General features: G+C 43.6%; 59 protein-coding genes, 2 pseudogenes and 1 riboswitch (1 of these 62 only partly in view). Of the genes and pseudogenes, 12 read left to right on the top strand and 49 right to left on the bottom strand.

Annotated features, from left to right (window positions below; all coding sequences use genetic code 11):
• Positions 1 to 164: 164 nt before the first annotated feature.
• Positions 165 to 623, bottom strand: coding sequence for a hypothetical protein (locus GCA01S_RS05815; RefSeq protein WP_042407994.1), 459 nt, complete (start codon positions 621 to 623; stop codon positions 165 to 167).
• Between the two features lie 150 nt (positions 624 to 773).
• On the opposite strand from GCA01S_RS05815, the gene GCA01S_RS05810 reads away from it, so the two are divergent.
• On the top strand, positions 774 to 1,622 hold the full coding sequence (locus tag GCA01S_RS05810) for an MBL fold metallo-hydrolase (RefSeq protein WP_042407993.1): 849 nt from the start codon (positions 774 to 776) through the stop codon (positions 1,620 to 1,622).
• 364 nt (positions 1,623 to 1,986) lie between these two features.
• On the opposite strand, the gene GCA01S_RS20840 is transcribed toward GCA01S_RS05810, so the two are convergent.
• From GCA01S_RS20840 to GCA01S_RS05795, 4 genes are all read right to left on the bottom strand, one after another.
• Complete coding sequence (locus GCA01S_RS20840) at positions 1,987 to 2,076, bottom strand: putative holin-like toxin (protein WP_017434114.1); 90 nt, start codon at positions 2,074 to 2,076, stop codon at positions 1,987 to 1,989.
• A gap of 207 nt (positions 2,077 to 2,283) precedes the next feature.
• Positions 2,284 to 2,778: a hypothetical protein gene (locus GCA01S_RS05805; protein ID WP_042408056.1), complete on the bottom strand. Its 495-nt coding sequence runs from the start codon at positions 2,776 to 2,778 to the stop codon at positions 2,284 to 2,286.
• A 162-nt stretch (positions 2,779 to 2,940) separates the two neighbouring features.
• Positions 2,941 to 3,438 carry a GNAT family N-acetyltransferase gene (locus GCA01S_RS05800; RefSeq protein WP_042407990.1) on the bottom strand — a complete coding sequence of 166 codons (498 nt, stop codon included), beginning with the start codon at positions 3,436 to 3,438 and terminating at the stop codon, positions 2,941 to 2,943.
• A complete protein-coding gene (locus tag GCA01S_RS05795) occupies positions 3,435 to 3,821 on the bottom strand; it encodes a GNAT family N-acetyltransferase (protein ID WP_042408052.1) in 387 nt (128 codons plus the stop codon). Before GCA01S_RS05795 ends, GCA01S_RS05800 begins: the two co-directional genes overlap by 4 nt.
• Positions 3,822 to 4,139: 318 nt before the next feature.
• Here GCA01S_RS05795 and GCA01S_RS05790 point away from each other — a divergent pair, with 318 nt between their 5' ends.
• Entirely contained in the window at positions 4,140 to 4,916 is a 777-nt protein-coding gene (locus tag GCA01S_RS05790; protein ID WP_017434119.1) for a DeoR/GlpR family DNA-binding transcription regulator, read from the top strand.
• A gap of 248 nt (positions 4,917 to 5,164) precedes the next feature.
• On the opposite strand, the gene GCA01S_RS05785 is transcribed toward GCA01S_RS05790, so the two are convergent.
• The 11 genes from GCA01S_RS05785 to GCA01S_RS05735 all read right to left on the bottom strand — a co-directional run bounded on the left by GCA01S_RS05785 (position 5,165) and on the right by GCA01S_RS05735 (position 21,730).
• On the bottom strand, positions 5,165 to 8,095 hold the full coding sequence (locus tag GCA01S_RS05785; protein WP_042407988.1) for a glycoside hydrolase family 78 protein: 2,931 nt from the start codon (positions 8,093 to 8,095) through the stop codon (positions 5,165 to 5,167).
• A gap of 95 nt (positions 8,096 to 8,190) precedes the next feature.
• Positions 8,191 to 9,069: a carbohydrate ABC transporter permease gene (locus GCA01S_RS05780; protein WP_375781801.1), complete on the bottom strand. Its 879-nt coding sequence runs from the start codon at positions 9,067 to 9,069 to the stop codon at positions 8,191 to 8,193.
• Positions 9,070 to 9,074: 5 nt separating this feature from the next.
• Positions 9,075 to 9,941, bottom strand: coding sequence for a carbohydrate ABC transporter permease (locus GCA01S_RS05775; protein ID WP_042407987.1), 867 nt, complete (start codon positions 9,939 to 9,941; stop codon positions 9,075 to 9,077).
• An 87-nt stretch (positions 9,942 to 10,028) separates the two neighbouring features.
• Positions 10,029 to 11,342: an ABC transporter substrate-binding protein gene (locus GCA01S_RS05770; RefSeq protein ID WP_042407984.1), complete on the bottom strand. Its 1,314-nt coding sequence runs from the start codon at positions 11,340 to 11,342 to the stop codon at positions 10,029 to 10,031.
• Between the two features lie 247 nt (positions 11,343 to 11,589).
• A complete protein-coding gene (locus tag GCA01S_RS05765; RefSeq protein ID WP_042407982.1) occupies positions 11,590 to 13,077 on the bottom strand; it encodes a response regulator in 1,488 nt (495 codons plus the stop codon).
• A complete protein-coding gene (locus GCA01S_RS05760; protein WP_042407979.1) occupies positions 13,074 to 14,849 on the bottom strand; it encodes a cache domain-containing sensor histidine kinase in 1,776 nt (591 codons plus the stop codon). Before GCA01S_RS05760 ends, GCA01S_RS05765 begins: the two co-directional genes overlap by 4 nt.
• Positions 14,850 to 15,020: 171 nt before the next feature.
• On the bottom strand, positions 15,021 to 16,271 hold the full coding sequence (gene rhaA / locus GCA01S_RS05755) for an L-rhamnose isomerase (protein ID WP_017434126.1): 1,251 nt from the start codon (positions 16,269 to 16,271) through the stop codon (positions 15,021 to 15,023).
• Entirely contained in the window at positions 16,268 to 17,689 is a 1,422-nt protein-coding gene (gene rhaB, locus GCA01S_RS05750; protein WP_017434127.1) for a rhamnulokinase, read from the bottom strand. Before rhaB ends, rhaA begins: the two co-directional genes overlap by 4 nt.
• 98 nt (positions 17,690 to 17,787) lie before the next feature.
• A complete protein-coding gene (locus tag GCA01S_RS05745; protein ID WP_042407977.1) occupies positions 17,788 to 19,857 on the bottom strand; it encodes a bifunctional rhamnulose-1-phosphate aldolase/short-chain dehydrogenase in 2,070 nt (689 codons plus the stop codon).
• 130 nt (positions 19,858 to 19,987) lie between these two features.
• Complete coding sequence (locus GCA01S_RS05740; protein WP_042407975.1) at positions 19,988 to 20,359, bottom strand: sensory rhodopsin transducer; 372 nt, start codon at positions 20,357 to 20,359, stop codon at positions 19,988 to 19,990.
• Positions 20,360 to 20,395: 36 nt separating this feature from the next.
• Positions 20,396 to 21,730: an MFS transporter gene (locus tag GCA01S_RS05735; protein WP_017434130.1), complete on the bottom strand. Its 1,335-nt coding sequence runs from the start codon at positions 21,728 to 21,730 to the stop codon at positions 20,396 to 20,398.
• Positions 21,731 to 22,065: 335 nt separating this feature from the next.
• Between GCA01S_RS05735 and GCA01S_RS05730 the strand changes: the two genes are divergently transcribed.
• A complete protein-coding gene (locus GCA01S_RS05730; protein WP_042407972.1) occupies positions 22,066 to 22,677 on the top strand; it encodes a sulfite oxidase-like oxidoreductase in 612 nt (203 codons plus the stop codon).
• Between the two features lie 69 nt (positions 22,678 to 22,746).
• Here GCA01S_RS05730 and GCA01S_RS05725 read toward each other — a convergent pair whose 3' ends face one another.
• The gene (locus GCA01S_RS05725; protein WP_017434132.1) at positions 22,747 to 23,328 is read right to left on the bottom strand and encodes an ECF transporter S component; all 582 of its coding nucleotides are present in this window, start codon (positions 23,326 to 23,328) and stop codon (positions 22,747 to 22,749) included.
• Between the two features lie 156 nt (positions 23,329 to 23,484).
• A riboswitch (FMN riboswitch) is annotated at positions 23,485 to 23,618 on the bottom strand.
• 154 nt (positions 23,619 to 23,772) lie between these two features.
• On the opposite strand from GCA01S_RS05725, the gene pepT reads away from it, so the two are divergent.
• Positions 23,773 to 25,005, top strand: a complete 1,233-nt coding sequence (gene pepT / locus GCA01S_RS05720) for a peptidase T (protein WP_042407971.1) — start codon at positions 23,773 to 23,775, stop codon at positions 25,003 to 25,005.
• 45 nt (positions 25,006 to 25,050) lie between these two features.
• On the opposite strand, the gene GCA01S_RS05715 is transcribed toward pepT, so the two are convergent.
• A complete protein-coding gene (locus tag GCA01S_RS05715; RefSeq protein ID WP_042407969.1) occupies positions 25,051 to 26,682 on the bottom strand; it encodes a bifunctional metallophosphatase/5'-nucleotidase in 1,632 nt (543 codons plus the stop codon).
• Between the two features lie 283 nt (positions 26,683 to 26,965).
• Here GCA01S_RS05715 and GCA01S_RS05710 point away from each other — a divergent pair, with 283 nt between their 5' ends.
• On the top strand, positions 26,966 to 28,426 hold the full coding sequence (locus GCA01S_RS05710) for an aldehyde dehydrogenase family protein (RefSeq protein WP_042407964.1): 1,461 nt from the start codon (positions 26,966 to 26,968) through the stop codon (positions 28,424 to 28,426).
• Between the two features lie 100 nt (positions 28,427 to 28,526).
• Here the strand turns inward: GCA01S_RS05710 and GCA01S_RS05705 are convergent, their stop codons facing one another.
• Positions 28,527 to 28,952, bottom strand: a complete 426-nt coding sequence (locus GCA01S_RS05705) for an OsmC family protein (RefSeq protein WP_017434136.1) — start codon at positions 28,950 to 28,952, stop codon at positions 28,527 to 28,529.
• Positions 28,953 to 29,145: 193 nt separating this feature from the next.
• On the opposite strand from GCA01S_RS05705, the gene plsY reads away from it, so the two are divergent.
• Positions 29,146 to 29,739, top strand: coding sequence for a glycerol-3-phosphate 1-O-acyltransferase PlsY (plsY, locus tag GCA01S_RS05700; RefSeq protein WP_017434137.1), 594 nt, complete (start codon positions 29,146 to 29,148; stop codon positions 29,737 to 29,739).
• Between the two features lie 96 nt (positions 29,740 to 29,835).
• Positions 29,836 to 31,200, top strand: coding sequence for an RsmF rRNA methyltransferase first C-terminal domain-containing protein (locus tag GCA01S_RS05695; RefSeq protein WP_042407960.1), 1,365 nt, complete (start codon positions 29,836 to 29,838; stop codon positions 31,198 to 31,200).
• 26 nt (positions 31,201 to 31,226) lie between these two features.
• Here the strand turns inward: GCA01S_RS05695 and GCA01S_RS05690 are convergent, their stop codons facing one another.
• The 20 genes and pseudogenes from GCA01S_RS05690 to GCA01S_RS19215 form a co-directional block, all read right to left on the bottom strand.
• Positions 31,227 to 31,802, bottom strand: coding sequence for a YpmS family protein (locus GCA01S_RS05690; protein ID WP_017434139.1), 576 nt, complete (start codon positions 31,800 to 31,802; stop codon positions 31,227 to 31,229).
• Positions 31,799 to 32,590 (bottom strand): SGNH/GDSL hydrolase family protein, encoded by a 792-nt coding sequence (locus GCA01S_RS05685; protein WP_042407957.1) that lies wholly within the window; start codon positions 32,588 to 32,590, stop codon positions 31,799 to 31,801. The genes GCA01S_RS05690 and GCA01S_RS05685 overlap by 4 nt, the downstream gene beginning before the upstream one ends.
• Before the next feature lie 71 nt (positions 32,591 to 32,661).
• Positions 32,662 to 33,228 (bottom strand): SCO family protein, encoded by a 567-nt coding sequence (locus GCA01S_RS05680; protein ID WP_042407956.1) that lies wholly within the window; start codon positions 33,226 to 33,228, stop codon positions 32,662 to 32,664.
• Positions 33,229 to 33,259: 31 nt separating this feature from the next.
• Positions 33,260 to 34,102: a DegV family protein gene (locus GCA01S_RS05675; RefSeq protein ID WP_017434142.1), complete on the bottom strand. Its 843-nt coding sequence runs from the start codon at positions 34,100 to 34,102 to the stop codon at positions 33,260 to 33,262.
• A gap of 118 nt (positions 34,103 to 34,220) precedes the next feature.
• The gene (locus GCA01S_RS05670) at positions 34,221 to 34,472 is read right to left on the bottom strand and encodes a YpmP family protein (protein WP_042407952.1); all 252 of its coding nucleotides are present in this window, start codon (positions 34,470 to 34,472) and stop codon (positions 34,221 to 34,223) included.
• 107 nt (positions 34,473 to 34,579) lie between these two features.
• Complete coding sequence (gene ilvA, locus GCA01S_RS05665) at positions 34,580 to 35,851, bottom strand: threonine ammonia-lyase IlvA (RefSeq protein WP_042407949.1); 1,272 nt, start codon at positions 35,849 to 35,851, stop codon at positions 34,580 to 34,582.
• A gap of 169 nt (positions 35,852 to 36,020) precedes the next feature.
• Positions 36,021 to 36,461, bottom strand: coding sequence for a YndM family protein (locus GCA01S_RS05660; protein WP_017434145.1), 441 nt, complete (start codon positions 36,459 to 36,461; stop codon positions 36,021 to 36,023).
• Positions 36,462 to 36,568: 107 nt separating this feature from the next.
• Complete coding sequence (locus tag GCA01S_RS05655) at positions 36,569 to 37,057, bottom strand: dihydrofolate reductase (protein WP_042407947.1); 489 nt, start codon at positions 37,055 to 37,057, stop codon at positions 36,569 to 36,571.
• A 12-nt stretch (positions 37,058 to 37,069) separates the two neighbouring features.
• Positions 37,070 to 37,864 carry a thymidylate synthase gene (gene thyA, locus GCA01S_RS05650; protein ID WP_017434147.1) on the bottom strand — a complete coding sequence of 265 codons (795 nt, stop codon included), beginning with the start codon at positions 37,862 to 37,864 and terminating at the stop codon, positions 37,070 to 37,072.
• A 62-nt stretch (positions 37,865 to 37,926) separates the two neighbouring features.
• Positions 37,927 to 38,634 carry an anthrax toxin lethal factor-related metalloendopeptidase gene (locus GCA01S_RS05645; protein WP_017434148.1) on the bottom strand — a complete coding sequence of 236 codons (708 nt, stop codon included), beginning with the start codon at positions 38,632 to 38,634 and terminating at the stop codon, positions 37,927 to 37,929.
• A gap of 132 nt (positions 38,635 to 38,766) precedes the next feature.
• Positions 38,767 to 39,378 (bottom strand): YpjP family protein, encoded by a 612-nt coding sequence (locus GCA01S_RS05640; RefSeq protein WP_017434149.1) that lies wholly within the window; start codon positions 39,376 to 39,378, stop codon positions 38,767 to 38,769.
• A gap of 16 nt (positions 39,379 to 39,394) precedes the next feature.
• Positions 39,395 to 40,558: an LL-diaminopimelate aminotransferase gene (locus GCA01S_RS05635; protein WP_017434150.1), complete on the bottom strand. Its 1,164-nt coding sequence runs from the start codon at positions 40,556 to 40,558 to the stop codon at positions 39,395 to 39,397.
• A 247-nt stretch (positions 40,559 to 40,805) separates the two neighbouring features.
• The gene (locus GCA01S_RS19220) at positions 40,806 to 40,937 is read right to left on the bottom strand and encodes a YuzL family protein (protein WP_017434151.1); all 132 of its coding nucleotides are present in this window, start codon (positions 40,935 to 40,937) and stop codon (positions 40,806 to 40,808) included.
• Positions 40,938 to 41,039: 102 nt separating this feature from the next.
• Positions 41,040 to 41,477, bottom strand: a complete 438-nt coding sequence (locus tag GCA01S_RS05630; RefSeq protein WP_017434152.1) for a BrxA/BrxB family bacilliredoxin — start codon at positions 41,475 to 41,477, stop codon at positions 41,040 to 41,042.
• A gap of 201 nt (positions 41,478 to 41,678) precedes the next feature.
• Positions 41,679 to 42,812, bottom strand: a complete 1,134-nt coding sequence (locus GCA01S_RS05625) for a conserved virulence factor C family protein (RefSeq protein ID WP_042407945.1) — start codon at positions 42,810 to 42,812, stop codon at positions 41,679 to 41,681.
• A gap of 18 nt (positions 42,813 to 42,830) precedes the next feature.
• Positions 42,831 to 44,711: an ABC-F family ATP-binding cassette domain-containing protein gene (locus tag GCA01S_RS05620; RefSeq protein WP_017434154.1), complete on the bottom strand. Its 1,881-nt coding sequence runs from the start codon at positions 44,709 to 44,711 to the stop codon at positions 42,831 to 42,833.
• A gap of 201 nt (positions 44,712 to 44,912) precedes the next feature.
• On the bottom strand, positions 44,913 to 45,389 hold the full coding sequence (locus tag GCA01S_RS05615) for a glutathione peroxidase (RefSeq protein ID WP_017434155.1): 477 nt from the start codon (positions 45,387 to 45,389) through the stop codon (positions 44,913 to 44,915).
• A 61-nt stretch (positions 45,390 to 45,450) separates the two neighbouring features.
• A complete protein-coding gene (locus GCA01S_RS05610) occupies positions 45,451 to 45,972 on the bottom strand; it encodes a hypothetical protein (RefSeq protein ID WP_042407942.1) in 522 nt (173 codons plus the stop codon).
• A 12-nt stretch (positions 45,973 to 45,984) separates the two neighbouring features.
• A pseudogene (locus GCA01S_RS05605) lies at positions 45,985 to 46,569 on the bottom strand (formate--tetrahydrofolate ligase); the annotation flags it as partial.
• Positions 46,562 to 46,705, bottom strand: coding sequence for a formate--tetrahydrofolate ligase (locus GCA01S_RS19215; protein ID WP_175244441.1), 144 nt, complete (start codon positions 46,703 to 46,705; stop codon positions 46,562 to 46,564). The pseudogene GCA01S_RS05605 and the gene GCA01S_RS19215, both read right to left, overlap by 8 nt.
• Positions 46,706 to 46,858: 153 nt before the next feature.
• Here GCA01S_RS19215 and metA point away from each other — a divergent pair, with 153 nt between their 5' ends.
• Positions 46,859 to 47,767, top strand: a complete 909-nt coding sequence (metA, locus tag GCA01S_RS05600) for a homoserine O-acetyltransferase MetA (RefSeq protein ID WP_017434159.1) — start codon at positions 46,859 to 46,861, stop codon at positions 47,765 to 47,767.
• Positions 47,768 to 48,048: 281 nt separating this feature from the next.
• Here metA and GCA01S_RS05595 read toward each other — a convergent pair whose 3' ends face one another.
• Complete coding sequence (locus GCA01S_RS05595) at positions 48,049 to 48,381, bottom strand: hypothetical protein (protein ID WP_042407938.1); 333 nt, start codon at positions 48,379 to 48,381, stop codon at positions 48,049 to 48,051.
• A gap of 68 nt (positions 48,382 to 48,449) precedes the next feature.
• Complete coding sequence (locus GCA01S_RS05590) at positions 48,450 to 48,749, bottom strand: hypothetical protein (RefSeq protein ID WP_223845385.1); 300 nt, start codon at positions 48,747 to 48,749, stop codon at positions 48,450 to 48,452.
• Between the two features lie 658 nt (positions 48,750 to 49,407).
• Between GCA01S_RS05590 and GCA01S_RS20835 the strand changes: the two genes are divergently transcribed.
• Together GCA01S_RS20835 and GCA01S_RS19210 are read left to right on the top strand one after the other, a co-directional pair.
• Positions 49,408 to 49,536 (top strand): hypothetical protein, encoded by a 129-nt coding sequence (locus tag GCA01S_RS20835; protein WP_017434161.1) that lies wholly within the window; start codon positions 49,408 to 49,410, stop codon positions 49,534 to 49,536.
• A 162-nt stretch (positions 49,537 to 49,698) separates the two neighbouring features.
• Positions 49,699 to 49,776 (top strand): annotated as a pseudogene (locus GCA01S_RS19210) (YjcZ family sporulation protein); the annotation flags it as partial.
• Positions 49,777 to 49,879: 103 nt separating this feature from the next.
• On the opposite strand, the gene GCA01S_RS05585 reads toward GCA01S_RS19210, so the two are convergent.
• On the bottom strand, positions 49,880 to 50,560 hold the full coding sequence (locus GCA01S_RS05585; protein ID WP_042407935.1) for a class I SAM-dependent methyltransferase: 681 nt from the start codon (positions 50,558 to 50,560) through the stop codon (positions 49,880 to 49,882).
• 176 nt (positions 50,561 to 50,736) lie between these two features.
• Here GCA01S_RS05585 and GCA01S_RS21270 point away from each other — a divergent pair, with 176 nt between their 5' ends.
• Positions 50,737 to 50,868: a DUF3892 domain-containing protein gene (locus tag GCA01S_RS21270; protein WP_081804169.1), complete on the top strand. Its 132-nt coding sequence runs from the start codon at positions 50,737 to 50,739 to the stop codon at positions 50,866 to 50,868.
• A 7-nt stretch (positions 50,869 to 50,875) separates the two neighbouring features.
• Positions 50,876 to 51,025, top strand: coding sequence for a hypothetical protein (locus GCA01S_RS20050; RefSeq protein ID WP_183363821.1), 150 nt, complete (start codon positions 50,876 to 50,878; stop codon positions 51,023 to 51,025).
• An 11-nt stretch (positions 51,026 to 51,036) separates the two neighbouring features.
• Here GCA01S_RS20050 and cobO read toward each other — a convergent pair whose 3' ends face one another.
• The 7 genes in view from cobO to cobM are tightly spaced (at most 13 nt apart) and all read right to left on the bottom strand, a layout consistent with a single transcriptional unit that may run on beyond the window.
• A complete protein-coding gene (gene cobO, locus GCA01S_RS05580; protein ID WP_042407932.1) occupies positions 51,037 to 51,582 on the bottom strand; it encodes a cob(I)yrinic acid a,c-diamide adenosyltransferase in 546 nt (181 codons plus the stop codon).
• On the bottom strand, positions 51,569 to 52,348 hold the full coding sequence (gene cobA / locus GCA01S_RS05575; RefSeq protein ID WP_042407928.1) for a uroporphyrinogen-III C-methyltransferase: 780 nt from the start codon (positions 52,346 to 52,348) through the stop codon (positions 51,569 to 51,571). Before cobA ends, cobO begins: the two co-directional genes overlap by 14 nt.
• Entirely contained in the window at positions 52,345 to 53,400 is a 1,056-nt protein-coding gene (gene cobT, locus GCA01S_RS05570) for a nicotinate-nucleotide--dimethylbenzimidazole phosphoribosyltransferase (protein ID WP_042407925.1), read from the bottom strand. The genes cobA and cobT overlap by 4 nt, the downstream gene beginning before the upstream one ends.
• On the bottom strand, positions 53,400 to 54,911 hold the full coding sequence (locus GCA01S_RS05565) for a cobyric acid synthase (protein ID WP_042407921.1): 1,512 nt from the start codon (positions 54,909 to 54,911) through the stop codon (positions 53,400 to 53,402). Before GCA01S_RS05565 ends, cobT begins: the two co-directional genes overlap by 1 nt.
• Positions 54,904 to 56,268, bottom strand: a complete 1,365-nt coding sequence (locus tag GCA01S_RS05560) for a cobyrinate a,c-diamide synthase (RefSeq protein ID WP_042407917.1) — start codon at positions 56,266 to 56,268, stop codon at positions 54,904 to 54,906. Before GCA01S_RS05560 ends, GCA01S_RS05565 begins: the two co-directional genes overlap by 8 nt.
• Before the next feature lie 13 nt (positions 56,269 to 56,281).
• The gene (locus tag GCA01S_RS05555) at positions 56,282 to 57,355 is read right to left on the bottom strand and encodes a cobalt-precorrin 5A hydrolase (protein ID WP_042407915.1); all 1,074 of its coding nucleotides are present in this window, start codon (positions 57,353 to 57,355) and stop codon (positions 56,282 to 56,284) included.
• Between the two features lie 4 nt (positions 57,356 to 57,359).
• A protein-coding gene (cobM, locus tag GCA01S_RS05550) for a precorrin-4 C(11)-methyltransferase (RefSeq protein ID WP_042407913.1) crosses the window boundary here: on the bottom strand, positions 57,360 to 57,671 show its 3' portion. Its footprint extends 459 nt past the window's final position; the window shows 312 of its 771 coding nt (coding positions 460–771); the start codon falls outside the window, past its right edge; its stop codon occupies positions 57,360 to 57,362.

Here is a 57,671-nt window from a genome sequence, read left to right as displayed (position 1 = left end):
AATGGCCGCGACCTCCTTTATGGTTTTGTTTCCATTATGATACCACTTTCACAATCTTGTGTCGAGCTCTTCCATTCGCAAGGAAAATACCCTTCAAGTTTCATTTTCCCATTTTCCTCATATTTCCTCCTATTGGCAGATAAAACAGGAAGTAATCCTAACAACTACTTACAGTAATTGATGCTGTTCGTTAAGATCACCGGCCCCAACTTCCCTGTTTTTGTGTTAGAAAGCCGTACTTGTATTTGAACGTCTTCCAATCCTGCTGTTATACTGTCAAGACGCCCAGCCCATGTTGGATCATCCGTTTCTGGAGTCGGATAAAGCGGGAAACGCCAGCTAATGACATTTGGGATGAATGCAAAACCCTCGAAGCGATCGTAATCTCCAAAAGAGGAAGGCTTAGGCAAGTGAAGAGCATGAATGCTAATACTGGTGCGTGGGGAGCCTGTGATCAATTTTACTTTATACACGAGAGCCACCCCCATCGCGTTTGGATAGCTGCTGTCTACTGGCTTTAATACTAAGCTGCAAGGAACGGATATAGATGAAGCGGCCTTCGTTTGCACAGGAATGAAAACGGCAGATCCAAATAAGAGTAAAGCCAACACCAATTGTTTCATGAACTTCCCTCCTAGCACATATCATTTTTGTTAGTTTTCCTTTTCGACTGTCTTTTTATGAAACAGCTTTGTCTTCTTTCGAAAGCGCATAGCGGACGAAAGGAAGTGGAATAGTATCATTGGACATTCAATGGAAGGAGGCCAGCCGAAATGACAAAGGAAGAACTCCGTTACGGCGAGGATTATAAATTTATCCCTGCCACTTCGGTCACCAGCGGTGCGAGCGTGGAAGTACGGCCGGATTTATATTGCCATACGATTCAAATCGTCAACATTTGCCTTGTCGGCGATCCTGACAAAAAAGAGTTTGTCCTGGTGGATGCCGGAATGCCAAAATCAGCGGGCGATATCATCGCTGTCACCGAAAAGCGTTTTGGTACCGACAGCCGTCCGCAGGCGATCATCTTAACGCACGGCCATTTTGACCATGTCGGGGCGGTTATAGAGCTTGTGAAATATTGGAACGTTCCTGTTTATGCTCATGAAGCAGAGATTCCTTATTTAACAGGAAAAGCGCGCTATCCGGAGCCAGACCCGTCGGTGGAAGGCGGAATGGTGGCGAAAATGTCAGCGTTTTTCCCAAATGAACCAATCGATTTAGGCAGTCATGTTCAGCCGCCTCCTAGCGACGGCACGGTGCCGCACTTGCCTGATTTCCGTTGGATTCATACGCCTGGGCATACTCCTGGACATGTATCGCTGTTTCGCGACAGAGACCGCTCGCTAATTGCCGGGGATGCGTTTGTCACCGTCCGCCAAGATTCTTTATATAAAGTGTTCACGCAAGAAACGGAAATTAGCGGGCCGCCGCGCTACTATACGACCGACTGGAACGCCGCCCGCGAATCAGTAAGAAAGCTGGCGGCATTGCAGCCAGAAGAGGCTATTACCGGACATGGAGTGCCAGTATCAGGTGACAAACTGCGGAAAGGATTAGAAAAGCTAGCGCGTGAGTTTGACCGCATCGCCGTGCCGGATTACGGAAAATATGTTCATTGACAAATTCGCCTTCCGCAAATAGTCGGGAGGCGTCATATTTACTGGCAATACGTGTAATTAAATAGCACATATGCCGCAACAAGCAATCGTTCCCATTCTTCATCGCCTTCGTTCACCCGAAACGTATAACGCCAGCGCAACAACCGCGAACGTTTCCCTGTGAAAAAAACCAATAATACTAATACAAAGATAATTTTCTTGTCATGTCATCCACTGTATGCGTATAATAAAGTTGAACAGCAATAAGATAAAAACAGGACATTGGCGGCAACCAATGTCCCATCGATACACAGCTTACTGCAAGAAGTGCAGTGGCCCGGAAAGCGGATAGTAACCTACCCTCACTTAGGCCGAGCAGGGTGGGTTACTTTTTGTTTTTGGATACAGCGATGACGGTGACAATGAGCGATGCAAAGGCAATCATTAATGTCAGCGCATCGGCAATGGTCATCATCAGCGGCACCTCCCTTCTTTAAGGGAGTAGCCACTGCCCACCCTGCATGTAGCTGTGCATGTTTATTATATCATAAATTGCCAGAATATAAGAACATATATTCGCAAAATAGGAAAAAGGTGATGTTTCCGTCTGTTAAATGGATAGTAGCATGTATCTGCGCTTCCCACTCTTTTCCTTCTTTAAGCTAATTCATTCTCCTCACTATCACTTTTCGTTTTCGATAATCGACCGTAACGTTTTTTCATTTAATCCGTTTTGGCAAAACTGAAATGAAGTTCCCGTCATTCTCTTCGCTCTATCGACAATTTGCCCTAAATGGTAGCTCGTATGTTCGACCAAATGAAAGAGGCTATGCATATCGATGTCACTGTAATTGTTCTCGTTGATCATATTCGTAATCTGATGTTTCCATTTATCAAAAGTTTCCTGAACGATGGTGGACAGCATATCCGGTGTGAAATCTAACTGAGGAAAATATTCTTCAATTCCTGCATCAAACTTGATGTTACGCTGCAAATAGCTGAGCGTATTCCTTTTCACGTGTTCACAAATATGCAGAACGATACCGCCAACAGAGTTCAAACCTGGCGCATTACATTCCCACAATTGTTCCGTATTGAATGCCTGAATCGAACGAAGCAATTTAGGCAGATAATGGTCATACATTCGATGCAGAGCGATTTTAACAAATAGCTTCATTTCTTCCATTTCTAATCCTCCAATGCTAATTGAAAACAAAGTACCTTGTTTTCATATTAGACGGTTTTTTGTCATCGTGATGAATTCGATCCTATTATCGTTTTGTTCATAAAAGTGGCTTTGCTTTAAAAAATGAATGCGTTCCATCTTGTTTCCTCCGAATTACAACCATTTTGCCATATAATATTCATCAACATATTTTCCGTTTATCAAAAGAGAATGACGCTTGATTCCTTCCCGTTCAAATCCCATTTTGCGATACAGCGATACCGCGCGTTGATTGTCAACGACTACCGTCAGTTCCAACCGGTGAATGCCTTTCGTGCGAGCCCAACGCTCCAATTCGGCAAACAGCATCGTACCGATTCCTTTTCCTCTGTATGAAGCCAGCACACCAATGACGATATATGCCGTATGTTTATTTCGTCTCGCACGCCCTCCCCTTGCGACTAAATACCCAACCAGTTTTCCTTCCGCCTCTGCCACCAGTATCGTGGAGTTTTCCTCATTCTGCATTGCTTCGATTTGGCTTCGCTGCTGTTTTGGGGTGAGAGTTCGTTCTCCTGCTTCAAACAATAAAAAGTCTGATTCTTTTTCTACTTGCAAGATAAGATGTGCCAATTCTTCCGCATCGTCTACCGTCGCATGCCTTATTTTCATGCATTTTCTCCCCCCTCTAAATATTCCCGCGCTAAATCGCGGCTGCGATACCGCCCCATCGCCGTTTTTACCTTTTTAAACCCTGCTTGTTGGTAAAACGGCTCGTTTCCTGTCGTCGCAATCAAATGAACGCAAGAAATATGCTGCAGCTGATCAAGCAAATCTTCCACAATTGCTTTTCCGATGCCACGCCCTTGAAAATCACGATGAACGACCACATCGTAAATCGCCGCATTAAACACGCCATCGGAAAGAGCGCGGCCGAATCCGATAATGCGGCCGTCACAAAAGGCAAGTGCAATGACATTGCTTGCTTCAAATACCTGCCGGATGACTTCTTCCGTATGTTTCGTCCAGCCGACGGATTCATATACCTCTTTCATCTGTTGCCAATTTGCCTTGGATAGATCATGACTGATTTCGATCACTTATCTTCTTCCCTTCACTCTTTGAAAAAGTTATCAAGAACGGATGGTTTCTTTGCTTTTTCTAAATTTTTGTTTTTTCATCTAACTGTTAATGTTATTTTTTCGACCTTAACAACATTGCCTCCTTCTATAAACTTTCCACTGTATCCCGTATTTTTTCTGAATAAACAAAATACTATCATGACAATAAACAAAAGTATGTTATGATATAAACAGAAATAAACAAACATAAACAAACAATTTTTAGAAAAACAAACCGGAAAGGAGTTCATGATGTTAGCAGCAGAAAGACAACAAAAAATTGTAGAAATTGTAAACGAACGATTAAGCGTTCGTGTATCCGAGCTAAGCAAGCTATTTTCAGTAACAGAGGAAACCATTCGTCGTGATTTGGAAAAATTGGAAAGAGAAAATAAATTAAAACGAAGCCATGGAGGGGCTATTAGCATTCGCGATGAAAGCGAAATCGATTTTTCCGAACGGGAAATTACTAATGTAGCAGAAAAGAAGGCGATTGCTCAAGAGGCTGTCAAACAAATTTCTAGCGGTGACCGTATTATTTTGGACGCCAGCACGACAGCTTGGTATCTTGCCAAATCGCTTCCTGATATGCCTTTAACTGTTGTAACAAATTCTATCAAAGTAGCTATTGAATTAAGCAAAAAAGAAAAAATTCAAGTCATTTCTACAGGAGGAATGCTGCTGCCAAGATCGCTTTCCTATGTTGGTCCATTAGCAGAACGATCCCTTGAAACTTATCATGTTGATAAAGCCTTTCTTTCCTGTAAAGGGATCCATTTGGAGAACGGATTAAGTGAATCTAACGAATGGCAAGCTTTATTGAAAAAAAGAATGATGGATATTGCCGATCAAACGATTCTAATGGTGGACTCCAGCAAATTTGGTATTCGTACATTTGTGCACATGGCATCCTTAAGCGATATCGATCACATTATTACGGACAACAAAATTGATATCCATTGTAGAAAGGAACTAGAAGATAGGAACGTCCCTTTCACTATAGTGGAAACTCTTCGTTCAGCATACTAATGATGTCAAGCAATACAAACTTCCCTGCATCATTATGTTTACGTAAAAATAAGTGCGCGTTCCATAAATCGAATGGAACGTGCACTGTTTTCTTTGGTTTACACTAACCACTAAAACACCGCAGATGATCAAACTTTCAGTATTAAGGGGATTTTCTTGCGGGAGAAATCGAATATTAGCACCTTTATTCTCCTACATATCAGTGTCACCTGACTGTCATTTGGATATTCACAATATCATTTTAACCTCTAATTTTTGATGGCTGCTTGTCTTAGATCAAGAGCATTTAACTTTTCCACAATCTCATCTAATTGATGAATCGATAGCGGTACTTTCGGCATACTTGCTAATTGTCTTAACGTATATGTCTTCGTTTGACCGAATGTCGGTTGAGCTGTAATTCCTGGAGCGTATGTTTCCAATAGTTGTACCGCTTCCTCATATGCCAACAAATCAATCAATCTTGTATCTGCAGAGAAAGTAACTCTAAGCCCATGCTTATTTGGATATACAAAATGGTAGACACCTGATCCAACTGTTAGCTGTACACCTTTTGTTGTTTCTATAGCAGAATAAATACCTGTGACGGATTCTATAGAACTTCTACTTTCTTTTACCTCTTTCAGCTTTGCGTCCGGAAGAAGTACTTCTGCCGTTGTATTGGCAGGAATCTGAACCTTCACTTCTACTTCATCATCGCTCAAATGCCATAACGATTCAATTAGACCATACATCGAATGGTAAGATGCTTTTGCATACGTCAATTCGGGACCGCTGATTCTTGGCTGAATACGAATGCGCTTAAAGGCAGGTTCTGTTTCATCCATATCTAATCCAGCCACTACACGATACATCCAATCTCCTATAGACCCATAGGCATAATGATTGAAGGAGTTCATATCGTCGCTCCAAAATGAACCGTCTGGTTTAATGCTATCCCAATGCTCCCAAATTGTCGTTGCACCTTTCTTCACACTATAAAGCCATGACGGATATGTGTCCTGTAATAACAGTTTCATTGCCGTTTCGTGGTAACCATTGTTTGAAAGAACAAAGCATAAATAAGGCGTACCTACAAATCCTGTTGTTAAATGATAATCGTTTTCTATAATCATTTCATTTAATTCATGGGCAATTCGCTTTTTCGTTTCTCCTTCCACTAAATCAAACATAAGGGCCAGCACATGAGCTGTCTGCGTCGGGGATGCTAATCGCCCAGACGGCGTAACAAATTCTTCACGAAACTGCGCAATAATTCGATGTAATAGTTCACTATATATTCTTACATCTTCCGCTTTTTCTAGTACAACCGCCGCATCGCGAACAAGGCGTGTCGAATAAGCGTAAAACGCGGTGGCAATGAGATCTTTAGGAGTTGCACCAATATAGCTGTTTTCTTTTGCGTCTAATGCCAACCAATCTCCAAAATGAAACCCTGTATTCCACAGATACTCATTGTTTCCTTGGTTTCGTATATACTCCACCCATGCTTTCATGCTATCATACTGCTCCGATAACAAACGCTTATCCCCATAAACAAGATAGACGGTCCATGGACAAATCACCGCTGCATCTCCCCATGCAGCTGAGGAAGCTTCACCGATCGAATTAGTCAGCACATCAGGGATTACAAATGGAACGCCGCCATCAGACAATTGGTCCGCTCTTAAATCGCGAAGCCACTTCGTAAAAAATGGAGCTCCTTGATAGTTAAACAATGCTGTACGAATGAACACTTGTGCATCGCCTGTCCAGCCTAGACGTTCATCACGCTGCGGGCAATCGGTCGGCACATCGACAAAGTTACCTCGTTGCCCCCATCGAATATTTTGTTGGAGCTGATTAACTAATGGATTCGAGCATTCAAAATATCCTGTCGGTTCCATGTCCGAATGAATGACTTCGCCAATAAAGCAGTTGAGTGGCAGACCGTTTTCTTGATTCGGATATCCTTCCACTTTCACATAACGAAATCCTTGAAAAGTGAAATGAGGCGCATAAACTTCCGTACCTTCCCCTTTTGCAATATATGTTACCGTCTGCTTCGCTTTGCGCAAGTTTCCCGTGTAAAAGTTTCCTTCTTTGTCAAGCACTTCAGCATGCTGAAGGGTGATACGCGTGCCAGCAGGGGCATGGACTGTCATTCGGATCCGTCCCACCATATTTTGTCCCATATCCAACACCGTTTCTCCCGACGGTGTCACGAAAGAAGAGATTGGGCGGAGCGTTTCGGTTACGAGAGTAGGCCAATTTTCCTGCGCCACTAAATGAATCAGTGGTAAATCACAAACAACAACGCCTTTCCAGTCCGCATCATTGAAATGCGCACTACTCCATCCTTGTTTTTCTAAACGAGCGTCATACACTTCGCCATGATAAATTTCCGAATACAAAATTGGCCCTATCGAGGCTTTCCAAGTTGTATCCGTTACAATTAATTCTTCCGTCCCATCTTCATATTGAACATGAAGTTGAACCAAGGCTGCACGACGATCCCCATAAATGTGACGCTTTCCTTCCCATCCTAATGTTCCTTTGTACCAGCCATCCGCGAGCATAATACCGATAGCATTTGATCCTTCTTGAAGCTGATATGTAACATCATACGTTTGATATTGAAGACGCTTTTTATAACTAGTCCAACCCGGGGTTAGAAGATCTTCCCCCACACGTTCTCCATTCAAATACAATTCATATAGACCAACCCCGGTTACATAAACGCGTGCCGCGGAAATTCCTGTTTTCAGTTCAAAACTTTTCCGAAGGAGAAAAACGGGTTCAGATAAAGGATCTATCTCGTTTGGATCAGGAGTAATCCACTGTGCCTTCCATTCGCTGGTATCAAGAAGCGCCGTTTCCCACCAAGCAGTTTCGCTCCAATCCGACTCACGACCAAAATTGTCCCAAATTTTCACTCGGTAATAATATCTTGTTCGAGAAGTTAGTTCTGGTCCATCATATTCGATATGAATGGATTGGTCTGACTCTATATATCCCGTATCCCACACTAGGTTTTCAAAATCATTTTCCACTATAGAAACTTGAAGACGGTAAGCTCGTTGCATCGTTCCCCGACGATCCGATTCAATGCGCCAGCTGATTCGAGGTTTTCTTACATCTATTCCGAGTGGATTGGTTTTATATTCACACCTCAAATCCTTTACTTTTAAAGCATTCATTCTCTTCTACTCCTCTCTTTGATTTTTTCAACAGACGTTTATTAAAATCATTTTTTTGACCACAATAGAGGTACAAATCATTCCTTATGCAACGACTACTTAATTGAACCAGCTGTCATTCCAGCAATAATCTTTTTACTGAAGAAAATAAATAATATTAGCGGCGGAAGGGAGATGAGTAATATATTTGTAAAAAGAAGATTCCAATCCGTTTTATACATGCTCATAAAATTGTAAAGAGTAAGCTGCAATGTCACATTTTCCGCTCCAGGGTAAAAATACAATGGGTTAACGAAATCATTGTAAATTCCTACTGCCGATAAAATGACTATAGTTGATGTAACCGGCTTTAGAAGTGGGAAAATAATATGGAAAAACAAGCGAAAACTCCCACAACCGTCTATAAGTGCTGCTTCGTCAATTTCACGTGGAATCGTGGCCATAAAACTTTTGTAAAGCAAAGCAGCAAAAGGAAATCCAAGTGCTACCTCCACAAGCACAATACCTGGCAATGTTTTAAACAACCCAAGAGAATTAAGAACCCATATCGTTGGTACCACAGCAGGAGGAATAATTAATCCTGTAATAACTAGAAAGTTAAAAAATGAGCTAAGCTTGTTTATTTTTCTTTGTAAAACAAACCCAGCCATGGAACTTACAAGAACTAAAATAATAATAGAAAATACAGTAAGCAGTGTACTGTTGATAAATGCACGCACCACCATACCATCATTAGCAGTTAATACCGTCCTTACGTTTTCTAGCAAATGAAAACTACTAGGCCAACTCATATTTAATAAGGAAGATTCTTGTGTATTCTTTACTGCATTAATAATGACGAAGTAAAAAGGAATGCCAAAAACAACAATAGTTAATAGGACTGCAATGACTTCAATAATTAACTGTTTTACCTTTTTTCCGTTCCAAACTGCTCTTTTTGTCTCTTCTGCTAGTTGACTCATTTCTTTTTTCATCGGCATCATACATCCACCTCTTTTCTGTTTAAGTATACATATAATGGAAGTGCTAAAGCAGATACTACTATAAATAAAATCACGTTTCCGGCGGTTGAGAGCCCATAAAAACCAGCTTGATATTGTTTGTAAATAATCGAAGCAATAAGATCCGTACTAAATCCCGGTCCTCCTTTTGTCATCGCCCATATCAAGTCGAAAGAACGCAATCCTCCGATAAATGAAAGGATAATGACTGAATTCATAGCTGGACGGCTAAGCGGGAGGATAATATACCAAAATTTATGAAATGCATTGCCTCCGTCCATCATCAGTGCTTCATAATATTCTTCCGGAATCGACATAATCCCAGCAATAAAAATCACGGTCGCTATTCCTACGCCTTTCCATACATCGACAAGCGCAACCGATAAAAGAGCGATGCGCGTATCCCCAAGCCAATCTGGTCCGACCATTCCGAGTACCTGGAGAGTTTTATTAATCAATCCCTGAGTTGGATGCATCATCACAGTAAATGCAATCCCGACAGCAATCGTACTCAACAACGTTGGAAAGAAAACCATCGAACGAATAAACGATTTCGTTTTTAATCTTGAACAAAGAAACACACCGAGAAGAAAGCCGAATATCACTTTCAGACCAGATGTCACCACAGCGTAGATAATCGTATTTTTAAAACCGATATTCAATGATGGCTCCGTGAAAAAAGTGATAAAATTTTCTAATCCAATAAACTTCCAATCTGTCAACGTCCACCACGTCATACTAAAAAAGAACGACATAATAGTTGGAAATAAGAAAAACACAAAATAAATAATTCCGGCAGGTAACAGAAAATAATACGTATAAAATCGATTGATTGACTTCGTCATCTGCTTATCCACCTCATTTCCATGTAGAAGATCGGCCCTGCTATAGAAACATAAACAGGGCCTCTCATCATTTAAAATCTTTTATTATTACCATCCTGGGAGACCAAGTTGTTTTGCTTGCTTTTCAACATCTCGATCATATAACTTGGCTCCTTCCTTCGCTGATTTAATACCGCTCCCTACTTCTGTCGTGATTTGCGGCAAGCTTGGACCTTTGACAGGGCTAAGGAATTCTAAAGCCGGAGCCGTTTTTCCCGATTCAAAATAAGGAAGCATTTCCTTTACTGCTGGGTAAACATCATCTGGAAGTTTAGCTCCTTTTATTGCTAAAGGTCCCTCTGGTTTCACTTTAGAAAGATATGCATTCATTCCCTCTGGAGAGATATAAAATTCTACAAATTTTTTTGCTTCCTCAACATGATCGCTATTTTTGTTAATATAGATAGCTGCAGGCATCCATACAGTAAAACCGTTAATATCCGGGCTGTCGCTAGGCTGTGGAAATACACCGATGTCATTAATCTTATCTGGATAATTTTTTGCAATTGCTGTCAGTGCAAACGTAAGCATTGGATAATGAACACCCTTGCCTTCAGCCAGCATTTTTAAACCAGCATCATAATTTGTAGCTAGAAAATCCTTATTCAAATACCCCTTTTTATACACTTCTTCTAATTTTTTGAAACTGCGAAGTGCTTCTGGGGTATCAGAAAATTTCGCCTTATTAGCAGTGTAGTCTTCTGCAAATGTAGGGGTCTTTGCAAGGACATTATAGTTATCTGCTAATACAATCAATTGTGTTGTCCAATCATCCTTATAAGTTCCAATTACCGGTGTTTTACCTGCTGCCTTTATTTTCTCATTATTCTTCATTAACTCTGACCAAGTTTTTGGAATGGAAAGTCCAAGTTCTTTATAAACTTTCTTATTATATAACCATCCACCAACTATAACAGGCCCTGCAGGAATACCATATACCTTTCCATTTACGGTAACCGTCTTCTTAAAAGAATCCATCACGTTTTTCATAAAAGGCTCATTTGTTAGATCTACAAAGTTTTGTTCTGGATTTAACGCTTGTACGAGAGCTCCTGAATTGTAGTAAACAAGATCGGTCATATCTCCCGTGGCCAAACGGGTTTTGACAACGTTATCTCCTTCTGCTCCCCCTGGACGAGTTTCAAATTCTATTTTAATGTCGTATTTTTTCTCAAATGCATCTGCAACCGCTTTGATTCCATCCAATGTTGTTTGATTGTCAATTAAAAGTGTAAGGGTTTTTTGTTCTTTTGCTGCATTATTCGACGTGTCTTTACCGCTATCGCTGCACCCCGTCAATATCCCCATCATAAGTACCGTACTACACAATAGTGATGAAAATATTTTTGTTTTCTTCCTCATTTTTAATCCCCCTTTTTAAACGCTTTCATTTTTTATATTGTTTCTTCTTGTTTCTTCTCTGAGCCCAGATTTACTTAAGATCATTGTAAACGATTGCTAAGGAACTTGATAAGTGTGTTCTTTTTGTTTTTTGTCCGTTTTTTTTGGATAGCAGTAATAATAAAATGATCTTTAGATCAGAAATATTACAGCGCATACAAACCTAACCAAACAAAAAAAGGCTTTTAAGCCTTTTCCAAAAAACTTTTTAAAAAATTTCTTTATATTGTCCTGGTTTCATCCCAACATATTTTTTAAACACCTCAGAAAAATGTTTATAGCTATGATAGCCGACCATCTCGCTAACATCCGTTACCTTATATCCTTCCCGAAGCAATTCCTTCGCCTGCTCCATACGAATTTCAGTCAAATATTTAATATACGACTGCCCCATTTCTTCTTTAAACAGCAAACTAAAATAGGCAGGATTCATCCCTACATGTTCGGCGACTTCCTGCAGGGTCAAGTCCCTATTATAATTGTCTTTTATATAGATGCACGCTTTTTCTACAGCACTATGCTTCGTTTTTTGGCGGAACGCCATTACCCAATCCATAATCATTTCCATTTGCGAACGCAGCCATTGGAACATTTCTTCCCTTGTATTCATTTGACGTATCTCCACATGAGGCAAATAATCTTTCCCCCATATCTCATCTATGTTTGCTCCTGTTTCCTTTGCTGCTTCGATTGCAAAATAAACAAATTTCAATACTTCCCTCTCCACAATATTTGGATGGAGCCCTTTCGATTTTAATTGTTTTATATAACCATCCAGCTGACGAAGTAGCCCTTCTTTATCTCCAGTCCGTATATAAAACATAACTGCTTCCTCTTGCTCTGGTAGATCCGTAGAAAATGGAGAATCGCCACTTATATCTTCAAAATGAATCCAACCTTTTTCCTCCATAAACCGCCCATATTTCAACGCCTGTAAAGCCTCTTTATAGCTTTTCGGGGCATCAGTTATATGTGAATATGTTCGGCCGCATCCTACTGTTATTCCTACCTGCTCTGCCCAAAAACATAATTGTTTCCATAAAACATCCGATTGAACATCAAAATGAAAAACGACAAACAGCTGCTCGGATCCATTTCGCACATAAACAATACGGTAAGAAGGGTCATTGCTTATAAAATAGCGATATTCCGATAACGCAATAACCGTTATCCCAACAACACGGTCTGCATCATCTCCAAAGCATTCCCGCCACTTTGCTTCTGCCTCATTCCCCAGCAATAGCAAGTCTAATGTGGCTTTTTCTAGTAACTCGCGTTGGCTATTCTCCCATTTTGATTTCAGCATAGAAAGTTCCTTTTTTTGCTCGATCTTCTCAATAATTTTAGGAATGGTATCCTTCATCATAGATACGGTAATTGGCTTTTCTAGATAGTCCGCCACCCCTAATTTAATGGCTTTCTTTACGTACTCATATTCATTAAAACCACTGAATACAATACATATCGTTTCAGGCGATTCTGACAAGATCTTTTCCACAAGTTGCAACCCATCTATACCAGGCATCCGGATATCTGTAAAGACAATATCAGGACGGTATGTTTTCCATAACGATAAAGCACTAAGTCCATCCGCAGCAGTTCCTACTAATTCAATTCCATATTGTGACCAGTCAATCATCGTTTGGAGACCATGGAGTACAATATATTCATCATCAAATACGGCAGCCTTTATCACGGATTTCCCTCCTTTGTCTCCATAGGGAATCGAATTTCTACTCTCGTTCCTCGATTTACTTCGCTTGAAATGGTAAATCTACTGTCTGCCCCATAATATAGCGCTAAACGTTCACGAACATTTCGTAAACCGTATCCCTTCTCGATCGCTTCCAAATCTTCCATTCCTACCCCATCATCTTCGATTGTAAAAATAATAAATCCACTCTCTATTTTTCCAGTCAATCGAACAGTTCCTTTCCCCACTTTCGGTTCTAAACCATGATAAATAGCATTCTCCACAAGCGGCTGAAGTAATAGTTTCAATATTTCTTTATCCATTAGGGCACGATCTACTTTTTGAATATACTGAAAGCGATTGTTATGCCGCATATTTTGAATCGTCATGTAGTGTTGAATATGTTCCAGCTCTTTCGCTACAGGAATAAATTCTTTCCCATTATTCAGGCTTAACTTAAAACTCTCTGACAGAGATATTGCCATTTTAGCGATATCATGATTATTTTGTAATACGGCCATCCAGTAAATCGAATCTAATGTATTATATAGAAAATGGGGTTTAATTTGCGCTTGGAGCGCCCGTAGTTCTGCCTCCCGCTCCTTTAATTGCAAACGGATCAACTGTTCGTTAAGCTTTTGATTCTCTTTTGTCATTCGCTTAAATGTCTCTTCAATGACAACAATTTCATTCTCTTCAGTAGCGTCATGAACATCCCATATCCCTTTTGCTAATTCTACGGTTATTTTTTTTAATTGTCTAAGCGGTCTTGTAATAGACCCAGAAAAAACAAAGGAAAGAAATAAAGAAATAAGAGCCATGAAAGAAGCGATGAAGGCCGTCACCATTCCTATTTGGTTTGGCTGTTGGAGCAACTCTTTTTCTTTAATTACATGGATAAACATCCATCCTGTTGTTTGATTTGTATAGCTGCTAAGAAAATAGCCTCTATCCCTTAGCTTTTGAAACGCAGATAAAATACTATTTCCTAAATTACTTTCTATATGAAAAGAAGAAGTAGAATCATATACAACACTTACTCCTTTTCTAGAAGGATTAAGGACAATAAATCCTCGGTTCTCCTTTTCATTAAACACTTTTAAAAATATGGATTTTTTAATGTTTACCACTAATAATCCTGTAATCTGTGGATGAAATAATTGTTCAGGATCCCTTAATAGCTTGACCGAAGAAAATGTGTTGCTTGTCCGTGTATCTGTTAAAACATTGTAATCAAAAAATACTGGCTTTCCTTTTGCTTCTACACTTCTTTTATACCAGTCCGTCTGCGCAATCTCCGCAAAGTTATCATTGCTTCCATAGTGGCCCATACTTTTAGAATTTCCGTAACATACAGAACGGTAATGTGGATCAAATAAACAAACCGAATCAATATCTTGAGTATCAATAAGATAATTAGAAAGCAAATTTTGGATACGCCTAACTGTACCCATATTAATGATTTTCTGTTTGCTATCTTTATGGGAAGCACTTCTTTTTAATTCTCGTTGAATGTCCTTATTCCACGAAATGACTCTCTCCATATTGATAATATTGCGTAACAGCAAATCAGCTACCTCATTGGCTGTCTCCAGATGGTTTTCTGTCACTCGCAACTGGTTTTGCACTAGTGTATCTTTTGCAATATTATAGGAAAAGAACCCTAACAGAAAAAGAGGCGGAAGCGAAAGACTGATCATCGCAATAAAATATTTGTCGCGAACATTCTGAAAACGAAACAGTCTCATAATTCTCCTAAACCATTGTTTTTTCATTACAATCCTACCCTAGCAAAGCTTATTTGACCTACATTATAATAATCAATCTATCTTAACAAAATATGTTACAATTAATATCTACTTATCATTTAGCCCCAACAACGAGAGAAACCCAGTATAAATACTGGGTCATTCATGTGCATACCACTTTTCAAATCAATCCAGAAATTACCGTTTTCGTAATACCTCTTGCTCATACTTTTTCACTTCTTCTAACCATGTCTCTCTTACAGGCACGCCCATATAATCACAATAAGCGTCCCATACTGCCCCAAACGGATATGTTTTAAACTCCTCGATGAGTGCGAGTCTTTCTGTAAAGTTTCCGCTTTCCTGCAACTGCTTCAGGTAATCGTTTGGCATTAGCATCGCATATAACAATGCTTTAATCATATTGCGCGTTCCGATAACCCAAGCTGCAATCCGGTTGATGCTTGCATCGAAAAAGTCCAAGCCAATCATCACACGCTCCAACGCCTGATTGCGAACAATCTCTAGTGCAATTTCTCTTAGTTCCTCATCAAAAATAACAACATGGTCACTATCCCATCGAACCGGTCTCGATACATGCAATGCGAGTTTATCAAAGTAAAGCAGTAGAGCAGAAATTTTATTAGAAATTGTTTCCGTTGGATGAAAATGTCCTGTATCCAGTAAGTATACCTTTTTATTCGTTAGCGCATAACCTAAATAAAATTCATGAGAGCCGACAACATATGACTCCGAACCAATTCCAAATAATTTACTTTCGACTGCATCAATATTATAAGTTTCATCTATCTCTTCGGCAAAAATTTGGTCTAATGAATCTTTTAATCGCTGTCTTGGTGTTAACCGATCACTTGGAATATCCTTATATCCATCTGGAATCCATATGTTTGTTAAACAAGGAGTGCCGAGTTGTTTACCAAAATACTCCCCAATTTTGCGACTCGCAATACAATGACGAATCCAAAATTGCCTGATTTCTTCATTCGGATGGGATAATGTAAGGCCATCTGCCGCTTTTTCATGAGAAAAAAGCGTTGGATTAAAATCTAATCCTAACCCATGTTCCTTGGCCCAATTCACCCAATTCCCAAAATATTCCGGTTCTAATTCGTCTCTTTCTACTACTTTTCCTTTTGTTTCTGCGTACATCGCATGCAAATTCACACGATGCTTACCTGGAATAAGTGATAGTGCTTTTTCTAAATCTTGTCTTAATTCTTCCGGTGTTCGTGCTTTACCTGGGTAGTTACCAGTAACATCAATTCCGCCAGATAATTCCGCCTTTTTCACCTCAAAACCTGATACATCATCCCCTTGCCAACAATGAATCGAAATAGATACACTTTTTAATTGATGAAATACTTCATCAACATTAATTCCCCATTTTTCATAATCTTGTTTCGCTCTGTCAAAGTTTTCTTTTCTCATACTCTGCCCCTCTCCTTTTTCGATACAAATCGCCGTAATGGAAAAGAACGTTTGATGATCGTCCTTGCTTGATCCAGCGTTTGAATGTCACCAAGAGCCATAAGCTGTACAACAATATTTCCGATCGCTGTCGCTTCCACTGGTCCAGCGTACACCTCTTTACCAGTCACATCTGCAATCATTTGATTCAATAATTCATTTTGACAGCCGCCGCCAATAACATTAATTTGACTAAACTTTTTCCCAACGATCTCTTCAATCTCTTGGATTGCCTTTTGATAACTGACGACTAAACTATCAAAGATACATTTTGCCACTTGCCCTGGTGTTCTTGGTACAGGCTGATTCATCTCTTGACAATATTTTTGGATTTCTTCCACCATATTATCTGGCTTCAAAAATCTTCCGTCATCTACATGAATAATAGAGGTAAATTCTTTCTCTTCTCGAGCCATTTCTACTAATTGTGCAAAGGAATACCGATCCCTGTAATTCCTTTTCACTTCTTGGATCATCCAAAGCCCCATTATGTTTTTTAAAAATCGAAAACGATAATCGATGCCACCTTCATTGGTAAAATTGCATTTCAGTGCATCAGCTGTACAAATCGGGTCATGATTTTCCACACCAATTAATGACCATGTACCTGAGCTGATATAAATTGTATTTTCTGATTCCGGAACAGCAATAACGGCAGAAGCAGTGTCATGAGTCGCTGGTAAAATCACCTTCATATCAAAGCCAAATTCCTTGACCAATTCCTTTCTCAAATTTCCTAACAATGTTTTTGGCGGATGAATGGGTTGAAACATCTCTTCATTGATTCCAAGCTGCCGCAATATCCGTTTGTCCCATGTCCGTGTAAACGCATTTACTAATTGAGTGGTGGTTGCATTCGTGTATTCATTGACTTTTTTCCCTGTCAATAAGTAATGGAAATAGTCAGGAATCATTAAAAAGGTTCTGGCCTGCCGTAAAAGTTCAGGGTTGGTTTGCTGGATGGCATACAACTGATAAATTGTATTAAATTTTTGAAACTGAATTCCTGTGTCAAAATATAACTGTTCTTTTCCAATAATTTGAAACGCTTTCTCCATCATGCCATCGGTGCGTGGATCACGATAGGCTACCGCTTCGGTCAACAGTTGGTCTTCTTCATCCAACAGAACAAAATCCACTGCCCACGTATCCACACCAATACTTTCCGGCTTTATCCCTATTTCCTGGCATGCGTGTATTCCTTTTTTGATCTCTTGAAATAAGTGTTCAAGATCCCAACAAAAATGAGATCCTTTTTGGATAATATGGTTGTCGAAACGATAAATCTCATTAATCTTTAACTTTCCCTCTTCTAACCTTCCTGCAATCACTCTCCCACTGGACGCACCAATATCTACAGCTAAACAATGCTTGCTCACTTCAATCCCCCTCATCAGAAAGCGCTTACCTACTAACACATATGTTCATCGCGCTGGAGATTTTTTTATTACTTTATCTCCAAACGCGATGATATGGATTATCTAGTAAATGCTGCCGGCACACCGCCGTCTACAGTCAGCATGCATCCGGTTGTTTTCTCAGACTTGGAAGAAGCAAAAAAGGCAATGGCTTCAGCAATGTCTTTTGGATAAACATTCACTAATAATGTGGTCCGTTTCCGGTAATATTCCTCTAGTTGATCTGGTTCGATTCCATATGCTTTCGCCCGCTCCTCGCGCCAAGCTGAATTCCAAATTGCAGATCCTTGCAACACTGCATCAGGAAGCACAGAATTTACACGAATACCGTATTGTCCACCTTCTACTGCAATGCATCTTGCTAAATGCACTTCCAATGCCTTTGCAGCGCTGTATGCTGACGCATTTTTGCCCGCATATACCGAGTTTTTGGAGCCGACAAATACCATACTTCCGCCGATTCCTTGTTTTTTCATTTGTTTAAACGCTTCTCGTGCAACAAGGAAATATCCTGTAGCGAGCACATCCATATTCAAGTTCCATTCTTGTAATGTCGTTTCCTCCAATGGACTGGAAGTCGCAAGCCCCGCGTTATTGACAACGATGTCCACTCCACCGTAAGTCAACACTGTTTGCTCAAAAGCGGCTTTCACTTCCTCTTCTTTTGTCACATTCATTTGAACGGCAATAGCCCGTCCCTCTCCATATTTCTCATTAATTTCCGCAGCTACCTTTTCTGCTCCTTCGATGTTCAGGTCAGCTACTACAATATGTGCTCCTTCTGACGCAAAACGACGACAAGTTTCGCTGCCAATACCGCCAGCTCCCCCCGTGACAAAAGCAACTTTCCGCGAAAATTCTGCTTCAGGCGGCGCAAGGGTCAATTTGTAAAGCTCCAACGGCCAGTATTCAACATTAAAAGACTCTTTTTCATCTAAGGAAACGAAGTTCCCTAGCGATGTTGCCCCTTTCATTACCGCAATAGCCCGATGGTATAGCGCGCCACTAACGTTCGCCATTGCTAAACTTTTACCTGTATTAACCATACCAATACCAGGAATGAGTATTACACGCGGCGCCGGTTCAAACATTTGGTCTCCTTCTTTTCTATTCCGTTCGAAATAAGCCTTATATTCTTCTTTAAATCTTTCAATTCCCTCTTTCACTTTTTCTATTAATTGATGAACATCGTTTGTTTGCGGGTCCCAATCAACATATAAAGGAACACGCTTCGTATGTACCAAATGATCGGGACAAGCCGCACCGATTTGTGAAAGCACAGGAGCTTCATAACTATTCACAAACTGCAGAACATCATCTGAATCATCATATGACAAAATCATCCGCTTTTGATCACTAACTGCTCCGCGGATAATTGGCATCACTTGCGCCAAAATTTTCTTTCTTTCCTCTGCTGAAAGCGCCTTATACTTTTGTCCGCCAAACACAGAAGTTTCATCAATTTGTTCTCGTATATATTGTTCCGCTTCGTTAATGATCGAAATGGTTTTTTCATAACACTCTTTTGCTGTTTCTCCCCAAGTAACTAATCCATGTTTTTCCATCAGCACCAATTCGGCATTTGGATTATTTTTGACTCTTTCTGCGATCATTTTTGATAATGTGAAACCTGGGCGTACATATGGAACCCAAACAAACCGATCCCCATATATCTTTTCAGCAATCTGCTTCCCGTTATCGGCACAGCAAATGCTAATAATGGCATCTGGATGAGTGTGGTCGACATGCTTAAACGGCAAAAAAGCATGCAGCAATGTCTCAATAGACGGACGGGGATGTTTCGGGTTAATCATACAATGCGATAAATATTCGACCATTTCTTCATCAGTCATTTGCTCACGTTCGATTAATGGACGAATATCTTCCAGTCTCAATCCTGTAAAATGCTGCTTCTTCATTGTTGCTAAATCAGAGCCGCTACCCTTTACCCACATCACCTCGATATCGCGGCCTCGGAAATCTTTTTCAATGGTTTTCATCGATGTGTTCCCGCCGCCCCAGTTACAAACAGAGCGATCTGCTCCAATCAAGTTAGAGCGATATACTAGTTCGTCCAGCCCTGTGCGGAGCTGTGATGCCTTTTTCTGATCCCATAAACTTTTAACCATACACCTCGCCACCTTTTTATATTTTTTTGATTAATATTATAGTTTATTTTTATTTATTTTTGAATATATTTATTTATTTGTTTTTTATAAAATTAAAAATGTTGATGTTTCTTTGAATGTATATAATCATTCAATTATCTACTGGATAAGCCATCGTAGACATTAGTGCTAGTTCCGCTTGTGTGGTATCCAGCCTGCTGTATTGCACAATAATCGGAATATCGCTTTCTATTTCTAAAGCGTATGGAACACCCGCCGGTATTTTTTTGCTTCCCTTCTCAAGAGAACTAGTGCGAATATGTCTTGTCCGTTTTCCTTTGACAGTGACAGAAATTTTTTCTATTGGCTCTTGATCTTCAAAATAAATCGTGATGTCAATATGGGCGTCTTGCTCATGCAAGTTCACTACACAAATCGATTCGTGACTGATTAATTTCCCCGAACTGTCTACCGGAATATACCCGTCTGGAATAACCCAATGTGTTGCCCCTTTTCTGCTCATTTTTCTTTCCTCCTTACTTACTCTTTAAAATATCACTTACATCGTTTCTTCTAACGATGAGGTCGAAGCATACAACTCTCCGTTCTCCTCACTTCCATAACGTTCTCTTTCTATTTCTTGAAGTGTTTTCCCCTGTGTGCGAGGAGCACCAACAATCCCAACTACTGCTGCAATGATTAGAAATATAATCATCATATTTCCCGCAACACTAAACCCGAGCTTAGAGATAATCGTCGGCATCACGATAGACCATATACCTACAGCAACACGCGCGACAAAAAACATAAATCCTTGAGCTCTTGCACGATATTTGGTTGGAAACAACTCGCTAGCCCATAATCCATAAAACGCTTGTGCCCCAAAACCTGCAGAACAACCCCACAGAAAAACGAATAAAAGCAAAACTGGAATTGTCATTTTCGCATATACCAGTAATACCCAAGCAACAATACCCATGATAGCAGAAACAGCGTATATCGCCCTACGACTTTTCTTATCCCCTAACCGCATGAAGACAAAGTATGTAGAAAGGACGGTAAAAATCCAAAGAACTGCTTGCAACAAGTTCGCAGTGCTTGCAGACAATCCACCGACGGTCTCATAAATATATGGCATAAAAAAGCCCATCGCCCCCGCTGTTAAATTCCAAAACAGATAGACTCCAAGTAAAAGAAGTAACGCCCTACGATTTACTTTTTTGCTAAATAATTCCCTCAAGGAAGTATTGGAATGTTGACCAATAGCCCGCAATGCTTCCTGTTTTGCTTTTTCTTCTTTCCATATGGACGATTCCACTAAACCTCGTCGTATATACCATGTGATGAATGCGATTACAAATAGATGCGCAAAAATAAGACGGCTACCGAGAAGACCTAGAGGGGCTAGTAATACGGAAAGCAGTAATGCCGCTACTGGTCCCAAGGACCAAGCTAACTGCGCTGTTCCTGTATGTGCTGCCCTTTTTGTATGCGGCGCCTCTTCAGCTATATACGTCCAAGAAGCCGGAACACCCGCTCCCACTGCCAAACCAGTAATAATGTAACCCGTCAACAACATAGGGAAATTTATTGAACAGATAATAAAAAGCATTCCAAGCATGTACACGAGCAAATCATAGGTATAAATGAATTTGCGACCATACTTATCACAAAGATAACCACCTAATAAAGCACCAATCGCAGCTCCAAATGCATTTGCACTCACAGCACCCAATAATCCGATTTCAATGTCATTCAAATGCAAATACTCCACCCAAAGAGATAATCCTCCAGCTCCAGCAACGATTGAACCCGCTTCAATATAATTCGACATCGCCACTGAAATCGTTGCCTTCCATCCTTTGGTTTGCTTGATGCCAATATAACCAGACATTGTTTTCTCCCCCTTTGTTTTTTAACTAAATTTTAAATATAAATAAAATATTCGGAAAAATATTGAGATACTATCATTTTGATTCTCTTCTAAGATATTCTATTTATCCCCACCTTTTTTGTTTATGTTTATTTTAAATTATATTATATTTTTGTTTTTATTTGAATATGTTATTTTTATTTGTTTTAACTATATTACTTATAAAAGTCTCATCTATTCGTCATTGCTTTACTCGTTTTCTTATTATCTTTTCCTTTTCCTTACATAGTTGCATCACTTTATGTAAAAGCAGTATGATTAGTTCATACGATCATAATAGAAAGGAAGGGAGATAAATGACCAAACAACTGCCGCCAGGCCAATTTGAAACGGAAAAATGGCCGATTCTCCATGAGGGGGATGTCTATCAATTTGATGAATCAACATGGGAATTCCGCTTATTTGGGGATGTGAAAGAAGAAGTCTCTCTTTCCTATCGGCAAGTAATGGAGCTGCCAAAAACGATATCGACGATCGATATGCATTGCGTGACCACGTGGTCAAAGTTTGATACAACGTTTAAAGGAATCGCTTTTCGCGAGTTTTTGCGCTTTGTTGAGCTGGAGCCGGATGTAAAATATGTGAAAATTTACGGCTATTTGAACGGAGACCGCTTCGGCTATTCGGCGAACTTGCCGCTTGAAGCGCTCATGGGCGATGACGCGTTGTTTGTGTACCGCTGGAAAGATAAACATCATGACTGGCAGGATATTTCCCCGAAACATGGCTATCCGCTCCGCTTTATTCCGCCCGCATCGTTTTACTTATGGAAAGGGGCGAAATGGGCGTCAGGCATCCGGTTTATGAAAAAAGACGAGCCGGGATATTGGGAACAGCGCGGCTATTCGATGACCGCCAATCCGTTTAAAGAAGAACGCTTTGCCAATCCGGCCGGCACGTTTAAGTGATGGTGACAGAGCTTTCCGAACGAAAAACGAGGACCGCTTCGCTCAGGAAGGGTCCTCGTTTTATTATGACTAAACATGATTGACTGCTGTTTGTTTTTGTAGCCAAGGGCTGAGCCGGGCAAACAAAAGCATAAAGACAATGGTAATCATGACGCCTTTTACTGCATTAAACGGAAGGATGGCAGAAACGACGAGCGCTTTTGTTTCCGGCGCGCTCATCGCCGGAGCGCCCAGAAAGATCGTATATGCCGGCAGAAACACATAGTAGTTCAATACGCTCATCATCAACGCCATGACGGCGGTGCCAGTGGCTAACCCAGCCAGCATTCCTTTTTTCGATTTTGTTTTATGATATACGTAATATGTCGGCAAAATAAACGTAATCCCGGCCATGAAGTTGGCGATATGCCCGACCGGAACGCCGGTAGGACTGCCGACCACGAAATAATTCAGCACATTTTTTAGCAATTCAACGAGCACTCCCGCCAGCGGACCGTACAAAAGCGCGGCGATCAATGCCGGAACGTCGCTGAAATCCACCAATAGAAAGTTTGGAAACGGCGGAAGCGGAAAGTTTAACAGCATCAGCAAATACGAGATGGCACTAAATACCCCAATCAAGACAAGTGCGCGGACATTCATTTTTCTCATGTCGATTCTCCTCTCCTTCTCGTGATTCATCCTCACAAGAAAGAAGGCTGCCATCTTGAGCGTCAAATAAAAAACCCTTAAGTGCTCACACTTAAGGGAGAAAAAGGGTATGCTCAAATAGACGTTCGAGCGCGCCGCATTCGAACGTCGGCAAACCTTCATCTTCTCCCATCCAGACTATACTGTCGGCTCCGGACTCGCACCGGATCCTGCCTTGCGGCTCGCGGGCTGAGAAGCGCAATCGCTTCATCACCGCCGGTCGGGAATTTCACCCTGCCCCGAAGATGAATCGTATATTTTTTATATGCGATTGTACATTTAGTATACAATTTTTATATAAATTCTGTCTACCATTTTTTATGCAACAAAGTTTTTTATTTGCACAACATTTTTATGATAAAATAAAAACGGAAAAAGATAGCAAATAGTAAGGAGAGTGGCTAGATGAAACAGGAAATCATCGAACGCTTTACGAAATACGTTAAAGTCAACACACAATCCGACCCAAACAGCGACACTTGCCCTTCCACTCCTGGCCAGCTGGAGCTTGGAAACATGTTGGTGGAAGAATTAAAAGCAATCGGCATGAAAGACGTGACAATGGATGAAAACGGATACGTAATGGCAACATTGCCGGCGAATACAGATAAAGATGTGCCAACCATTGGCTTTTTAGCCCATATGGACACAGCAACCGAATTTACGGGAGCAAACGTCAATCCGCAAATCGTCGAAAATTATGACGGCGGCGATATCGTCTTAAACGAATCGTTAAACATTGTCCTGTCGCCAAAAGATTTCCCGGAATTGGCCAACTATAAAGGCCATACGCTCATCACCACCGACGGCACGACGTTATTGGGAGCAGACAATAAGGCAGGGATCGCCGAAATTATGACGGCGATGGCTTATTTAATTCAGCACCCGGAAATTAAACACGGCAAAGTGCGCGTCGCCTTTACGCCGGATGAAGAAATCGGCAGAGGCCCGCATAAGTTTGACGTCGCTAAGTTCGGCGCTAAATTTGCGTATACGGTCGACGGCGGCCCGCTCGGCGAATTGGAATACGAAAGCTTTAACGCCGCGGAAGCAAAAATCACGATCAAAGGGAAAAACGTCCATCCGGGCACTGCCAAAGGAAAAATGATCAACTCGATGAAAATCGCGATGGAATTTCACGGACAGCTTCCTGCTAACGAGGCGCCTGAGCATACGGAAGGATACGAAGGATTTTATCATTTGCTATCCTTTCAAGGAAATGTCGAAGAAACCATGCTTCATTACATAATCCGCGACTTTGACAGCCAGCAATTTGAAGCACGCAAAGCAAAAATGCAGGAAATCGCGGCAAAATTGCAAGAAAAGTACGGAAAAGAGCGAATCATGATCGAAATAAAAGACCAATATTATAACATGAAAGAAAAAATCGAACCGGTCCGTGAAGTCGTCGATATCGCCTATGAAGCGATGAAAAACTTAAATATTGAGCCGAAAATTTCGCCGATCCGCGGCGGGACGGACGGTTCGCAGCTTTCCTACATGGGACTGCCGACGCCAAACATCTTCACCGGCGGCGAAAACTTCCACGGCCGCTACGAATATATTTCCGTCGACAACATGATCAAAGCAACGAACGTGATTATTGAAATTATCAAGCTGTTCGAGCAAAAAGCGTAACATAAAAGCTGGTTCCAAGCCGCTGTTTGGAACCAGCTTTGTTTTTCAGCGCAGTTTTTGAATGCGCCCTTCGATGTGGGCATCAAATGGCTGCGGAAGCTGTTTAATATAATCGACGAGCGCATCCAGATCGACCGGTCCCACTTCCCGATTTTTTCCCTCCGTAAATACCGTGAAGTTATCTCCTCCATCAGCCAAGAAGCTGTTCGCCGTAACGGTGTATTCCGCATTTGGATCGAGTTTTGCGCCGTTTGGCAAATAAATATCGACGACTTTATCCCCAATCGGTTTGCTTGCGTCCCAAGTATACGTAAGACCGGAAATTTGCAGCATGCGCGTTTGATTCGACTGCCATTGTTGATTTAACAGTTTGCGGATTTGTTCTCCCGTAAGCGTCATTTTTACTAGTTGATTGCTAAATGGCTGCACGTTATACAGCTCTCCCCATGTCACTTCCCCTTGTTCAACATCGGCGCGAATGCCGCCAGGGTTCATAAAAGCGAAGTCGGTTTTCATCGCTGTCCGCTGCGCGTCCGCAATCAAGTTTCCTAAAGCCGATTCACCGCTCGCATTTTGCTCAGCGCTAATCGTCGTTTTTGCCGTGCCGACGACTTGGTTAATAATCGGCGCGACCTTTTCTTCATACTTGTTAATTAGTTTCGTAATCTCTGGATCAGGCTTAATGCTATCTTGATAGGTAGTCACGATTTCCGCTTTTTTCGCAACAACATCTTTTGTTCGCCGATCAATTTTTAAATCGACATCAGAAAAAGCAGTTCCATAAGAATACGATTGAACAAGCAGTTTGCCATCCACTTCTGCATTTAAATACGCATGATTATGGCCGGCAAAAATCACGTCGACTTCATCATCCACTTTTTTCGCAATTTCCACAATTTCACCACTCGCATTGGAACCATCTTTATTAGACACCCCTGGATTATGCGCAAGGACAACGATTGCACGCACTCCTCTCCGCTTTAACTGTTTCACCGCTTTGTTAATCGCTTCTGCTTCATCTGTGAATGTAACCCCCGCCACACCGCTTGGAGTGACGATGCTTGGCGTGTCGGACAACGTTACTCCGATAAAGCCAATCGGCATCCCTTTCACTTTTTTAATAACATAAGGCGGAAGAATCGGTTTGCCTGTCTTTTTATCTATTACATTCGCACTTACGTATGGAAAGTCCGCGCCACGAAAATAGCCCGTTTTTGGATGTGTTCCGCCATAAATAAGGCGAAGCATTTCGTCGACCCCTTCATCAAATTCGTGGTTTCCGGGTGTTCCTACATCAAAACCTAGTTTATTTAAAAATTCTATCGTTGGCTCATCCTGCAGCAGTGCCGATACAGGTGAACTAGCCCCAACAGCATCGCCTGCATGGACAAGAAGCGTATTTTTATTTTCCCTTTCCCGTTGTTTCAAATACGCAGCTAAATAATCCGCTCTCCCGACCGCTCTTCCCCCAACGTTTCTTGTTACATCAAGCTGTCCGTGAAAATCGTTAATTCCTAGCAATTGAACATCGATGTAACGGTGTTGATACGCATCCGCTTTCAGCTGTTTTTCTTCATCGCCAGCTTTTCCAGCCGCAAAGACATTTCCCGAAGCGATCATCGTCGATAACATCAAGGCAGGGACAGCCGTTTTCAGCCATTTTGAAGAAAATTTCATCACATTAATTCCCCCTTTTTGTTTTCCTACTATTCAGCATAATTTTTTGTTCTATCAAAATAATAGAGTCAAATGACTTATTTTCTGCTAAACTATTGTAAATTTTTCATAAATTTGTATAGTATTTTTTCTATCTAACTATTCGTGATTGTCTATGAATCTACGGAAAAATCTTTTGTCATTCACTCGCGTTTTATCCTAAAAGGTTGAATAACGTAATGCATAACAAAAATCATGAGTGTAAAAAATAGGATTGTCACTGTATACAAAGGAGGTGTCTCTAATGGAACGATATGAACAATTCAACAAAAGCTTCATCAACGGCGAATGGATCGATGGACTTAGCAAACGGACATATGATAACTTAAACCCGTATGACAATTCCGTTATTGCAACCATTCGTCTGGCAACGAAAACACAGCTTGCTGAAGCGTTTGACGTCGCCAAACAAGCACAAAAAGAATGGGCGAACACATCCCCAGAAGAGAAAAAGGAAGTGCTCCGCAAAGCGGCAGAATATTTACGTTCCAATCGGGATGCAATTATGGATATGATCGCCCGCGAAACAGGCGGGAGCATCATTAAGGCGAATGTGGAAGTCGATTTATCGATTGGGCTTGTCGAAGAAGCAATCAACATGGTGGATGAATTGACAAAAGTGAGGGAAATTCCGTCGGAAACAGAAGGAAAAATCAACCGGATTTATCGCCTGCCATTAGGGGTCATCACATCGATTTCTCCGTTTAACTTTCCAATGAATTTGTCGATGAGAACGATCGCCCCAGCGATTGCGTTAGGAAATAGCGTCGTACATAAGCCGGATATCCAAACATGCTTCACAGGCGGCTCCATCATTGCAAGAGCCTTTGAATATGCCGGATTGCCAAAAGGAGTTTTAAACATCATTCTCACCGATATCGATGAAATCGGCGACGACATGTTGACCAATCCGAATTCGCAGCTTATTAGTTTTACTGGTTCGACCGCTGTCGGCAAGCATATCGGAGCGATTGCAGGCGGAATGTTAAAACGCGTCGCGCTAGAGCTTGGCGGTAACAACCCGTTTGTCGTTCTTGCTGATGCCAATGTGGACCGTGCCGTTGACGCAGCAATATTCGGCAAGTTTATCCATCAAGGGCAAATTTGTATGATTATTAACCGCATCATTGTCCATAAAAACCATTATGATGAGTTTGTCGAAAAATTCGTCGAACGGGCGAAAAAACTTCCGTATGGCGACCCGCGCGATCCGAAAACGATCATCGGTCCGCTGATTAACGAAAAACAAATCGAAAAAGCCTTGGCGATCATTGAAGAAGCGAAAAAAGAAGGCGCCAAAGTGGCGCTCGAAGGAAAGCGAATCGGCAACATTTTAACGCCGACTGTATTTGTCGATGTCGATAATAACAGCAAACTGGCACAAACCGAATTGTTCTCCCCAATCGCGACCATTATTAAAGCTGAATCCGATGACGAGGCGATCGCGATGGCGAACGATACCGAATATGGTTTAAGTTCAGCGATTTTCACCGAAGATTTAAGCGAAGGCGAACAATTAGCCTTACAAATTGAAAGCGGTATGACACATATTAACGATCAGACGGTCAATGATAGCCCGACCGTCCCGTTTGGCGGCACAAAAGCGAGCGGTCTCGGACGGTTCGGAAACCCGTGGGTTGTGGAAGAGTTTACGATGACAAAATGGGTATCGGTTCAAAAAGAGTATCGCCGCTATCCGTTTTAGTAATCCAAGAAAAAGGGGCTGACCGAAAAGCAGAATTGCTTTCCAATCAGCCCCTTTTAAAATTCGCTTGTATTGGCGTGAATCGTGACTTGTTGGATTTTTACAACTGTTTTTCCCCTTTCACACCATTAATCGAGTAGCTTGCCGTAATGTCGGCATTTAACGAATGGGATACAGAGCAGTACTTCTCTTTAGACAATTGAATGGCGCGGACGACTTTGTCCTCTGGCAAATCCCCTTCTAACACATAATGAATGTGAATATCCGTAAACCGTTTCGGATGATCGTCCGCACGGGTTCCTTCCACTTCCATATAAAACGAACGAACCTCAAGTCGCATTTTTGTCAAGATCGATATAATGTCAATTCCCGTACATCCGGCAAGCCCATGTAAAATCAATTCCATCGGTCTCGCTCCAGAATCTTGCCCCCCTGCTTCTTTGGAGGCATCCATCGGGATTTCCACTCCCGAAGCGCTCATCCCTGTAAATGACATTTGCCCATTCCACGTCACTTTCGCTTTCACTTTTTCTTCCTCCTCTTTTTGCTCCAGCGGTGAAATAAATGATGTTACTATTCAGTTTACTTTGCCAAAAAAATAAATGCAAAAAAAATATCTTTTCGTATACATATTCTATTTTTCTATCTACCGTTTTTTTTCATGCATGATAAAATAAAAACATGCACAAATTTGATGAGTAAAGGGTGTAGGGAGATTGATGGAAAAAGCACTCATTTTGATCGCAGCTTACCTTCTTGGGTCGATTCCGTTTGCGCTCCTTGTTGGAAAAATAGGATACGGAGTCGATATTCGCGAGCATGGAAGCGGAAACCTAGGAGGGACAAATACATTTCGTGTGCTTGGCGTAAAAGCGGGGATTATGGTCACATGCGGAGATATTTTGAAAGGAACATTAGCAGCAAGCTTACCTGTATTATTTTCCGTTCACGTACATCCGCTTTTGGCAGGAGTGTGCGCGGTTCTCGGGCATATCTATCCGATCTTTGCTAAATTTCGCGGCGGAAAAGCGGTTGCTACATCAGCAGGGGTGATGTTGTTTTATTCACCGCTTTTATTCGTTTCCCTTCTTATTGTCTTTTTCATTGTTTTGTATATTTCCAAATATGTTTCATTATCTTCGATGTTAGCCGGGGTATATGCTGTTATTTATACGATCTTCTTTACTGATGATATTCCGCTAATGATCGCAGTATTGTTATTAACGGCGTTTATCTTTTACCGTCACCGCGCGAATATAAAACGCATTATCAACAAAACGGAACCAAAAATCAAATGGTTAGGCGGAAAATAGCACCATCGCGTCATTTTGAAACATCGTTTATCGAACACTTGATCAAGTGTATAATAAAAACAAGCCATTTGATCGGACAGGAAAGGAGTTTGATCATTGAAATTACCAAGCGAATTCATCGAAAAAATGGAGAGGCTGTTAAAAGATGAAGCTTCTCGTTTTTTTTCCACCTATCGGGAAGAAAAAGCAAACGGGTTACGGTTCAATCCGTTGAAAATCGACCGAGAAGCATTTTTAACGATCGTCCCGTTTGCACTTTCCCCCGTTCCGTTTTGCCCTACCGGCTTTTATTATGATGCAGACGAACAACCTGGAAAGCATCCGTATCATGCGGCAGGGCTCTATTATATCCAAGAACCGAGCGCGATGTTTGTGGCTGAGGTGTTAAAACCGAATCCGGGGGAAACGGTTCTTGACCTTTGTGCCGCACCTGGCGGAAAAACGACTCAGCTTGCGGCAATGATGAAAAATCAAGGGCTGATTATCGCCAATGAAATTCATCCGAAACGCGCCAAAGCACTTTCGGTAAATATCGAGCGGTTGGGCGTTACAAACGCGCTTGTTACGAATGAAACACCGGAAAAGCTCGCGAAATATTTCCCTGGGTTTTTTGACAAAATTTTAGTAGACGCTCCATGCTCGGGGGAAGGCATGTTCCGAAAAGACGAGAAAGCCGTTCGATATTGGAGCCAGGCGTACGTCGAACAATGCGCCATCAAACAACAGCATATTTTGCAATACGCCTATGAGATGTTAAAAGAAGGAGGCATTCTCGTTTATTCCACTTGCACGTTTTCTCCCGAAGAAAACGAACAGACAATAGAAGCTTTTTTACAAACATATGATGATCTTGAATTGCTATCGATTGAAAAAGTTCATGGCATTCAGCCAGGAAGACCGGAATGGACGAACACGAACTTGGAGGAAATAGAACGAACGGCCCGGCTATGGCCACATTCGTTAAAAGGAGAAGGCCATTTTGTCGCGAAAATAAAAAAAACAGGCCCCTCTCCTTCATGGAATGGGCGTTATGCCAAATCGAACGTCTCCAAACAAATGATTCGCGATTATCGACAGTTTGAACAGAAAGTGTTACAGATAGAAATCACCAAACCGTTGTATGCTTTTCAACATCATCTTTTCGCCTTGCCTGATCACTGTCCGAATTTCGATGGCCTAAAAGTGGTACGGGTAGGACTGCACTTAGGAGAAGCGAAAAAGCAACGGTTTGAGCCAAACCACGCGCTTGCCTTATCGCTAAAGCCGCAAGAAGTTCGTTACTCCCTTGACTTGTCAAGCGACAGCGTCGAATGTCTAAAATATTTGCGCGGGGAAACGATCCAGACGGGAGAAGACCGCGGCTGGCTGCTTGTGACCGTTGATGGCTATCCGCTCGGCTGGGGAAAAGAAGTAAAAGGTATGCTGAAAAACTTTTATCCGAAAGGATTACGAATGATGTAGAAAAAGGGCGCGCTGATCAGCGGCCCTTATTGTTTTGCCGATGTCGGAATGGTCAACGTGAATACAATTTCATCTTTTGCCAAATCCATTTTCCGGGCGGAAACTTGATAACCGTTGCCGAAACGAATATCGGTGAGCGCCACATAAACGCGGTTTGCCACTGGGTCAATGATCACTTCATCCGGCAGCGGCGCATGTTTTCGCAAATATTTTAAGACATAGGTGACGGGAAGCTCCCACTCTCCCAGTGATATTTCCGGACGTTGCAGCTCCACATTTCCACCTTTAACCACTTTTGGAATAAAGGAAACGACGAGGTCAAGCTCCCGGCCGAATACCGGAAGCTTGCTTGCCACATACACGCGGTCATCAAGCCAGACGCGATATTGCAGCGGATGATCTTTTGTCTTTTTGCGAATATAATCATTGATTACCGTATTCAAATGTTCTTTGTGCGAATATACCGTAAATGTCGCCCCTTTTGCTTTTTTCGGCGGCGGCACCGAAATCGGCTTAGCCGGCTGAAACAGCCACGCCGCAAGCAGCACGACAACGGCAATGTCCAATATCACTAATGCCCAAAACCACTTTTTCCAATTCATTGTTCCGATCTCCTTAGCCACATCTCTTCATGTTTTGTCAGCTCGTCATATACTCGTCTTGCCATTTGTTCATAGCCGATTTCATTCGGATGGAACTGATCGCTGTATAACATATCATCACGGTTGTCAAATAAATCTTTCACGTTTACAAATATTGTACGGTCATAACGTTTTAATACTTCTTTGCTGCCGTTATTCCATAGCTCAATGACATCGTCAATTTCCGGAACATTGGACAGCGAGCTCGAAAATGGATTATACAACCCGATAAGAACAATGGTGGCATGTCGATTGGCGGCGCGAATCGTAGCCAATAAATGATCCAACCGAGCGGCAAACCGTTTTTGCTCTTTAGCAAACAGTTCATATGATAAGTCAAAAAAATGGGAACGGACAATTTTCATCATGTCATTGCCGCCGATCGTAATGAAAATCAAATCAGCTTGTTCAACTGCTTCTATATGTTGATGGACGACGTCGTCAAGCTGGCTAATCCGCAATCCCCGTTTTCCTAAATTGACGACCGTAATCGTCCGCACCCCTTTATGCTGTAATAATTGTTGGCGCAAGCGCGAAATATATCCGCCTTTTTGTTCGCGATCCCCTATTCCTTCCGTTAATGAATCGCCAAGAGCGAGCACGCGGATATCTTTTGGAAAAAAATCATTGGCAACCATACGCGGTGCTAGCTTTATTTGCCGTTCAGGCAAGCTGGCATTGATTGCCTGCTGCGAAGAACAGCCGGCGCAATAGAACAATAATAAAAAAAGCAATCCCCATTTTTTCATGATCTACACCTACCTTATGCCGCAAACAGAGAAAACACGAAAAGGCAAAAATGCGCCTACATTTTTGCCCTTCAGGACGACTGCAAAATTTCGATATGCTCTAAAATCTTTTCATACGGAACATCTTGCACTCCACTATAAGTTTGAACAATGGTACCGTTTTGGTCAACAAGATAAAACTCTGTTCCATGGATCACTTGATCCTCATTTTCCGGTTTTTTTACAATCGTTTTAAAATTTTTCTCGGCAAATTTCTCAATTTCTGGCTGGCTGTATCCTGTAAGCAAATGCCAGTTTGATAAATCACCGTCAAATTTTTTCACATACTCTTTTAACTTTTCCGGTGTATCTACTTCTGGATCCACACTAAATGAGACAAATTCAACATCGAGCCCTTTTTCTTTCGCCTTCTTTTGTAACTTGGCCATATGGGCTGTCATTGGCGGACAAACCGTTTCACAATTTGTAAAAATAAAGTCGGCAACCCATACTTTCCCTTTTAAATCTTTTAAACCAAATGGCTTCCCATTTTGGTCCGTAAACGTAAAACTACTAACTGGCCAGTTTTTGGCATCGGGAATCGTTTTTCCGCAGGCAGCAAGCAGAACGATAGCAAGAAGAAGCAGCATTCTTTTCATCTTTTCGTGCCCCCATCTTCTATTCCATATCTTAGTCGGTATAATACATAAGCCCAACCGCTCCCGCTCCGGTATGAATCGAAATGACCGGTGTCGTCTGAACGATATCAAGGTGCTGATATCCTATCGCCCCGATAATCGATTGTTTCAGCCGTTCCGCTAAAGCGAGCGCATCAGAATGAGCAATCGCCACCCTCCGCACCGTTTTGTTCGCAATATCTGAAATCAATTGATTCGTCAAATATTTAACGGCTTGTGAATAACTGCGCACGTTCGTGATCGGCGTATACATGCCATCGTCCAGCGCGGCGATCGGTTTAATATTTAAAAGCGAACCGACCAGCGCCTTCCCACGGCCAACTCTCCCGCCTTTTACAAGATTTTCGAGCGTATCAAGCATGACGTATAATCGGGTATGACGGCGAACGTTTTGCAGGCGGCTGACAATGTCCGCTACGCTTTTTCCCTCTTTTGCCAATTGCGCCGCTTCCAGCACTTGAAAGCCTAACGCACACGAAATAAACTGGGAGTCGACGACGGTCACGTTCGCTTTGGACATGTTCGCGGCATGCTGGGCGGAGCGGACTGTGCCGCTTAGCTCGCCAGACATATGAATGGAAAGGACTTCGCTTCCATCCTCGCCAAGACGATCGTAGGCGCAAAGAAACTCACCGGCAGAAGGCTGCGAGCTTTTCGGCAGCTCCTTTGCCGCTTTCATTTTTTTCATAAACTCATCAGGCGTAATCGTGACGCGGTCGATCAACGCTTCCCCGTCAATCGTAAAATGAAGCGGGACGACTTCAATTCCGTGTTCCTCGAGCACCTCTTTCGATAAATCCACCGTCGAGTCGGTTACAATTTTTACGTTTTTCATGCATTCACTCCTAAATATAGCTTTCTGTACAATTATATAATGAAATGAGAAAAATTCCTATACAAAACCACCAAAGAAAAAAGTTGTTTTGCCCGAGGCAAAACAACTTGTGAAAGTGTTACGCGTTGTTTTTTAATACATTCGTTTTAAAAATTTGTTCGTACACTGGCCATTTTAATACTTTTTTCAAATATTCGCGAAACGAATACACAGAACGATCATTTGGGGATCGATATACTTTGGCAATAAACGTTTCTAAACGGAGTTGAATCATAAATCGATACGTGTTATCTTCCTCCAATACTGGAATTTCGATAATCTTCACCTTTTGCCCATAAGCGTTTTTGAACTCTAGGCTTTTGAATAACAAAATATCAATCCTCTTTTTTCACCGATTTACTTTTATTATACACCAAACCGGTGAAAAAGTATGTCAGAAATGCGCGAAATCTTTCCGACTTTTTTCGCGCTTTTTTTCTAAATGAGCAAGTGGAATAACTTCGGATCTTTATTCACTTCTTGAAACGGAAAGCCTTTTTTCTTCATCCGTTCAATCAGCGGCGCGTAATCTTCGCGGCGCTTTAGCTCGATGCCGACCAAAGCCGGACCGCTTTCTTTATTGTTTTTCTTTGTGTATTCAAAGCGGGTGATGTCATCGGTCGGTCCTAAGACTTCATCCAAAAACTCGCGCAGTGCGCCGGCGCGCTGTGGAAAATTCACGATAAAATAATGCTGCAGCCCTTCGTAAATCATTGACCGCTCTTTAATTTCCTGCATCCGGTCAATATCATTGTTGCCGCCGCTGATAACGCAGACGACCGTTTTGCCGCGGATTTTCTCTTTGTAAAAGTCGAGCGCCGCAATCGGAAGCGCCCCCGCCGGCTCCGCGACAATCGCGTTTTCATTATATAATTCCAAAATCGTCGTGCATACTTTTCCTTCTGGGACAACAACAATGTCATCAAGCATTTCCTTGCAAAGGGCAAACGTTTTTTCACCAACTGTTTTGACCGCCGCCCCGTCTACAAATTTATCAATTTCCTCTAATGTCACAACACGACCTTGTTCAAGTGCGGATTTCATCGACGGGGCTCCTGCCGGTTCGACGCCGATAATATTGGTGGCTGGGGAAATGCTCTTGATATATGTACCAAGCCCAGCCATCAATCCACCGCCACCAATGCTCGCAAACACAAAATCGATCGGTTCTTCGCAGTCATTGAGCACTTCAACGCCGATGGTCCCTTGTCCGGCGATGACATACTCATCATCAAACGGATGAATGAACGTACGGCCTTCTTCTTTCGCACACTTCATGGCCTCGTTAAAGGAGTCATCAAACGTATCGCCTACTAACACAATTTCTACCATATCTTTTCCAAACAGTTGCACTTGCGAGACTTTTTGTCTCGGCGTTGTCGCCGGCATGTATATTTTTCCATGCACACCGAGCGCCCGGCATGAATACGCGACCCCTTGCGCATGGTTGCCCGCGCTCGCGCAAATGATTCCTTTTCTCCGTTCTTCCGCGCTTAAATGCTTCATTCGATTGTAAGCGCCGCGAATTTTAAACGAACGGACCACCTGCAAGTCTTCGCGCTTTAAATAGACGTTGCATTCGTATCGTTCCGACAATAGGGGATTTTTTTGCAGTGGAGTATGATAGACAACGTCTTTTAACGTATGATAAGCGATTAAAATGTCTTCCACGTAAACGGTCCCTTGTTTTCGTTTCAGTTGTTGTTCCATACTCTTTCTTTCCCTTTCTTTCTAAGTTGTTTTTTTAATTTGTAAATTATATCACAAATTTTAAAAAAGAAAAGGGAATTTTCAAAAAGTTTATAAAAACATTTATGCTTGGCGGCAGCACGATGATGTATTGCTGCATTTTTTTTGCATCTAAAAAAAGACGACCGTCTTATGTGCGGTCGTCTTTCTCCCGTTCATATTCCTCGGCAAACTCCGTCGCCCATCTCCCTTCGTCATACCAGCGGTACGCCTGTTCCTTTCTCGCTTCTTCAAGAATATGGTTTTCCATAAACAAATGAAAAAATGCTTCAATGGCGCCGATGGCCAGTGTGCAGAAAAAGGAAGCGTATGCCATGTTCATCGTTGGTTCAATGAGCGCATAGCTTGCCAGCCAGATCAACAAAAACGAGAGCGGAAGATCGGCAATAACAGCGACAAAATTGCCAAAGCGGGGCAAAATCAGCAAATCGCCGACAATATAAGAAGCGAGCGCGGTTCCTGCCGCCATGAACAAAACCAGCAGCAACGGGGCATTAAAAATCGCAAAGATGGAAAGCAGCGCGATGCTCCAGCCAACGAATTTCACCACCAATGGAACGATATGTTTCATCGTATTCCTCCATTTCCACTCATTGTTTACTACTGTTATCGTTCCTTTTTTGCGCTGCTTCTATTCGGTCATAAAGAAAAACGTGTCCCGCCAAACGGCGAAACACGTTAATGTTTGCGTTCATAAATGATAAACGCATAATCATATGGATTTTTTTCATCTTTTATTCCTTTCGTATAGGAAACGAGCTGCCACTCTGACTCATTGAAAGCCGGATAAAACGTATCACCCGGAAAACTCGCCTCAATTTTCGTAATGTAAAGACGGTCGGCAACCGGCAGCGTCGCCCGAAACAGCTCCGCGCCGCCGATGACAAACACTTCATCATCGCATTTTGCGGCAAACTGCTTCACTTCCTCGATCGAGTGCAACACTTTGCATCCTTCCGGTTGAAACGAACGATTGCGAGTGACAATGACATTTTCTCTGCCGGGAAGCGGCCGGCCAATCGATTCAAATGTTTTACGCCCCATCACAATGGCGTGACCCATCGTTACTTTTTTAAAATAAGCTAAATCGGCCGGCAAATGCCATGGCAGGCGGTTGTCTTTGCCGATGACGCGGTTTTGATCCATGGCGACAATGTGCGAAATCATCGTATCTCTCCTTTATACTGCAACCGGCGCTTTAATATGCGGATGAGGATCATAGTCGACAATTTCAAAATCGTCAAATTCGTATTCAAAAATCGATGCCGGCTTCCGCTTGATCACCAGCTTCGGAAGCGGGCGCGGCTCTCTTGTCAGCTGCAGTTTCGCTTGTTCCATATGATTTTTATACAAATGTACATCGCCGCCGCTAAAAATCAATTCGCCGACGTCCAAATCGCACTGCTGGGCGATCATATGCGTCAACAACGCATAGCTGGCAATGTTAAACGGCAAGCCTAAAAACGTATCCACGGAACGCTGCTGCCACATGCAGGAAAGCTTGCCGTCGGCGACATAAAATTGAAACGCGTAATGGCAAGGCGGAAGCTTCATCTCGTCCAGCTCCGCCACATTCCAGGCGCTTACTAATAAGCGTCGGGAATTCGGATTTCGTTTTATTTCTTCAATGACCCAGCTGATTTGATCCACCGTTTTGCCGTCGGCCCCTTTCCACGACCGCCACTGCGCTCCGTAAATCGGACCTAGATCCCCGTTTTCGTCAGCCCACTCATCCCAGATGGTCACGCCGTTTTCCTGCAAATAACGAACGTTCGTATCGCCTTTTAAAAACCATAATAATTCGTAAATAATCGAGCGGATATGTAGCTTCTTAGTTGTTAGCAGCGGAAAGCCCTCTTGCAAATGAAAACGCAGCTGACGGCCGAACACAGATAACGTCCCGACCCCAGTACGGTCGTCTTTTTCTACCCCGTTTTCTAAAATATCTTCTAGCAATTGTAAGTATTGACGCAATGTTCTCACCTCACGCTCTATCATAACATAAAGGAGTCTCATTCAGAAACAGAAAAAAGAGCTCATAAACGAGCTCTTTCGGCCAAATGGCGGATGAACTGATACGTTTTGGGAGCGACAATTTGCAAATGCCTGCGTGTCTCATCATTATAGTAATAATACGCAAACGATTCAGCAAAATATTCTTCCGGATACATAAGAAAATAATAATGATGCGGAAACAGTTTTGCTGCTTCTTCCTGCCAAATCGAACGGAAAGCCGCAGTCTCGTGAATATGATTAAACACGATATAATCGATGGAATGAGCGAACTCGTGCAGTTCCAAATTGACCGAGCCGTGCCCTTTTCCCTTCTCGCTGTGACCGATTCTAACGAGCACTAAATGCGAGCCGCCAAGCCCTGGAACATCATCCCATGTTGCCGAAGAGGACAAATATCCGCGCGGCGTTTTCCCGCGTAAATATCTCGCCGACGGTTCATCGGTAATCTTCCCGTTCAACAGCTGAATGTAAATATGATGATCTGCCGCTTTTTGCAATATGGATGGGTCGATATGGGCCAGCGTATCAATCATTGTTTTCGCCTCTTTATGGGAAAAATTCGTTTCCGGAACAATGACCATTTTTCTTAATATATCGTACGGCATTGTATGTTTTATGCCCATATTGCTGTCATCAAGCAAAACGCCGTGTGCGGCAGGATAAGGGGAAAGTGAAAGAAGCGGAACGATTGCCAGCACCGTTATGATCCAAAAAAGAACCCGTTTCATGAACCTTTCCCCCGCTTCTTTTACTACAAATATGAAAATCTCTTTTTCTATTAAAATTATAACACATACAAAAACAGGGACAAATGCGTAAAATAAGGAAGCGGGATCACCGAGAAACGTTCATAAAACCGATCATGTCCGCCATTGCGGCGGCGTATTTTTATCCCAATAAATTTTTCCCAGTTCATAATGGGCTTGGAAACCGTCATGGTACGTATGGTAATGAAACTGAAACCAATACCCATCTTGCGGCGGGTGTTCGCGTCTGACATGGAAACGGATAATATCCTCCCCGTTATCAACGCGGTAAATATGAAAAATGCGTTCCCCCATCCCGCCTGATGGGTTTTCCGTCACCGCCAAATACTGCAGCTGTTCTTCCGGATATTGCTCGGCAAGCGACGCAATCACTTCCTCGATGCGCGGCAAAATCACATCGCGAAACTCGTCTTCAATAACGGGGGCGATTTTGCGCCCGAACTTTTCGTACGATTGCCGAGCGGCTTTCTCCATCGTCTGCTCGATAAATTGCTGACGGGTAACGGGCAGAGCTTGCGCTGCCGATTCAGCCGCAACGGACGCGGTTTGTGGGCCGCGATCACCTTGTGGCCAATCAGAAGACCGGGCATCATCCGTAGTCGGTTCGTCCGCCGCCATTAAGGAAGACGGCGGGGTAACGAGACCAAACGTACAGGCGGTGATCGCGACAACGAGCGTTTTACGCAGCCATTTTGGTAGCTTCACGCCTCTTCACCTCTCTTTAGTGAAAAATCCCGCTCTGCTTCAGCTTTTCTACCGCCCGCAGCAGCTTGTCTTCTTCTTGCACAAGAGCGATGCGCACATAGCCTTCTCCGCTTGGTCCAAACGCATGGCCAGGCGTGACGACCACACCGGCGCGGTCGATTAACGCATACGCAAAATCAAGCGATGTCCATCCCTCTGGAATTTCCGCCCAAACAAACATCCCTGCTTTCGGTCGATCGACATGCCAGCCGATGGAAGCGAGACCATCTATAAAGCAGTCGCGGCGCGCCTGATACACAGCTCGGCTTTGTTCACAAAAAGAAGCTCCTTTTGTTAATGCCATCACCGCAGCCTTCTGAATCGGCAAAAAAATGCCGTAATCCAAATTCGATTTAAAATTGCTAAACACGCGGATGATTTCTTCATTTCCGCAAATATAGCCGATGCGGCAGCCGGCCATATTGTAGCTTTTCGATAATGAATTGATTTCAATGCCGACTTCTTTTGCTCCAGGCACTGATAAAAAGCTGATCGGCTTTTGACCGTCATAATACAGTTCGCTATAGGCAAAATCGGAAACAACAATAATGTTATATCGTTTAGCAAACTCCACCACTTCGCGGAAAAACGCTTCCGTCGCCAGTGCGGGAACGGGATTGCCTGGAAAATTGATAAACATCATCACCGCTTTTTCCGCAATCTCGTGCGGAATTTCCCGCAAATTTGGCAAGAAATTATTCTCCTTGCGAAGCGGCATGAAATACGGAACCGCTTCCGCCATCGCAATTCCTGCTACATACGCCGGATAGCCGGGATCCGGAACGAGGATGATATCCCCCGGATCGGCAAACGCCATCGGCAAATGAACAAGCCCATCTTGCGAACCGATTGTATACGTAATTTCCGTTTCCGGATAAAGCGTGACACCGTGTGAAGTTTGATAATAATATGCCACCGCTTCATGAAATTCACTTGTTCCTTTTAAGGTATAGCCGTACGCTTGTGGATCGTTGGCATAGCGGCTAAGCGATTCCATGACAAACGGCGGCGGCGGCAAATCAGGGCTGCCGATGCTTAAGTCAATCAAGTCGTCGTTTTCGCTGCGTTTTTGCTGTTTATATGCTGATAATTCGGCAAAAATAGACGCAGAAAAAGCATTCATTCGCATAGCTAGTTTCATGTTCCGATCTCTCCCCCAACTTGCGTCGCGGAAAACCGCTTTCTTTTTCTGTTTGAAATGGTATATACTATGAGTATATGAATAGTGTATCATACTTTATGGAAAGAAACATAGAGGGAAGGGCGGGAGACATCATATGAATACGGTCTTTTTTGCTGCAAGCATTATTACGCTTTTGTATTTTATCTACAGCTGTATTGCCAACGCATAAGAAAAACTCGCAGGATGGCTGCGAGTTTTTCTGTTGTTAATCAATTTTTGTCTTTTTGCGGGCGGAATCGAGCTCATACGCTCCAGTTTCCGTTTGCGTTGTTCCTTGTCCTTTCACGTTTGGCGCACTAACCCCGGTTTTCGACGGATCTTTTTTCCGCTTTGCCACCTTACGTCACCTCCGCTTTTAACGTTCCCTTTCCTCCCTGTTTCTATTCCCTTTCGAAATCTACCATCATCTATATGAAAAAAAGGATGCTAGATAGCATCCTTAATCGCAATACTTTTCAAACGCATTCATAATGTTTTCCATTACAGTTTCCATTGATTGAAATTCAATTTCTTCGCGCGGGATAAAGTGGACGACTTCTTTTCCTTTTAACAGCGCCATTGACGGAGATGAAGGGGCGTAGCCAACAAAATATTCGCGCATTTTCGCCGTCGCTTCTTTATCCTGGCCGGCAAAGACCGTCACTAAATGATCCGGTTTTTTCTCGCTGCGCAATACCGCCTGCGTTGCCGCTGGGCGCGCTAATCCTGCTGCACATCCGCAAACGGAGTTCACAACGACAAAGGTTGTGCCTTCGACATTTTCCATAAATTGTTCCACTTCTTCACTTGTGCGCAGTTCGCGGAATCCGGCGTTCACTAATTCGTCGCGCATCGGCTGCACAAGCTGGCGCATATATTCTTCGTAAGCCATCGACATAACAACAATCCCTCCAAACCATTTTCGCTGTCATCAGAATACTATTTTGTTCCTAAAAAATCAATCAAAATAACTAAAACGAACGTAATTACGTTATGAATAGTGCAAACATTTCACATAAAATTTTTGCCATAGACAAAGACGTAAAAAGAAAAGGTGTTATCGTATGCAGCGAGCCTTTTCGATTTTTATCATGTTTTACTATTGGCCCTTTCTTCTGCTTTCCGTCATCTGTTTCCAAACCGATCCTTTCGCTTCCTCGCCGCCTTCAATGCGCTCAATTGCCATTTTCACTTGCATGCTTACTTCAAATTCTGGATCGTTTTCCGCCGCTTTTAACGCCGGCAATGCCGATTCATCACCGACTTCATATAAAAACATGGCAGCGCGCCAGCGAACGAGCTTGCTTGGATCTTTCAGTGCCTCTATCATCACCGGAATCGCTTCCGGATCGCCGATATCAGACAAACAGTCGCCCGCGGTGCGGCGGACGGACACCGACTTATCTTTTAGCGCTTCATACAAATACGGCAACACTTTTTTGCCGCCGATCATTCCTAAATACGCGGTCGCCAAGCGGCGAATCGCCACCTTTTCGTCTTTCAGCGCTTTCGCCAGCACCGGAATATCGTCTTCTGTCGGCTCTGCCATTTGTTCTAGCGCCGCATACCGTTTCCGCCAATCCGGATCATCGAGCATTTCTTTCGTTACTTTCATGTTCGGTCGTTTTTGCGCTGTTTTTTCTTGCTCGCCGCGGCGGAACATTTGCACGATCCGCTCTAACCGCTCCGGCGGATAGGCGGCGGAAAGCTCTTCAACAATTTCGTTTCCAATTTCTTCGAACGTGCCGTAGCGAACTCCTCTTTCCACCCACTTCCGCTCGAGCACCACATTACCCGCATATTTTTGCGCTTCAAGCACCGCATCGACAAACGGCTTCGGCAGTCCGACGCGGTGCTCGCGCTCTCCGTCCGTCAATTTCACCTGCATTGGCAGCCCGTAAAGCATTTGCACATATACTTTTACTTCGCCAAAATGTTCGTTTGGCTTTTTAGCCGTCTCTTGCTCGCTTTCTACATCTTCACCGAACACTTCACGAACTTTTGTCAAAATTCCTTTCCAATCGTATTTGGGATTGCGCTCAATCGCCAAAAAGTCAGCGACATGGTAAATCCCTTTAACGCCTTCGATTTTCATCAGCTCTTGGATCAGAGGCGGCGCCGTATCGACATTGTCCGGCTTATAGTTATGGCTCGTGCCAAACGGCAGCTCCTCATCTAAGAGCACTTTCATCGTATTCGGACTTGGCGTCGGTTCAATCGATTTAATTTTCATTTCTATTTCCTCCTTTGCTTATGACGACTCGATAAGCTCCGACAGCTCGGCCCACCGCTCTAACAGCGCATCAAGCTCGTCAGAAAGCGTTTCGTATTGCTCGGCAAGCTGCTGAACTTTTTCATAGTCGCTCGCACAGGTTTCCATTTCTTTGGCCACCCGCTGCAATTCTTCTTCCAGTTTGGCTATATTGGTTTCAATTTCTTCCCATTCTTTTTGTTCTTTGTACGTCAGCCGGCGCTTCGTCTGTTTTCTTGTCAGCTTCGTTTCTTTTGCGGCTTGCTTTTCTCGTTTTGGCGGCAGTCGCCGCTGTTCCTCCAAGTATTCGGAATATTCGCCGATATACGTACGGATGTTGCCGTTCCCATCTAAAATCAAAAGCTGTTCGGCGACTTTATCTAAAAAGTAGCGGTCGTGGGAAACGGTTATCACCACACCTGGAAACGACTGCAAATAATCTTCAAGAACCGTTAACGTTTGCGTATCCAAATCGTTTGTCGGCTCATCGAGCAATAGCACGTTTGGCCCGCTCATCAACAAGCGCAACAAATATAAGCGGCGCTTTTCCCCGCCGGACAGCTTGCGAATCAGCGTTCCATGCATATGCATCGGAAACAAAAACTGCTCGAGCAACTGCGCGGCGGAGATCGTCTCTCCATCGACGGTGCGTATTGCCTCGCCCGCTTCGCGAATATATTCGATGACCCGTTTTTGTTCGTCCATTTCCACCTGTTCTTGTGTATAATAAGCGATTTTCACGGTCGGGCCAATTTCCACTTCTCCTTCCTTCGGCCGCAGCCGACCGGCGATGATGTTGAGCAAAGTCGATTTGCCGCTGCCGTTCGGCCCGACAATGCCAATGCGGTCACCCGGTTTGACAAGCAGGTCAAAGGAATGAAAAAGCGGCTTGCCGCCGAACGAATGGCTGATTCGCTTCAGCTCGACTACTTTTTTGCCAAGCCGGCTGCCGCCCAGCTTCATCTCAAGCTGTCCGCTTTTTTCCGTCGCAAGCGACGCTTCGAGCTGGGCAAACCGTTGCAAACGTGCCTTTTGCTTCGTCGTCCGCGCTTTGGCGCCACGTTTGACCCATTCGAGCTCACGAAGGTACAGCTGACGCTGCTTTTGCCTAGCAGTGCGCTCTTGTTCTTCGCGAAGGGCTTTCGCTTCCAAAAACGCCGCATAATTTCCAACATACGTATATAGCTTGCCGCCTTCTAGCTCAAAGATGCGGTTCGTGACGCGGTCCAAAAAGTAGCGGTCGTGCGTGACAAACAATACCGCCCCTTGATAGCGCACCAAATATTCCTCGAGCCAGCGAATCGCCTCGTCATCAAGGTGGTTCGTCGGCTCATCAAGCACAAGCAGATCGGGCGCTTCAATTAAAGCCTGTGCCAGCGCGACACGCCGCTTTTGTCCGCCGGAAAGCTCGCCGATTCGCTTCGTCATGTCTGGAATACCCAGCTTTGTTAAAATCGCTTTGGCGTTGGCATTGGCATCCCACGCATTTTGCGCATCCATTTGCTGTGAGAGGGCATACAAGCGCGCTTGACGCTTTTCATCAAGCGGATGCTCGGCGAGCGCAGCGAGCGCCAGCTCATAATCGCGCAACAGGCGAATCAGCGGCGTATCGCGCTGAAATACTTGCTCTAGCACAGTCAAATCAGGGCGAAGTTCCGGCTGCTGCGGCAAATAGCCGATCGTGAAATCTTTTGGATAGGCAATATTTCCTTCATCCGGCGCGTCCACACCGGCAATGATGCGCAATAATGTCGATTTTCCGGCGCCATTGACGCCGATGATGCCGATGCGCTCCCCTTCTTTCACTGTAAAAGACAATTGCTGAAACAGCGTTTTTTCTCCGTAGTTTTTCGAAATCCCTTCTACTGTTAACATTTTCATGACCATCATCCCACTCTCGCTTCGGTTTCTTCGGGCGCGGAATGGGCGGAGCGTGATATCCCGCTTGTGCACCGCTAGGAAAAACCATAACTGCTTTTCTATTTCCAAATGTGCCGAATCGCCATCGCTTACCGCTTCCGCTTTCTTCCGCTATGGACAAAAAACCGTCTTCCGCAGTGGAAAGACAGTTTTTCTCCTTTTTTATAACAGTTTTTCAATTTCGCTTTTTAACTCGCTCGGCCGCGTCTGCGAAGCAAAACGGGCGACCACATTTCCGTTTCGATCAACCAAAAACTTCGTAAAGTTCCATTTAATTACCTTTGTTCCCAGCACACCTGAGGCTTTTTCCTTTAAATACTGGAAAAGCGGATGGGCGTTTTCGCCATTGACATCGACTTTGGCAAACATCGGAAAGGTAACCCCGTAATTGACTTGGCAAAATTGTTCAATCTCTTCTTCCGTGCCCGGCTCTTGATGGCCAAATTGATTGCACGGAAAGCCGAGAACGACAAAACCGCGATCACGGTATTGCTCATACAGCTCCTGCAGCTCTTTATATTGCGGGGTAAAGCCGCATTTGCTTGCCGTATTGACAATCAGCAATACTTTCCCTTTATAATCCGCTAATGACTGTTCTTTGCCGCGAATCGTTTTCACGGTAAAATCGTATACACTCACCCCACTTCACCTCACTTCCCATCATAATGGATTTTCCTCCCTTTTTCCACTTCCGCGCTCTTTACTTGTCAGAAAACTTCTGCAATTGTTCGAGCGAAGCGATCATGTACGGGATCATTTCCTCTAGGTCGGCGACATTATCTTCATAAATCAAACGGCCGAATTCGATCGTTGCCTCATTGCGATAGCTAGGTGTTTCATGAAGAAACTCATGGCTTAACGTTTGCCGGATGGTGCGCTCCTTTCCCCAAACTTGGCGCAACACCCTCTCTATATGTAAACATGCCGCTGTTTGCCGAATCGGTAACGAAAACGTAATGGAAAGCGTACAGCCCGGTCGAATCGTCTGCCGAAGCAGCTCTTTGGCAATCTGCTCTAAATCCATTTCCAAGCGGATCGTGCAAGATACATGCGGTGTATGATCCGACGCCAAGCCAAAAGTAATGGTATACGTTCGTGAAAAATGAGCTAAATCGACCAGGTCATGCCGGTCAATGACTACAATCTCTCCCTCTAAATCCAAATCGTACACTGCACCTTCGAGCACCGTCTTTAAATTGTCAAACGCTGTTGGATCAAACATCTCATCTCTCCTTTAGAATAGCCCAACTGCATTTCCTTTTTTATCAACATCCATGCGTAGCGCCGCCGGCTGCTTCGGCAAGCCTGGCATCGTCATCACATCTCCTGTCAATGCAACGAGAAACCCCGCGCCAATCGACGGTTTAAATTCGCGCACCGTAATCGTAAAATCTGTCGGCCTGCCTAGTTTTGCCGGATCATCAGAAAGCGAATATTGCGTTTTCGCCATGCAGATCGGAAGCTTGTCCCAGCCAAATTCCATAAACTGTTTTATTTGTTTTTGTGCTTTGGAAGAAAATTCGACATCTTTCGTCCCGTACACAATTTGGGCGATTTTACGGATTTTCTCCGGAATCGGTTCGTTAACGTCATATAAAGGGGCGAAATGATTCTCTTCGCTTTCGATCGCATGGAGAACTTTTTCCGCTAAATCGAGGCCGCCTTCTCCGCCTTTTGCCCACACTTCCGTTAACGATACAGGATATCCATTCATATCGCAAAAATCCGTAAGCGCTTTTATTTCACGAGCTGTATCTGTCGTAAAACGGTTAATGGCAATCACAAACGGCAAACCAAACGCTTGCACCGTTTCAATGTGTTAAGGAAAGTTTTGCTTTGTAGCGTCCGTATGGCTCCCATTCGTCTTCTTGAAGACCTAAGCTTTCGGCAATGTCTTGAATGTGCTTCAGCTTCGCCTGTTGTGCGATTTCCAAGTCGGTCGCCTGATTCGCCATTATTGCCATCCTCTGTTCCCCCATTGATTGTAATAAACGTAAACATATACATTTTACCATTGATACAAATTGAAAAAAAATTCGTTGAATAAAATTTGTAATGTTTTTATAATTAAGTTATTTAAAACATTGAAAGAATGGAGGGTGAGACTGTTGCCAATCAACATTCCAAAAGATTTGCCAGCCAAAGAAATACTCGAACAAGAAAACATTTTCGTCATGGATGAGGAGCGGGCCTATTCGCAAGACATTCGTCCGTTAAATATAGTGATTTTAAATTTAATGCCGGAAAAAGAAAAAGCGGAAACACAGTTATTGCGCCTTCTTGGCAATTCGCCGCTGCAAGTGAACGTCACTTTTTTGCGCCCAGCTACCCATGAGCCGAAAACGACAAGCAAACATCACTTGGAGCAGTTTTATACGATCTTTCCGCATATCCGCCACCGCAAGTTTGACGGAATGATCATTACCGGCGCTCCGGTCGAACAAATGCCGTTTGAAGAAGTCACATACTGGAAAGAGCTAACGGAAATTATGGAATGGACGAAAACAAACGTTACTTCCACTTTACATATTTGCTGGGGAGCGCAAGCCGGCCTTTATTATCATTACGGCATTCCAAAATACCGGCTGCCGCAAAAATGTTTTGGCGTTTTCAAACATTCGCTGGAAAAGAAAAATGTCAAACTATTGCGCGGGTTTGACGATGTCTTCCGCATGCCGCATTCGCGCCATACCGACGTTAAACGCGAAGATATTGAAAAAGTGCCGGAGCTGACGATTTTATCCGTTGCCGAAAAAGCCGGCGTATGTTTAGTCGCATCCAATGACGGAAAGCAAATCTTTTTAACCGGCCACCCAGAATACGACGCCACGACATTAAAAGAGGAATATGAACGCGATTTGGCCAAAGGCTTGCCGATTCACATTCCGGAATCGTATTTTCCAGACGACGATCCGACGAAACAGCCCCTCAACACTTGGCGCTCGCATGCCAATTTATTGTTTGTCAACTGGCTGAACTATTATGTCTATCAGGAAACACCGTATGAATGGGAATAAGTATTTTTAGGGATTTCATAGTCGTTGGTGGCCGGAAAAATCACATCAAATCAACACTTTTGTGTCATGGCCATATTGGTTTGTCGGGTGTGGTTGTGATAAATACGTGGTCAACATACGGTCGTGCCCGCCCTCATCACCTCCAAACAAAAGAGGCTGGCTTCAAAAGGTCGATTCAGCGGCCTTTTGAGCCAGCCTCATTTCAGCTTACGATTTCAAAGATCTGCTTCAAATAAATATCCCACATTGCAATTCAAGGATTAATTTACATTAAATTACAATTATTTAATAATACTTATTTTGAATTTGTTGCCATCATCAAAACCAATAAAATAATTCCCCTCAATGGCACCTATCCAGTTTCTATCAAAACAATCTTTTATATCTTCTACTATTTTCATTAAAAGTTCTCTTTTATTCTTGACTCCATATACATCCAAACTGTAACCACTCATCTCAATTCCTTTTGGTTTCGCGCTAACAAACGTATTATTCAACATTTTGAATTCGCCATCTTTATAACCTATAATACCGTTATCCGACTTGATGCAAGCTAAATTGTATTTGAAGAGTATATCAGCTAACTCTTTTATAAATACTGAACTCATCTGCATCCCAATCCCCCCGCAATCGCATAAATAATTTCATCCCGCCCCGCATGGCTTGGCGTTTACTTAATTTGTCAGCTAGTCCATCCCATGTATACCGTCTTGTCCAATCCCATAATCGAATCAGCCTTTGATACCTTTCCGGCAATTGTGTATATACCCGTTCGTTCGATGGCGTTGGCCCTTTCCTCTAACGGTGCTAACCGCTTATGTGCCGCCAATCGTACAGCGATGGATTCTGTCGGCTTCCCTAGAAGAGAATCGCGGCCGCCACCTATGTTTTCATCGACTCCCTCTCGACAAAACATGATACTATTTCGAATCATTTGTATCTCTTTCAACGTATCGTGATAGCAATACAATTCTGCTTCGATATGTTGGAACGCATCTTTTTAAGCTTCATTGCTACCGCCATTTCCAATCACCCTTCGACATTATATAATAAGCATGTTCTCCTTTGTATTCCTCCGCTTGACAACTAACGCAAAGTAAAATGAGAATATCAACTATGTTTTGTCCACTCATGCGATTTTACTGCTGATTTACTGCAAAATTACTGCGTTTTATTCTACCATGTCACCCGTTCACGATTCTAATGCCTTCAAATATGCGCATGTTTGAATTTCAACACTTCGCAATACACCATCTTGCCTATCAAAACACCCATTCCACAACATCCGGTGCTTTGTAAAACGTTGCCAGCAACGCAAAAAAAGGGAGCGTCCCGCTCCCCTTTTCCATGTTCAGTTACACGCAATATTCGATGGGTAACAATTCTAAACACTCATTAACATTTTTCTTCCCCATTCCCTTTATTTCAGTAAAAACCGTTATATTTGTTTGTTATTTTCCATACTAAAAACAAAGAATAATTGCACGCTTCTTGACAAAATGGCGGAAAACGATTATCCTTATTCGCGATTGTTCACGGAAACTTCCTCCCCCTCGACAAAACTAGTCAAAGGATTCGACAACCTCTAAAACGAAGTTAAACAATATAGAAAGATGCAGCTAGAAAGGGATGAGTGGCACGTGAGAGCAGAACGGAGAAAGCAATGGAAAATACACTGGCGCAAATACAAACATTTGTATAAAGGGGCTCGCACGGAACGCCGCAATAAATGGCGGCAAAAATGGGAAGAAAAATATACCGCAAGCTAAAAAACCTTGGCGAAACGCCAAGGTTTTTGCTTTTCCGTCTGCAAGGTATTTTTCTTATTTTTTGCGCTTCTTACGATGGTCTAGTTCCCTTTCGCCATTTTTCATACGATACGGTAGCTTGATAGAGGAGGTGCAGAAGAATAAGCTACACCGGGAAACAGAAACGTCTTTGCGTTGATTGTTGTATTGTTTTTTTTGTTGATTATTGTCGGCACTGCATTTGGCGGCTACGGTTACTAAACAACATAGAGGGACAAAAGAAAAGCGAGGGAGCTGTTTGGCAAACAAGCAGCTCTCTTTATTGTTTTTATCTTATACGCAAAGACAGCGATTGCGCACATCTTTATTTCTTCCGCAGCATAAAAACCCACATAAACGTCAACGCTTGCTTCAGCTCGGTCGGCAACGGGCCGATGAGGCTTTCGGACACCTCCCGTTTATACACCCCTTGTCCGTCGATGATCTCCCATCCATTCTCTTTGGCTAACTGCTCGAATTCCCACGGCATCATCGTATTGCAGATGACTGGTTTCCCGTATAAACGCGGATAGCTGTTGACGCGCGGCGCAGCGGTTGGTCCGAGAATGCCGGCGCAAAAATAGCCGCCTCGCTTTACCACCCGTTTTGCTTCTTGGAGAGCCACAAGCGGCCGCTCCGTCCATTCGAGGGAATTAACGGCCATCGCCGCGGCAAACGTTTCATCGGCAAACGGCAGCCTCGTTAAATCGCCCTGCACAAAGCGAATCCGTTCGCTTTCGCCTCGTTCTTTTGCTTTTTCGATCATTTCCGCTGATAAATCGACGCCGGTTACCTCATATCCTGCTTTAGCCAGCTTCCATGCGCCGTAGCCGTCGCCGCAACCTAAATCGACGATGTTGCTTCCTTTCGGAATGTAAGAAGCAATAAAAGGGATGATCGTTTTTCGGCTGCCCCTCTCCCACATCTCCTCGCTGCTTTGGTGCCAAAACTCGGCTCTTTCATCCCACTGTCTTTCTGCTTCTTTATGCCAATCAAATGTTGCCACGAATATCACCTCTTTTTACATAAAATGTTCTCTTTTCACTAAAAATAACAACAGGAAAAGAAAGAGTAAATGACAATGAACGAGCAAGAAACGTCTGTCGACGGGCAAAAATCACCAAAGTGACTTATTAGCTTGAAATATCGACAGGATGGGAGCTTTCGTACCAAAAAGCACTGATGAAAGCGGAAAGCGGCGTGATTAGTGGCTTCCATATCGCAAACGAACGGGATGGCGAACGATCAAATCCGGATGGAGATGCGTTCAACAATCTCGGTCATATTCTAAATTTCCTAAAAAAGAAAGGATGAAGCAATGATGACAAAACAGCCGAACAAAGGAAGCAAAAATCAAAACGCTCCGACGCAAGATGCTATGTCCTTGCTTAATGGCCCTGTTTCCGGGGACAACAGCAAAGGCAGAAAACAAAACAAATCGCAAAACGACAAAACCGACCTATATGAGTAAAAAGGGATGAGCTACAGCTCAATCCCTTTCATCGCCGTAACGCCTTGCTCATAATCGTGTTTGATCAGTTTCATCTCAGTAACAATGTCGGCGATCTCGATTAATTCCCGCCTCGCCGAACGGCCGGTAATAACTAAATGAAGATCAGGCGGACGCTTTTCTATTAATCGAAGTACGTCTTGAACGGAAACGATATCATCAACCGGAAACCGGTCAATCGCAAGCGCATTATTCAGTTCATCTAAAATAATTAAGTCGTACATACCTGATAATACTTTTTCTTCCGTAAATCCCCATGCCGCTTTCAATGCCTGCCGGTGTACTTCCGGCGTTTTCGTCCACGTAAACCCGGCACCCATTTGATACATTTCGATTCCAAGTTTTTGAAATATAAGATATTCGCCATACATGCGTTCCGGTGACTTAATAAACTGAATGACGGCGACTTTTTTCCCCCTTCCTGCCGCTCGTATCGCCAATCCGAGAGCGGCGGTCGTTTTTCCTTTTCCATCCCCCGTATAAATGATAATGCGCCCTTTCTTTTTATGTGGTGGCAACCGTCTCACCTCGGTTCATCTCAGCAAACCATTGAATCGTTTCACGGAGCCGAACGACCTCTCCGACAAGAATAATCGCTGGATGGGAAAGACCAGCTTTCTTGACGACATCGGCAATCGTCTGCAACGTACCGACAGCCGTGCGTTGTCGTTCCGTCGTTCCCCATTCGATCACCGCCACAGGAGTATTCGACGGTTTTCCATGTTCGATCAGCTTTTGGCAAATATACGGCAAATTGCCGACACCCATATAAAAGGCAATCGTGTCGCTTCCTTTCGCTAATCCTTCCCAATGAAGACGGTCATCTCCCTTTTCTTGACGGCCGTGGCCAGTAACAATGGTAAACGAAGCAGCATATTCCCGATGTGTAACCGGTATGCCGGCATAAGCGGCAGCTGCAATTCCCGCCGTCACGCCAGGAACGATTACAAATGGAATGCCATGATGCGCAAGTACCTCTGCTTCTTCCCCGGCCCGTCCAAAAACGCAAGGATCGCCCCCTTTTAGACGAGTGACAATTTTTCCTTGTTGTGCTTTTTCGACTAACAGCTCATGAATCCATTCTTGAATGAGCGCGTGCTTTCCCGGCTCTTTTCCGCAGTAAATGAGTTCCGCATCGTTTTTGGCATATTTTAGTAAATTTTTATTAATCAACCGGTCGTAAATAATGACATCAGCTTGTTGAATACATTCCAATCCATAGACGGTAATCAGCTTTTCATCGCCGGGACCGGCACCGACGATATATACTTTTCCATTTGTCATGATTGTTTTCCTGCTCCTTCTACAGAATTTGAAATATGGGCAGAAGCAAATGTCGCCATTTCTTTTATCATCGCTGTCGCAAATGTCAACAGCGGAAATGCCACAGCCGCGCCGCTGCCTTCGCCAAGGCGCATGCTTAAATCGATGAGCGGCTCTTTCCCTAATAATTCAAGAGCAATTTGATGACCAATTTCTTGAGAACGATGACCAGCAATCATATAATCGGCAACATCCGGAGCGAAAAGCTTAGCTACAAGTGCAGCAACCGTACAGATAAATCCGTCCAATAAAATCGGAACGCGCCGCTCCGCTGCCGCTAACATCGCTCCTGCCATCGCAGCGATTTCCAAGCCACCGATTTTGGCTAATAATTCAATCGGTTTAGACGGATCAGGCTTATGAAATGACAACGCACGGCGAATGACATGGACTTTATGCACCATCTTCTCTTCCGAAATGCCTGTTCCTCTCCCGACGAGTTGTTCCATTGGCTTGCCGCTCACCGCCGTTAAAATGGCACTCGCGGTCGTCGTATTGCCGATGCCCATTTCGCCGACAATGAGAGTACGAGCCCCCTTGCCGATGATTTCCTTTGCTTGTTCGTAACCAACTATTAGCGCTTGTTCCGCTTCCGCATCGCTCATCGCTTCCATTTCGCAAAAATTGTTTGTTCCGTACCGCACTTTTTTCGAAATTGCAGCTTTATGTTCAATTGGTGCAGCGACCCCGACATCAACAATGGCAAATATGGCGCCGATTTGCCGGCTGAATACGTTAATCGCCGCGCCGCCTTGAACAAAATTCCATACCATTTGTGCCGTTACTTCCGGCGGAAACGCTGACACTCCTTCTTTCGCAACACCGTGATCAGCAGCAAACACAAGCACGCCAGGCGGGGAAACATCGGGGAATTTGCTCCCTGTCATTTCTGCCAATTCAATCGCTAATTTCTCTAAACGGCCAAGGCTGCCAACCGGTTTTGTCAATTGGTCGACGTAAGCGCGTACCTCTTTTCCTATTTCTTTATCAATCTTTGGAATCGAAAATAACATTACACATCACCCTTTTGAAACGCATGCATTTTTTCTTCGATTTCTTCGATACGGACATGCCGCTTTACATGATCGGCAAGGCGGTCAAAAGCTTGTTCTCTTATAGTACGAAACGACTGACGTCCGTAAATAGGCGCTAATCCTTTCTCGCAGCGAATTTTGTTCAATAACGCCTCACGGAACGCATCATTATGAAAAAGATCGTGAAAATAGGTCCCCATCACCCGTTCATCCTCGCTTTTCCCGCCTTCTTTCCGCCCGTGCATCTCAATAAGAGAAATATGCCCTGCTAACGGTTCAGAGCGGCCCATATGAATCTCATATCCTTTCACAGCAAACCGCTCGCCGGCAAATGTTACGATTCCTTCCGATAAAATCGTCGTTTTTTCGCGCTCAAGCGTCGTCTCAATCGGAAGGAGATTCAATCCGGCAATTTCCCGAAGCGGTGTTTCAACACCAAATGGATCACGGATACGAACCCCTAACATTTGATAACCGCCGCATATTCCGACAATCGTCACATGGTGATGTTTGTTGAGCTGTTCAATTTGTTCCGCAATCCTGTTTTTCTTCATATATAGCAAGTCTTCAATGGTGTTTTTACTGCCCGGCAAAATAAGCAAATCTGGCTTCCCAAGTTGAGATGCCGTCGTTACAAAGCGAACGTGGCAGTCCGGCTCAGCCAAAAATGGGTCCACATCTGTGAAATTAGCTATTTTCGGATATCGAATAACGGCAATATCAATGTCTTTATCCGGATTGACGTTTGTGGACATTTGTTCTAAACGAACAGAGTCTTCCGCGTCAATATGCAAATCTTCTAAATATGGAACGACGCCTAACACGGGAACGCCAGTATATTGTTCAAACCAATCAAGACCCGGCTTCAATAGCGCCAAATCGCCGCGGAATTTATTAATGATCACACCGATAATGCGCTGTCGATCTTCTTTTTCTAACAGCTGCAACGTTCCTACTAAACTGGCAAACACTCCGCCCCGTTCAATATCGCCAATCAGCACGACCGGAGCGTTGGCCATGCGGGCAACACGCATATTGACAAGTTCGCGGTCGTTTAAATTAATTTCTGCCGGACTCCCCGCTCCTTCGATGACGAGCCGGTCATATTCATTCATTAATGCGTCGAGCGACTCTCGAATAATGGCTAACCCTTTTTCAAAAAATTCGGTGCGGTACGCGAACGCCTGCATATTTTTATACGGCTTTCCGTGCACGACGATTTGCGATTCATGCTCGCGGCTCGGTTTAATTAAAATCGGATTCATATCCGTTGTTGCGGCAATGCCAGCCGCTTCCGCCTGTATTCCTTGCGCCCGGCCGATTTCTTTCCCATCGATCGTCACATACGAGTTCAGAGACATGTTTTGCGATTTAAATGGCGCCGTTTTCCAGCCGCTTTGCGCGAAAATACGGCAAAACGCCGTGGCAATAATGCTTTTTCCCGCATCGGAATGCGTTCCTTGAAACATGATCGGCAACGCTTTAGCCATGTTCTTTCACCTTCTCGCATTTCGTTAGCCAATTTTCAACCATTGACGGACAAGACGCAAAATGAAAATGGACATAGCCTGCAATTAAGTTTCGATGCTGATAGCCATCTTTTTTCGTGCCGCGCAGCCCCGTTGTTTCATAGGCAAACGGAATCTCGCTGCGCGCTTCGTACGTAGAATAATGAAACTCATGCCCCCGCGCTCGCAATCCTTCCGGAAGCAAAAAGTTTCCTGGTTCTCCTTTCACCTCACGATATCCAAGCGCGACGAGCTTCGGATGCATGACAATCCGTCCCGGAATGACGCCAACCATGTCATAATACTGGCCTTCTGTCGTTTCAATGCCTTCGGTTAAAAACATAAATCCCCCGCATTCTGCCAATGTCGGAAGCCCGCTTTCGACCGCGGTTTTGATCGACTGTTTGACACTTCGCTGTTCGGACAACTGTTTTGCGAACTCTTCGGGAAACCCGCCGCCGATATATAACCCATGTACCCCATCTGGCAGCGGCTCGCCGGCAAGCGGGGAGAAAAAGACTAACTCGGCACCATACGCTTGTAACATCTCTAAATTTTCCGGGTAGTAGAAATGAAACGCCGCGTCTTTTGCGACCGCAATCCGTACATCATACGATTTGTTTACATCGAAATACGATCGAGGAACGTTTAATGCTGGGGCTTCCGCCAGCTTGAGCAACGCGTTAAGATCCACCGTCTTGGCAACGCGCTCGCCTAATTCCGCAAAAAAATGATCTAATTCCCCGCGCTCAATCGATGGAATGAGCCCTAAATGACGTTCAGGAATGTGAAGCGCATCATCTTTGGTTAAAAATCCGACCACGGGGATGCCGCATTCTTGTTCAATTGCCGTTTTCACAAGACGAAAATGCCCTTCGCTACCGACGCGGTTGGCAATTACTCCCGCAATGCGCACGCGTTCATCAAACATTTGAAAACCGCGGACAACCGCTGCCGCGCTCCGTGCCATGCCGGCGCAGTCGATGACCAATAGCACCGGACTATTCGTTAATACGCTGATTTCCGCTGTCGTTCCTTCGTTTGTCGTCGGCCGCTTCCCGTCAAACATCCCCATGACTCCTTCAATAATGGCGATGTCCGCCCCTTCACAGCCTTTTGCGCAAATCGCTTGAACCGCTTCGTGCCCAACCATCCAGCTGTCCAAATTGCGCGACGGTCGGCCCGTGACAGCAGTATGATAGGTTGGGTCAATATAATCTGGGCCGCATTTAAACCCTTGTACAATGTAGCCTTTTTGTTTTAACGCCGCCATCAATCCAATCGTTATGGTCGTCTTGCCAACGCCGCTTCCCGTCCCGGCGATTACGATTCTTCGCATGCTGTTTTCCCCCTTAATGGTGTAAAAGTGCCACAGAAATCGTGACATTGCCTGCTTTTTTCTTCACTAATTCTAATTTCTCTGCACCGCTATAAAGCTTCGCTGTCGGCTCGCTCACACCGTAAGCGCCTGTATAGCGGTACACGGTTTTAGAAGGCTGTTCGATGTTTACTTGATTCAGTTGTTCAGGGGTATAATAGACGAATTCCCATCCATATTTTCGCACAACTTCAAGCAACCCTGGCTCGTCTTTTTTTAATTCGATCGTACATACAGCTTTCACGCTTTTCATTGAAAAGAGCAGCTTGTCTAATGTATCGCGAATGACGGATTCAATTTCTTCCGCCGCTGTGCCGCGGTTGCAACCAATGCCGAGCACGATCACTTTTGGGCGGTACAAAACACCGTTTTGTAAAATCGCTTCTTCCTCTTTCGTTAATAAACGATGGGTAACAACAAGCGCGGCATCCGGTTTTGCCGCTAGCGCTTTCTCAATCGAATCATAAACAAGGATATTGTTTGGCAGCGGAGTATCATAGTTCCACCAATTTTTCTCTCCTGATTCCTGCACAATAGCAACGCGCTGTTCATTGACGACGGCGGCGCTGACAGACGTCAGCTTTTCGTCGGATTCCCACTCCCAGCCGAAGGAACGGCCAAATAAATCAACGGCAATCGTTTTTTGTACGTCAGACGCAGTCGTAATGACGGGATGGGCATGTAAAATCTCCGCGACTTGCCGAGTCAGTTCGTTCGCTCCGCCAAGATGTCCGGAAAGAACGCTAATGACATGTTCCCCTTTATCATCAATAACGACAACCGCCGGATCAGTTTTTTTATCTTTTAACAGCGGTGCAATCATCCGCACGACCGCGCCAAGCGAAATAATGAGAATAAGCCCGCGGTATGTTTGAAAAAGCGACGGCAATAATAACCGCACGTTCCCTTCAAACAAGCGAATGCCTTTTTCGTCTTCATCTCCTCTCGCAAACTTATTCGTATAATACACATGAGCGTTCGGAAGCTCCTCGCCGACGCGGCGGGCAATATCAACACCATGCTTCGTAATCGCAACAATTGCATACAACTCCTCACACCCCCTGTCGATATCCGTGTGTGAACGTTTTATCATACAGCTTTGAACGATAGTCGCGCTCGATAATTTCCGGGTCTAGCGCCCATCCCGCTAAAATGAGCGCGTGTTTACGGATGCCGTTTGCGCGCATATCCTCGTCCAGCGTGCCGACCGTCGAACGAACAATTTTTTGATCTGGCCATGTCGCTTTATACACAATCACGATGGGGGTATCATCGTTCCATCCCGCATCCCTTAGTGCCTTTGTTACTTTTTTTGTTAATGTAGCGCTTAAAAATAACGCTAATGTGCAATGATGTTTTGCCAA

It is taken from the genome of Parageobacillus caldoxylosilyticus NBRC 107762 (assembly GCF_000632715.1).
GTDB classification, from domain to species: domain Bacteria; phylum Bacillota; class Bacilli; order Bacillales; family Anoxybacillaceae; genus Saccharococcus; species Saccharococcus caldoxylosilyticus.
This window is presented reverse-complemented; position numbering and strand designations above follow the sequence as displayed.

What these genes read in the sequence shown, in the direction of transcription:
- rhaA (WP_017434126.1), bottom strand. Translation starts at nt 16,271, where the DNA reads ATGAGAAAAGAAAACTTTGACAGAGCGAAACAAGATTATGAAAAATGG.
- GCA01S_RS05635 (WP_017434150.1), bottom strand. Translation starts at nt 40,558, where the DNA reads ATGAAACTAGCTATGCGAATGAATGCTTTTTCTGCGTCTATTTTTGCC.
- GCA01S_RS05620 (WP_017434154.1), bottom strand. Translation starts at nt 44,711, where the DNA reads ATGAAAATGTTAACAGTAGAAGGGATTTCGAAAAACTACGGAGAAAAA.
- GCA01S_RS05760 (WP_042407979.1), bottom strand. Translation starts at nt 14,849, where the DNA reads ATGAAAAAACAATGGTTTAGGAGAATTATGAGACTGTTTCGTTTTCAG.
- GCA01S_RS05680 (WP_042407956.1), bottom strand. Translation starts at nt 33,228, where the DNA reads ATGAAAAGAATGCTGCTTCTTCTTGCTATCGTTCTGCTTGCTGCCTGC.
- GCA01S_RS05785 (WP_042407988.1), bottom strand. Translation starts at nt 8,095, where the DNA reads ATGAATGCTTTAAAAGTAAAGGATTTGAGGTGTGAATATAAAACCAAT.
- pepT (WP_042407971.1), top strand. Translation starts at nt 23,773, where the DNA reads ATGAAACAGGAAATCATCGAACGCTTTACGAAATACGTTAAAGTCAAC.
- GCA01S_RS05810 (WP_042407993.1), top strand. Translation starts at nt 774, where the DNA reads ATGACAAAGGAAGAACTCCGTTACGGCGAGGATTATAAATTTATCCCT.
- GCA01S_RS05715 (WP_042407969.1), bottom strand. Translation starts at nt 26,682, where the DNA reads ATGAAATTTTCTTCAAAATGGCTGAAAACGGCTGTCCCTGCCTTGATG.
- GCA01S_RS05745 (WP_042407977.1), bottom strand. Translation starts at nt 19,857, where the DNA reads ATGGTTAAAAGTTTATGGGATCAGAAAAAGGCATCACAGCTCCGCACA.
- GCA01S_RS05770 (WP_042407984.1), bottom strand. Translation starts at nt 11,342, where the DNA reads ATGAGGAAGAAAACAAAAATATTTTCATCACTATTGTGTAGTACGGTA.
- GCA01S_RS05685 (WP_042407957.1), bottom strand. Translation starts at nt 32,590, where the DNA reads ATGAAAAAATGGGGATTGCTTTTTTTATTATTGTTCTATTGCGCCGGC.
- GCA01S_RS21270 (WP_081804169.1), top strand. Translation starts at nt 50,737, where the DNA reads ATGAAAGCGGAAAGCGGCGTGATTAGTGGCTTCCATATCGCAAACGAA.
- plsY (WP_017434137.1), top strand. Translation starts at nt 29,146, where the DNA reads ATGGAAAAAGCACTCATTTTGATCGCAGCTTACCTTCTTGGGTCGATT.
- GCA01S_RS05780 (WP_375781801.1), bottom strand. Translation starts at nt 9,069, where the DNA reads ATGAAAAAAGAAATGAGTCAACTAGCAGAAGAGACAAAAAGAGCAGTT.
- GCA01S_RS05560 (WP_042407917.1), bottom strand. Translation starts at nt 56,268, where the DNA reads ATGCGAAGAATCGTAATCGCCGGGACGGGAAGCGGCGTTGGCAAGACG.
- GCA01S_RS05800 (WP_042407990.1), bottom strand. Translation starts at nt 3,438, where the DNA reads ATGAAAATAAGGCATGCGACGGTAGACGATGCGGAAGAATTGGCACAT.
- GCA01S_RS05730 (WP_042407972.1), top strand. Translation starts at nt 22,066, where the DNA reads ATGACCAAACAACTGCCGCCAGGCCAATTTGAAACGGAAAAATGGCCG.
- GCA01S_RS05655 (WP_042407947.1), bottom strand. Translation starts at nt 37,057, where the DNA reads ATGATTTCGCACATTGTCGCCATGGATCAAAACCGCGTCATCGGCAAA.
- GCA01S_RS05630 (WP_017434152.1), bottom strand. Translation starts at nt 41,477, where the DNA reads ATGTCGATGGCTTACGAAGAATATATGCGCCAGCTTGTGCAGCCGATG.
- GCA01S_RS05690 (WP_017434139.1), bottom strand. Translation starts at nt 31,802, where the DNA reads ATGAATTGGAAAAAGTGGTTTTGGGCATTAGTGATATTGGACATTGCC.
- ilvA (WP_042407949.1), bottom strand. Translation starts at nt 35,851, where the DNA reads ATGGAACAACAACTGAAACGAAAACAAGGGACCGTTTACGTGGAAGAC.
- GCA01S_RS05645 (WP_017434148.1), bottom strand. Translation starts at nt 38,634, where the DNA reads ATGAAACGGGTTCTTTTTTGGATCATAACGGTGCTGGCAATCGTTCCG.
- cobT (WP_042407925.1), bottom strand. Translation starts at nt 53,400, where the DNA reads ATGTTATTTTCGATTCCAAAGATTGATAAAGAAATAGGAAAAGAGGTA.
- GCA01S_RS05660 (WP_017434145.1), bottom strand. Translation starts at nt 36,461, where the DNA reads ATGAAACATATCGTTCCATTGGTGGTGAAATTCGTTGGCTGGAGCATC.
- GCA01S_RS05795 (WP_042408052.1), bottom strand. Translation starts at nt 3,821, where the DNA reads ATGAAAGAGGTATATGAATCCGTCGGCTGGACGAAACATACGGAAGAA.
- GCA01S_RS05710 (WP_042407964.1), top strand. Translation starts at nt 26,966, where the DNA reads ATGGAACGATATGAACAATTCAACAAAAGCTTCATCAACGGCGAATGG.
- GCA01S_RS05815 (WP_042407994.1), bottom strand. Translation starts at nt 623, where the DNA reads ATGAAACAATTGGTGTTGGCTTTACTCTTATTTGGATCTGCCGTTTTC.
- GCA01S_RS05790 (WP_017434119.1), top strand. Translation starts at nt 4,140, where the DNA reads ATGTTAGCAGCAGAAAGACAACAAAAAATTGTAGAAATTGTAAACGAA.
- GCA01S_RS05675 (WP_017434142.1), bottom strand. Translation starts at nt 34,102, where the DNA reads ATGAAAAACGTAAAAATTGTAACCGACTCGACGGTGGATTTATCGAAA.
- GCA01S_RS05775 (WP_042407987.1), bottom strand. Translation starts at nt 9,941, where the DNA reads ATGACGAAGTCAATCAATCGATTTTATACGTATTATTTTCTGTTACCT.
- GCA01S_RS20050 (WP_183363821.1), top strand. Translation starts at nt 50,876, where the DNA reads ATGACAAAACAGCCGAACAAAGGAAGCAAAAATCAAAACGCTCCGACG.
- GCA01S_RS05595 (WP_042407938.1), bottom strand. Translation starts at nt 48,381, where the DNA reads ATGCAGATGAGTTCAGTATTTATAAAAGAGTTAGCTGATATACTCTTC.
- GCA01S_RS05725 (WP_017434132.1), bottom strand. Translation starts at nt 23,328, where the DNA reads ATGAGAAAAATGAATGTCCGCGCACTTGTCTTGATTGGGGTATTTAGT.
- GCA01S_RS20840 (WP_017434114.1), bottom strand. Translation starts at nt 2,076, where the DNA reads ATGATGACCATTGCCGATGCGCTGACATTAATGATTGCCTTTGCATCG.
- GCA01S_RS05610 (WP_042407942.1), bottom strand. Translation starts at nt 45,972, where the DNA reads ATGTTTGATCCAACAGCGTTTGACAATTTAAAGACGGTGCTCGAAGGT.
- GCA01S_RS05625 (WP_042407945.1), bottom strand. Translation starts at nt 42,812, where the DNA reads ATGAAAATTAAATCGATTGAACCGACGCCAAGTCCGAATACGATGAAA.
- GCA01S_RS05740 (WP_042407975.1), bottom strand. Translation starts at nt 20,359, where the DNA reads ATGAGCAGAAAAGGGGCAACACATTGGGTTATTCCAGACGGGTATATT.
- cobA (WP_042407928.1), bottom strand. Translation starts at nt 52,348, where the DNA reads ATGACAAATGGAAAAGTATATATCGTCGGTGCCGGTCCCGGCGATGAA.
- GCA01S_RS19215 (WP_175244441.1), bottom strand. Translation starts at nt 46,705, where the DNA reads ATGGCGAATCAGGCGACCGACTTGGAAATCGCACAACAGGCGAAGCTG.
- GCA01S_RS05805 (WP_042408056.1), bottom strand. Translation starts at nt 2,778, where the DNA reads ATGAAGCTATTTGTTAAAATCGCTCTGCATCGAATGTATGACCATTAT.
- GCA01S_RS05565 (WP_042407921.1), bottom strand. Translation starts at nt 54,911, where the DNA reads ATGGCTAAAGCGTTGCCGATCATGTTTCAAGGAACGCATTCCGATGCG.
- GCA01S_RS05735 (WP_017434130.1), bottom strand. Translation starts at nt 21,730, where the DNA reads ATGTCTGGTTATATTGGCATCAAGCAAACCAAAGGATGGAAGGCAACG.